This window comes from Microcoleus sp. B6-A1 (assembly GCF_036705085.1).
Lineage (GTDB): Bacteria > Cyanobacteriota > Cyanobacteriia > Cyanobacteriales > Microcoleaceae > Microcoleus.
Map to the genome: position 1 here is coordinate 57672 of NZ_JAUBTU010000003.1, position 57671 is coordinate 115342.

General features: G+C 46.3%; 51 protein-coding genes and 1 pseudogene (2 of these 52 cut by a window edge). 16 read left to right on the forward strand and 36 right to left on the reverse strand.

What is annotated here, in order from left to right:
• Positions 1-724, forward strand: the 3' portion of a protein-coding gene (locus QUB11_RS01700) for a cation:proton antiporter domain-containing protein (protein WP_333389498.1). The gene continues 1235 nt to the left of window position 1, outside the view; 724 of the gene's 1959 nt are visible here — the last part of the coding sequence; its start codon lies off the left edge, out of view; its stop codon occupies positions 722-724.
• A 140-nt stretch (positions 725-864) separates the two neighbouring features.
• Here QUB11_RS01700 and QUB11_RS01705 read toward each other — a convergent pair whose 3' ends face one another.
• The 8 genes and pseudogenes from QUB11_RS01705 to QUB11_RS01740 form a co-directional block, all read right to left on the reverse strand.
• Positions 865-1263: a response regulator transcription factor gene (locus tag QUB11_RS01705; RefSeq protein ID WP_333203902.1), complete on the reverse strand. Its 399-nt coding sequence runs from the start codon at positions 1261-1263 to the stop codon at positions 865-867.
• A 139-nt stretch (positions 1264-1402) separates the two neighbouring features.
• On the reverse strand, positions 1403-2131 hold the full coding sequence (locus QUB11_RS01710) for a response regulator transcription factor (RefSeq protein WP_333389500.1): 729 nt from the start codon (positions 2129-2131) through the stop codon (positions 1403-1405).
• Between the two features lie 633 nt (positions 2132-2764).
• Positions 2765-3079 (reverse strand): annotated as a pseudogene (locus QUB11_RS01715) (CHAT domain-containing protein); the annotation flags it as partial.
• A 31-nt stretch (positions 3080-3110) separates the two neighbouring features.
• On the reverse strand, positions 3111-4397 hold the full coding sequence (gene iscB / locus QUB11_RS01720; RefSeq protein ID WP_333389502.1) for an RNA-guided endonuclease IscB: 1287 nt from the start codon (positions 4395-4397) through the stop codon (positions 3111-3113).
• Positions 4398-4615: 218 nt separating this feature from the next.
• Positions 4616-5104, reverse strand: coding sequence for a tetratricopeptide repeat protein (locus QUB11_RS01725; RefSeq protein WP_333389504.1), 489 nt, complete (start codon positions 5102-5104; stop codon positions 4616-4618).
• Positions 5105-5109: 5 nt separating this feature from the next.
• Positions 5110-5916 carry a DUF928 domain-containing protein gene (locus tag QUB11_RS01730; protein WP_333389506.1) on the reverse strand — a complete coding sequence of 269 codons (807 nt, stop codon included), beginning with the start codon at positions 5914-5916 and terminating at the stop codon, positions 5110-5112.
• A 176-nt stretch (positions 5917-6092) separates the two neighbouring features.
• A complete protein-coding gene (locus tag QUB11_RS01735) occupies positions 6093-8075 on the reverse strand; it encodes a CHASE2 domain-containing protein (RefSeq protein WP_333389508.1) in 1983 nt (660 codons plus the stop codon).
• Positions 8076-8170: 95 nt separating this feature from the next.
• Positions 8171-8842 (reverse strand): response regulator transcription factor, encoded by a 672-nt coding sequence (locus tag QUB11_RS01740; RefSeq protein WP_333389510.1) that lies wholly within the window; start codon positions 8840-8842, stop codon positions 8171-8173.
• Between the two features lie 362 nt (positions 8843-9204).
• Between QUB11_RS01740 and QUB11_RS01745 the strand changes: the two genes are divergently transcribed.
• Positions 9205-10023, forward strand: a complete 819-nt coding sequence (locus tag QUB11_RS01745) for a methyltransferase domain-containing protein (RefSeq protein ID WP_333203077.1) — start codon at positions 9205-9207, stop codon at positions 10021-10023.
• A 603-nt stretch (positions 10024-10626) separates the two neighbouring features.
• On the opposite strand, the gene QUB11_RS01750 is transcribed toward QUB11_RS01745, so the two are convergent.
• The 8 genes from QUB11_RS01750 to QUB11_RS01785 all read right to left on the reverse strand — a co-directional run bounded on the left by QUB11_RS01750 (position 10627) and on the right by QUB11_RS01785 (position 18399).
• Positions 10627-11286, reverse strand: a complete 660-nt coding sequence (locus tag QUB11_RS01750) for an MAE_28990/MAE_18760 family HEPN-like nuclease (protein WP_333203075.1) — start codon at positions 11284-11286, stop codon at positions 10627-10629.
• Positions 11286-12392, reverse strand: a complete 1107-nt coding sequence (locus QUB11_RS01755; protein WP_333389511.1) for a DUF262 domain-containing protein — start codon at positions 12390-12392, stop codon at positions 11286-11288. The genes QUB11_RS01750 and QUB11_RS01755 overlap by 1 nt, the downstream gene beginning before the upstream one ends.
• Positions 12393-12555: 163 nt before the next feature.
• Positions 12556-13152: a Uma2 family endonuclease gene (locus QUB11_RS01760; RefSeq protein WP_333389513.1), complete on the reverse strand. Its 597-nt coding sequence runs from the start codon at positions 13150-13152 to the stop codon at positions 12556-12558.
• A 78-nt stretch (positions 13153-13230) separates the two neighbouring features.
• A complete protein-coding gene (locus QUB11_RS01765; RefSeq protein ID WP_333389515.1) occupies positions 13231-15471 on the reverse strand; it encodes a phosphoketolase in 2241 nt (746 codons plus the stop codon).
• A gap of 219 nt (positions 15472-15690) precedes the next feature.
• Positions 15691-16914, reverse strand: a complete 1224-nt coding sequence (locus tag QUB11_RS01770) for a COP23 domain-containing protein (protein WP_333389517.1) — start codon at positions 16912-16914, stop codon at positions 15691-15693.
• Between the two features lie 417 nt (positions 16915-17331).
• Complete coding sequence (locus QUB11_RS01775) at positions 17332-17658, reverse strand: hypothetical protein (RefSeq protein WP_333389519.1); 327 nt, start codon at positions 17656-17658, stop codon at positions 17332-17334.
• Positions 17622-17780 (reverse strand): hypothetical protein, encoded by a 159-nt coding sequence (locus QUB11_RS01780; RefSeq protein WP_333389521.1) that lies wholly within the window; start codon positions 17778-17780, stop codon positions 17622-17624. The genes QUB11_RS01775 and QUB11_RS01780 overlap by 37 nt, the downstream gene beginning before the upstream one ends.
• 10 nt (positions 17781-17790) lie before the next feature.
• Positions 17791-18399, reverse strand: a complete 609-nt coding sequence (locus tag QUB11_RS01785) for a COP23 domain-containing protein (protein WP_333389523.1) — start codon at positions 18397-18399, stop codon at positions 17791-17793.
• A 680-nt stretch (positions 18400-19079) separates the two neighbouring features.
• Here QUB11_RS01785 and QUB11_RS01790 point away from each other — a divergent pair.
• Positions 19080-19685 carry a hypothetical protein gene (locus tag QUB11_RS01790; RefSeq protein WP_333389526.1) on the forward strand — a complete coding sequence of 202 codons (606 nt, stop codon included), beginning with the start codon at positions 19080-19082 and terminating at the stop codon, positions 19683-19685.
• 138 nt (positions 19686-19823) lie between these two features.
• Positions 19824-21200 carry a cytochrome P450 gene (locus QUB11_RS01795; RefSeq protein ID WP_333203059.1) on the forward strand — a complete coding sequence of 459 codons (1377 nt, stop codon included), beginning with the start codon at positions 19824-19826 and terminating at the stop codon, positions 21198-21200.
• Positions 21201-21739: 539 nt separating this feature from the next.
• Here QUB11_RS01795 and QUB11_RS01800 read toward each other — a convergent pair.
• On the reverse strand, positions 21740-22027 hold the full coding sequence (locus QUB11_RS01800; protein WP_333203057.1) for a hypothetical protein: 288 nt from the start codon (positions 22025-22027) through the stop codon (positions 21740-21742).
• 494 nt (positions 22028-22521) lie between these two features.
• Between QUB11_RS01800 and QUB11_RS01805 the strand changes: the two genes are divergently transcribed.
• The 3 genes from QUB11_RS01805 to QUB11_RS01815 all read left to right on the forward strand — a co-directional run bounded on the left by QUB11_RS01805 (position 22522) and on the right by QUB11_RS01815 (position 25174).
• A complete protein-coding gene (locus QUB11_RS01805) occupies positions 22522-22782 on the forward strand; it encodes a MoaD/ThiS family protein (RefSeq protein WP_015179186.1) in 261 nt (86 codons plus the stop codon).
• A 604-nt stretch (positions 22783-23386) separates the two neighbouring features.
• Complete coding sequence (gene thrC / locus QUB11_RS01810) at positions 23387-24685, forward strand: threonine synthase (RefSeq protein WP_333154232.1); 1299 nt, start codon at positions 23387-23389, stop codon at positions 24683-24685.
• Between the two features lie 213 nt (positions 24686-24898).
• Positions 24899-25174: a MoaD/ThiS family protein gene (locus QUB11_RS01815; RefSeq protein ID WP_006632924.1), complete on the forward strand. Its 276-nt coding sequence runs from the start codon at positions 24899-24901 to the stop codon at positions 25172-25174.
• 185 nt (positions 25175-25359) lie between these two features.
• Here the strand turns inward: QUB11_RS01815 and QUB11_RS01820 are convergent, their stop codons facing one another.
• The 4 genes from QUB11_RS01820 to QUB11_RS01835 form a co-directional block, all read right to left on the reverse strand.
• Positions 25360-27252, reverse strand: a complete 1893-nt coding sequence (locus tag QUB11_RS01820; protein WP_333203053.1) for a ribonuclease J — start codon at positions 27250-27252, stop codon at positions 25360-25362.
• Positions 27253-27651: 399 nt separating this feature from the next.
• Positions 27652-28545, reverse strand: a complete 894-nt coding sequence (gene dapA, locus QUB11_RS01825) for a 4-hydroxy-tetrahydrodipicolinate synthase (RefSeq protein WP_333054761.1) — start codon at positions 28543-28545, stop codon at positions 27652-27654.
• A 107-nt stretch (positions 28546-28652) separates the two neighbouring features.
• The gene (locus tag QUB11_RS01830) at positions 28653-29696 is read right to left on the reverse strand and encodes an aspartate-semialdehyde dehydrogenase (RefSeq protein ID WP_333203051.1); all 1044 of its coding nucleotides are present in this window, start codon (positions 29694-29696) and stop codon (positions 28653-28655) included.
• A gap of 132 nt (positions 29697-29828) precedes the next feature.
• Entirely contained in the window at positions 29829-30032 is a 204-nt protein-coding gene (locus QUB11_RS01835) for a hypothetical protein (RefSeq protein ID WP_333203049.1), read from the reverse strand.
• 225 nt (positions 30033-30257) lie between these two features.
• On the opposite strand from QUB11_RS01835, the gene tig reads away from it, so the two are divergent.
• From tig to clpX, 3 genes are all read left to right on the forward strand, one after another.
• Entirely contained in the window at positions 30258-31679 is a 1422-nt protein-coding gene (gene tig, locus QUB11_RS01840; protein WP_333203048.1) for a trigger factor, read from the forward strand.
• Positions 31680-32103: 424 nt separating this feature from the next.
• Positions 32104-32793 (forward strand): ATP-dependent Clp endopeptidase proteolytic subunit ClpP, encoded by a 690-nt coding sequence (clpP, locus tag QUB11_RS01845; protein ID WP_333041644.1) that lies wholly within the window; start codon positions 32104-32106, stop codon positions 32791-32793.
• A 9-nt stretch (positions 32794-32802) separates the two neighbouring features.
• Positions 32803-34146, forward strand: coding sequence for an ATP-dependent protease ATP-binding subunit ClpX (gene clpX / locus QUB11_RS01850; protein ID WP_333103398.1), 1344 nt, complete (start codon positions 32803-32805; stop codon positions 34144-34146).
• A gap of 477 nt (positions 34147-34623) precedes the next feature.
• Here the strand turns inward: clpX and QUB11_RS01855 are convergent, their stop codons facing one another.
• Positions 34624-36705, reverse strand: coding sequence for a DNA polymerase III subunit gamma/tau (locus QUB11_RS01855; protein ID WP_333389528.1), 2082 nt, complete (start codon positions 36703-36705; stop codon positions 34624-34626).
• Between QUB11_RS01855 and QUB11_RS01860 the strand changes: the two genes are divergently transcribed.
• Both QUB11_RS01860 and QUB11_RS01865 read left to right on the forward strand, forming a co-directional pair.
• Positions 36685-36954: a hypothetical protein gene (locus QUB11_RS01860; protein ID WP_333389530.1), complete on the forward strand. Its 270-nt coding sequence runs from the start codon at positions 36685-36687 to the stop codon at positions 36952-36954. The two genes, QUB11_RS01855 and QUB11_RS01860, sit on opposite strands and share 21 nt — an antisense overlap.
• A 289-nt stretch (positions 36955-37243) precedes the next feature.
• Complete coding sequence (locus QUB11_RS01865; RefSeq protein ID WP_333203043.1) at positions 37244-38155, forward strand: hypothetical protein; 912 nt, start codon at positions 37244-37246, stop codon at positions 38153-38155.
• A gap of 17 nt (positions 38156-38172) precedes the next feature.
• On the opposite strand, the gene QUB11_RS01870 is transcribed toward QUB11_RS01865, so the two are convergent.
• The 5 genes from QUB11_RS01870 to QUB11_RS01890 form a co-directional block, all read right to left on the reverse strand.
• On the reverse strand, positions 38173-38895 hold the full coding sequence (locus QUB11_RS01870; protein WP_333203041.1) for a DevA family ABC transporter ATP-binding protein: 723 nt from the start codon (positions 38893-38895) through the stop codon (positions 38173-38175).
• Between the two features lie 37 nt (positions 38896-38932).
• Positions 38933-39730, reverse strand: a complete 798-nt coding sequence (locus QUB11_RS01875; RefSeq protein WP_333203039.1) for a Uma2 family endonuclease — start codon at positions 39728-39730, stop codon at positions 38933-38935.
• A 230-nt stretch (positions 39731-39960) separates the two neighbouring features.
• Positions 39961-41121, reverse strand: coding sequence for an ABC transporter permease DevC (gene devC / locus QUB11_RS01880; RefSeq protein ID WP_333203037.1), 1161 nt, complete (start codon positions 41119-41121; stop codon positions 39961-39963).
• Between the two features lie 261 nt (positions 41122-41382).
• A complete protein-coding gene (locus tag QUB11_RS01885; protein ID WP_333203035.1) occupies positions 41383-43026 on the reverse strand; it encodes an HlyD family efflux transporter periplasmic adaptor subunit in 1644 nt (547 codons plus the stop codon).
• A 71-nt stretch (positions 43027-43097) separates the two neighbouring features.
• Positions 43098-43835 carry a phycocyanobilin:ferredoxin oxidoreductase gene (locus tag QUB11_RS01890; RefSeq protein WP_333203033.1) on the reverse strand — a complete coding sequence of 246 codons (738 nt, stop codon included), beginning with the start codon at positions 43833-43835 and terminating at the stop codon, positions 43098-43100.
• Positions 43836-43974: 139 nt separating this feature from the next.
• Here QUB11_RS01890 and QUB11_RS01895 point away from each other — a divergent pair, with 139 nt between their 5' ends.
• Positions 43975-44172: a TatA/E family twin arginine-targeting protein translocase gene (locus QUB11_RS01895; protein WP_333138464.1), complete on the forward strand. Its 198-nt coding sequence runs from the start codon at positions 43975-43977 to the stop codon at positions 44170-44172.
• A gap of 78 nt (positions 44173-44250) precedes the next feature.
• On the opposite strand, the gene QUB11_RS01900 is transcribed toward QUB11_RS01895, so the two are convergent.
• The 9 genes from QUB11_RS01900 to QUB11_RS01935 all read right to left on the reverse strand — a co-directional run bounded on the left by QUB11_RS01900 (position 44251) and on the right by QUB11_RS01935 (position 51500).
• The gene (locus tag QUB11_RS01900; RefSeq protein WP_333203031.1) at positions 44251-44373 is read right to left on the reverse strand and encodes a hypothetical protein; all 123 of its coding nucleotides are present in this window, start codon (positions 44371-44373) and stop codon (positions 44251-44253) included.
• A complete protein-coding gene (locus QUB11_RS31225; RefSeq protein ID WP_445300773.1) occupies positions 44330-44557 on the reverse strand; it encodes a type II toxin-antitoxin system RelE/ParE family toxin in 228 nt (75 codons plus the stop codon). Before QUB11_RS31225 ends, QUB11_RS01900 begins: the two co-directional genes overlap by 44 nt.
• Positions 44550-44819, reverse strand: a complete 270-nt coding sequence (locus tag QUB11_RS01905) for a type II toxin-antitoxin system ParD family antitoxin (protein ID WP_333203029.1) — start codon at positions 44817-44819, stop codon at positions 44550-44552. Before QUB11_RS01905 ends, QUB11_RS31225 begins: the two co-directional genes overlap by 8 nt.
• Positions 44820-44998: 179 nt before the next feature.
• A complete protein-coding gene (gene panB, locus QUB11_RS01910) occupies positions 44999-45778 on the reverse strand; it encodes a 3-methyl-2-oxobutanoate hydroxymethyltransferase (protein WP_333203027.1) in 780 nt (259 codons plus the stop codon).
• Positions 45779-45889: 111 nt separating this feature from the next.
• Complete coding sequence (locus tag QUB11_RS01915) at positions 45890-46306, reverse strand: aspartyl protease family protein (protein ID WP_333103388.1); 417 nt, start codon at positions 46304-46306, stop codon at positions 45890-45892.
• A 152-nt stretch (positions 46307-46458) separates the two neighbouring features.
• A complete protein-coding gene (locus QUB11_RS01920; RefSeq protein ID WP_333203024.1) occupies positions 46459-46986 on the reverse strand; it encodes a hypothetical protein in 528 nt (175 codons plus the stop codon).
• Complete coding sequence (locus tag QUB11_RS01925) at positions 46977-47777, reverse strand: hypothetical protein (RefSeq protein WP_333256998.1); 801 nt, start codon at positions 47775-47777, stop codon at positions 46977-46979. The genes QUB11_RS01920 and QUB11_RS01925 overlap by 10 nt, the downstream gene beginning before the upstream one ends.
• A gap of 205 nt (positions 47778-47982) precedes the next feature.
• Positions 47983-48417: a hypothetical protein gene (locus tag QUB11_RS01930; RefSeq protein ID WP_333203020.1), complete on the reverse strand. Its 435-nt coding sequence runs from the start codon at positions 48415-48417 to the stop codon at positions 47983-47985.
• A 434-nt stretch (positions 48418-48851) separates the two neighbouring features.
• Positions 48852-51500: a tetratricopeptide repeat protein gene (locus tag QUB11_RS01935; RefSeq protein ID WP_333203018.1), complete on the reverse strand. Its 2649-nt coding sequence runs from the start codon at positions 51498-51500 to the stop codon at positions 48852-48854.
• 538 nt (positions 51501-52038) lie between these two features.
• Here QUB11_RS01935 and QUB11_RS01940 point away from each other — a divergent pair.
• The 3 genes from QUB11_RS01940 to QUB11_RS01950 form a co-directional block, all read left to right on the forward strand.
• Positions 52039-53232 (forward strand): tail fiber domain-containing protein, encoded by a 1194-nt coding sequence (locus QUB11_RS01940; RefSeq protein WP_333203016.1) that lies wholly within the window; start codon positions 52039-52041, stop codon positions 53230-53232.
• 632 nt (positions 53233-53864) lie between these two features.
• Positions 53865-54539: a hypothetical protein gene (locus QUB11_RS01945; protein ID WP_333203012.1), complete on the forward strand. Its 675-nt coding sequence runs from the start codon at positions 53865-53867 to the stop codon at positions 54537-54539.
• A 265-nt stretch (positions 54540-54804) separates the two neighbouring features.
• Positions 54805-57671, forward strand: partial view of a DUF4347 domain-containing protein gene (locus QUB11_RS01950; RefSeq protein WP_333203011.1) — the 5' portion only. The gene runs 352 nt beyond the window's last position; only the first 2867 of its 3219 coding nucleotides appear in the window; its start codon is at positions 54805-54807; the stop codon falls past the right edge of the window.

Consider the following 57671-nt stretch of genomic DNA (forward strand, 5'->3'; position numbering starts at 1 on the left):
CAGATTAATTGCTCGCTTGTTTCAAGAACGCGGAGAATCGGTGGCAATTATCGACACAAATCCCGAAGCTTGCGAACAAGCAGAACGAGAGGGTTTGCGGGTGTTTTTGAGCAGTGCTCTCGACCACAGCGTGTTAGAAGAAGCCGGACTGGAATCGATGGGAACTTTTCTGGCAATGACTAACAACGGCGAGGTAAACTTAGTGTTAGCTCAGCGAGCGGCCGAAGAGTTTGCACCGCCGAGGGTTTTGGCAATATTCCCCAAAGATCCGCAAGCAAATACGCCTGCAAATCAGGCTAAAATCAATCAAGCTTTTGTCTCCGATTTGTCGCTGAAGGATTGGAACGAATATTTGAGCGACGGCGAAGTAAAATTGGGGGAAACTGAGTTAAAAAGTGAGGGATTGCAGTTTCAGATTGCTCACTTGCAAGCTTTGGTTCAAGCCGGGGAGTTGGTGCCGCTGCTGGTGGAAAGGCAGGGGTATTTGCAAGTAGTGTCGGCAACCCAGATTTGGCAAGCAGGCGATCGAATTATTTATTTGCTGTACGATCCGACACCGAAATTGTTGAAAAGATTGTCTGGTTCGTCGCAGTCTCGCTTGACTTTGGAAAAGCATCAGGTAGTTGAAGAAGTGCCGATTCCTTCTCCGGTTTTAGAGGAGGTTTTGGAGTCAGCGGAAATAGCAAAGGATGCTAAAGTTTTGCAGCCGCCAGTTTCGCGGTAAGGGTTAGTATCCCGATCGTACTCTGTAATCTGCTTGTCGCGATCGTGGCTTTGCTTTCATCGGTCGGCATAAAAATACAGTAGGTAAATTGACCAGACTATAGCGGTGTTCAATTTACATGATCTCATAATGATGATTCTTCAATTAGAAACTACCGTGTGATTCCGAGCGATCGGATTGAAAATGTAACCGTATCCTTGAGTAGTTTTAATGAAATTCGGCACTGCGGCATCGACTTTAGCCATTTTCCTGCGAATCAGACGGATATACACGTCCACCACTTGCTCGTCTCGTGCGTCATTGCATTTCCATCCCCAAACTTTTTCGATTAGCTGTTGGCGACTCCAGGCTTTACCCGAATGAATGGCTAAAAAATGCAATAGCTGAAATTCTAAAGGTGTGAGAGCTAAAGTTTTCTCTTTCAATCTCACCTCTCTACTCATTAAATCGATCGCTAGTTCACCGAAGACAAGATTGTAGACGGGGGCGTCATCCTCTACAACCAGAATTTTGGAAGTTCGAGCGGTAGATATCGTCATAATTTTTGACTCTATTGCGAATATTTCAAAGTTCAAGAAAGCGAGTAACTGTCTTTTAATTAGCCCTTATATCTCCCCTTGCCCCCTTAATAAAGAGGGGAAGATGGTTCAAAGTCCTCCTTCTTAAGGCAGGACTGTTTCAATTACAAACTACCTTGTTACTCCGAGCGCTCGGAGCGAAAGTGTAACCGTATCCCCGAATAGTTTTAATAAAATTCGGAACAGCCCCATCGACTTTAGCCATTTTCCTGCGAATGTGGCCGATATGCACGTCCACCACTCGTTCTTCTGCTGCATAATTAGATTTCCAGCCCCAAACTTTTTCGATTAGCTGTTGGCGGCTCCAAGATTCACCCGCATGAGTTGCCAAAAAATTTAATAGCTTAAATTCTAAGGCTGTTAGAGTCAAAGTTTGCTCCTGCAATCTCACCTCCCTACTCACTAAATCGATCGCTAGTTGACCGAAGACAAGGCGGCGCGGACTAACGGATCTCGCCCGCCTCAACAAGACTTCTACTCTCACTGCCAATTCTTCAAGAGTAAACGGTTTGCAAATAAAATCATCGGCACCTGCTTTCATGATTTTAATCCGATCTTCTTGGCCGGTGCGGCTGCTCAGAATCGCGACTAAAACATTAGTTTGACTCTGCATTTCTTGGCAGAGTTTATACCCAGTTGTGTCAGGTAAATTCCAATCCAAGATCACCAGAACTGGGTTGAATTCCTCAAAAATTTCGAGAGCTGTTTTGCCGTCTGCGGCAAATTGTACTTGATATGTCTGGTTCAAAAAGCGGTAGACGAGAGTGCGGACGGGGGCGTCATCTTCTACAACCAGAATTTTGTAATTTTGAGCGGCAGATATTGTCATAATGTTCGACTCTCTTGTTAGTTAATGGTGCAAAGTTAGGAAGTGTAGGTTCAAACTCGGTTCTAATTCGATTCATTCTTTACTTAAATCTTAAGCAGCTCAGATAAAAAAATCATTCGTTCTACCCACAGAGTTGATGAAGTATCAGGTGCAAAATAGATTGCGGGAAAGTGCAACTTAGGTGAATATCAGGACTTACGCATTGGGACGTAATTCTGTCATTCTGAGTGAAACGAAGAATCTCCAGCCCTAGAAAAAGTTAAACCGATAGTCCGGCAGGGGTTTTAACCCCTGCCTCAAAGCGAAAGTCCTCGCTATGAGGACCCAGAAGAAAAGTCCGGGTTTTCCACCCCCTTGATGATTCGGCGGTTGAAACCGCTACTACACACACGAAGTCTGCCTCCGCAGACTAAGAAATAAAGAGGGTATTTAAGTTAGATTTGGTATTAGTCCTCATAGCGAGGACTTTCGCTATAAGCCCCGTGGAATTCATTCCCGCTAAGGACTACCGGGTGGGCGGGACGACTGGGCAGATGACAGCTTCAGATAAACCTGCAAAAGTGCTGTAAAAACAAACGATTGCGATTAAAATTTAGTAGAAAAACATTGAGCTGATTCGCTATTGATAAAAACTTACTCTGATTCCCCAATAAGAGTAAATGCCGCCCAATTTCGCGGCTGGGGATGAGTTTTCATCGTGGTTAACATCGCTTGCCGCAATGCCTGTGCTTTGTCGGGATTATTTTGCAAGTTTTGGTAAAACGATCGCATCAATTCGGATGTCGGCGCATCGGGAACCGCCCATAAAGAAACAATTACACTCGGCACTCCTGCTGAAATCAAAGCGCGCGACAAGCCAATCACGCCATCCCCGGTAATTCTGCCTTCTCCAGTATTGCAAGCACTCAAAACAACTAAATTTGCTTGCAGTTTCATATCGAAAATCTCTTACTGCTTTTTTAGACATTTTATGACAATCTCATGCAAACGAGTAGTTATAACCATCGTTACGATGAACGGGTTTAAGGTGATTTCGAGAAACGCTAATCACGCTATTGCTCACTCGAATATCAAAATTACCTTTGAACCTAGTGGTTTTAATTCTTTTACACTTAACCCCCTGATGTTTTCCGTCAATTATTGAAACAATGTCTCCAGTATTCCAGCCTGCGACTTTTTTCTTGGGTTTATACCCCGAACGCGGAAACCCATATTTATCGGTCGGTACGACTTGACGACTGCCCCAACCCATTGCCTTGATCAACAGCGGTTGATTGACAGCCAAAGTCAAACCTTGACTTACATCTCCACAGCAAGCAGCGTCGATCCAATGAGCCTTTGGAAGCTTTAAGTTAGTCCGATTGAACTTGGTTAAAGAACCGCGTCCTACATAAATAGGTTCAATCTCTGTAGCCTTCAAAGCTTGGAACAAAGCGGACTTGGTTGCGTTAACGGCCGCTGCATCTTTCAATGGGGTTTTAGCTTGACTCATTATTTTCTTGAGAACTTCGGGCTTTTTCTTGAGAAAATCCCTGACATCTTGAGTCCCCTTTTTAATGTTGCATTTTTCGCACGCTAAGCAAAGGTTGGAAACACGATTACTGCCACCCTTAGCTCGTGGGTTAATATGCTCGACTTGCAGCGGTAAATTTTCACTACCACAGTAAGCACACTTCCGATTCCACTTTTCGAGTAGGTATTCTCTAACCTCGTAACCTTGCAATTCCCCTTGCTGATACTCAACGCCAGAAATCTCTGGATTTTGCATTTTTTGAGTGTCAAAGCTTACTAACTCGAAAGCAATTGATTGGATGGGTGCTAGCTTGCGAAGGCGAGAAACCCACGTCATAGTCGTTAATACTCGGTGCTGCAAGCTCGGAGGCAGCCAGCCTTTCGGACGAGTACGATTTAAGAATCTCGCTTTTCGATAACGAGTTTTGCGGTTACGGCGGTTGCGTCGAACGGCTCGACGGGTTTCAAGTCGAGATTTGATGGCTTGACCCCGATGGGTGACTTGGGCGCCCCAAATGACTTGGGTTCCCTGAACCAAAGCTATGCCATTCGTTTTGCTACCAGGGTCGATGCGGATTTCAATTGGTTTTGGTAGATCGTTGACCGATTTTCCCAGAATGATTGTAAACGGGTACAGCCTAAAAACCTTTGCTTTGCCTGCATTTAACAGCTTTCTAGCTATCACTGGCAGGCACGGAGTTAGAGGTTTTTTGTCGGTGTCAAGTACGAATACTTGATTGGGAGTTTTAGACATGGTTGCGTCTATTCCTAATTAGTAAAGGTTGCCTCGGCATAGTTATTGGGCGGTACTTTCTCCACAGCACTGGCTTTACAAATCCTTGCCTGTTTAACTGCGAAGTTATAGTGCTTGGGGCTGGCACGCACCCCAAGGTATGAACTTTAACGCTCCCTAATAACGAAAGCCGGGACTTACTTAGCTATTTCGGGATTTCTCCAGAAATGTCTCGGATTTTAGTAAGTCTGCTGTCCATACTCGATCGCTTTGGCATAATTGCCCAGAGATTTGTAAGCGATTCCCAAATTGCCTAGTGCTGCCCATTCTCCGTCGCGGTCTTTAATTTCGCGGGTGATGACTAAACTCTGCTGCATATACTCAATGGCTTTGGCATAGTTGCCCAGATAGCGGTAAGCACCTCCCAAATTGTTCAGTACCCCACCTTCCCCTTCGTGGTTTTTGAGGGCGCGATAAATTTGCAGTGCCTGTTGCCAAGAATTCAGCGCTGCTGGGAATTGGCGAGTCTGAAATTGTTGGTTGCCCTGCTGCCACAGTCGATCGGCCTCTGCTTGACGAGCATCCGTAGTTTGAGCAGCAGCCGGGAGTGAGAAATGCGGAGGAATGTAAAAGGCAACAGACAAAAGGCAAAAAGCGAGGGGAAAGAGAAAGCCCGATCGCACTTTACGATTACTGGATTTGAGCAGTTTTAGCGAGAAAGGCTTCATGGGATTTAGGGTTTGGGTTGAGGGGGTTGGCGCTGTCCTTGACGTTGTTGTTCGATCGCTCTAATTTGCTTCAATTGATCGCTCCAATCTTTCAAAGGTTCGGCTTCCGAACTAGCAAGAGCATCTAGCAATTCCAGCACAGCCGCTTGGTTTTGAGAAGTCTCAGAAGCTTTGCGCGCTTCTGCGATCGCGTCATACCACAGCCCAGACTCCGCATACAGGTCGATCCGCTGTTGGGGAGTTTGGGCGGCTGCAAGTTGAGTCTGCAACGACGCCGCAGGCCCAACGACTTGGATTTCTGCAGCCGCCACCACATTCCTCGAAGGAACATTCGGATCGCACACCAACACCACTTGCCACTGATAGGATTGCCCGATCGACAGTTGGGGCAGATTTGAGGGCAAAGCAACCGACATGATTCCTGGCTGACTCTGCATCTCGGTTCTGTAGAGAAGTTGTCCCGTGCGAGTAAACAGCCTCAATTGCAGCGGACGAGGAGTGCGATCGGGTACAAACCAGGTAAAGGTCGGATGCCCAGAAATCGTCTCTCCCACATGGCTAAACGGCACTAAGGCAGTCAATCTCGCCGATGAATTAGCTTCACAACTGCCGCCGCGAGTCGTATTCGTCCCCGTGTCTTTTGGTTTAGAAGGGTTTTCAGGAGGAGTGTATTTTGCCAGCACTACAGGAGCGATCCAGAACGAAACACTCAGCATTAAACTCGCAATGCCGGCAGAGTAAATGGTTCGACGCTTCAACTCGTGAGTCATCATCGCAATTCCCTCTGTAACTATTTCTACAGTAATCAACAATACAAAAACACAATAGAGGACTGCCCACAAGCGTCGTTTGCGGGAAAGCGCAAAGATATAGCAAGTGTGATATCAATTCCAGTTGGATCGGAATGATTTAACCGCAGAGAACACAGAGAACACAGAGGAAGAGAAGAGAGAGATGAATAATTCGGATGCTAACTCTGAGGAACCAATTACCAGAACCAGCGCCGTTTGGCTGACCAAGTTAACTCGCACACTGTCCCCCTCGGTACATTTGGGTAGCGCCGAAATGTTCCCCCTAATTGTTTGGCTAAATTGTTTGCCAATTGCGTTCCTAATCCTGAAGGTTGGAGTTTAGAGTTTAGATATTGAGTTGTCTCCCTGTCACAGTTCGTTTCACCGGAACTCAGCGCTTCTGCGTCAGACGGGTTCCCCTTGGCATTATCCGCCACCCGAATCACCTGCCGATCGCCTTCTTGAGTGCAAATTACGGTCAAGCGAGTCGCTTCGATCGCGTGTTTCCCCACATTGCAGAGCGCTTCTTCCAGAAAGCGGCAGAGTGCTCGCTTGTGTTCCAACCGCAGATGCGAGGTGTTCAAGGGATCGAACTGCACAATTTTGAATTTGATCGTTTTGAGGTAGGGCAATTCTTGTTCGAGCGTGTTGGAATAGACTTTGTAGAGCAATTCATGCAATGGAGCCTGCAGGGCCAATTCGATCGCACTTCCCATGCGGAGATGCGGTTCATCTGCGATCGCGTCTCGTTGCACAGAGCCGTAAACTGCCCGCAATTCTTGATTCAAGCGTTGCAACTCCGGTAGAAATAACGGCGGTGTGGCTTGTTCTTGAGCAGTTCTCAAAATCACAACCAATGTTTGTAACGGGCCGCTATGAATTGCATTAAAGGTCTGCTCGATCGCAAACTGACGTTCCTCCAACCGCAGTCGGAGTTCCTGTTCGTGGCGATAAAATAACGCTGCCGTCAACCCAGCCCCATTCAACACGAGTACGAGCAATACAGGTACGATCGGCACCCACCATCCCAAAAGAATGAGCCAGTAACAGAGCGCGATCGGGCTAATGCTTGCGACTAAGAGCCCGATCACAATTTTCCAGGGCGATCGCAGAAATTGTCCCAAACTCATCCCCAACAGTCCCCAGACCGCAATCCAGAGCGTTTCCCAGCCCTCCCCCCAAACCTGAAGCAACGGCCGCCGATCGAGCACCGCGCTAATCATCTGGCTGGTTTCGTGGGCTTGCATTTCGACTCCGTAAATCCGTCCGGGATTGATACCTGCGATCGCACCCGAACTTGCCAAATCCTTCGCGCTAAAAGACATCATCCCAATCAGCACAATTTTGCCTCGAATCCAATCCGGGTTGACCTGTCCCGATTTGATTTGGGCCAGGGAAAGCACGCGAAATGGCATTGTCCCGCTGCGAACATTCAGTAAAATTTGGTTGCCGCCTGCATCCGCCCCCACATATCCGCCAGAGTTTGACTGCACTCTGGTAAATTCAATGCTGCCAAAGCGCATCGCCTCCGGATCGCGAATTCCATTACCTAGCTTAATTCCTCGGGTTGCTAAATAGAGTTCGGCCAGCCGGAGCGCGAAGGAAAAACGGTATTCCTGTCGATCGTTGTTAGTGCCCAATAAACTGCGGCGCTGGTAGCCATCCGCATCTAGTACGAAATCTGCAAAGCCAACCTGTTCGGGTGGTAGCGCGGGCGGAGGTTTGACGATAAAGCCACTGCGATCGGGCAGTGCAATCTCCACTCCGATCGCATTCTTGCTGCTGCGAAACACCGATGTTAGTTCAGCATGACCTGGTTCCACCGGAATATCGCGGACAATATCCAGCCCGATCGCGATCGGTCGATACGTTTGCAACCGTTTGAGTAAATCGGCAATATCGCGATCGGGAATCGGATAACTTCTAGCGCGTTGAATATCCTCCTCAGTGATGCCGACAATTACAATCCGTTCCTCCATTGACTCAGGAGGACGCAAACGCAGAAATTGATCGAACGCAACCAACTCCCAAAACTGAAGCGCACCGCTCAATCTAGCCATCATCACAGCGACAATCACCATCACCCCTGGAAGCGCTCCTCGTCCCCAAGTCGTGACATCCGATTTCACTGCTTGCCATCGATCGGGCTTCATAATAATGTCCGGTTGAATAGTTATCATACTTTTGTACGACTGTTTGCCCGATGCCCGATGCCCGATGCCCGATGCCCGATGCCCGTACAGGATTTATAAGTAATTAACCAGACTTGATATCACTAATCAATCAATCCTTGTTCCCTAGCTCGCACTTCCGTTTGAATCCGCAGATTCTTATTATCATCAGGATACACCTCTAGCACATCTCGAATCTTAGTCCAGTAATACTGCACAGTGCGTTCAGAAACATTCATCCGTTTGGCGATCGCAGTATCCTGTAAGCTCTCTTGAAAAGCAAATTGCAACACCTGCATCCAGGCGGGTTTGAGTTGCAGCCCATTGCGGATCTCTCTGGGTGTATAAATACGCTCGTGCAGTGCCCAATCAACCATTGCCAGCAAGTCTTTCATCGGCTGGCTCTTATCGACAACTGTGAAGCCACCCATGTGATTGTCGATCGACGGTTTCAGCCAAACTAAAGTCCGAACATGGGCACTCTGCACCACAATATTCAGACTCGGATACTGATCCATCAACGTTTTGAGGAGTTGAAGCCCTGAATTTGCTTGCGCCGTTTCGCCGATCGTCTCTGGCATCACCAGATCCACAATCACCAAATCCGGGGTAGTCTGCGCTATTTGCTGAAGGGCTGCCTGAGCAGTCGGAGCCGTCAGAATGTCTGCCTCTGGATATTCTTGCTTCAGAATGTTAAGCGTGCCACCTAACACCATCGCATGGTCATCCACAACTAAAAATGTTCGTTTCTCCGGTTGAGCTAGAGTTTTGGGCATAGTGCATAAAATAAAAATAGTAAGGGATGCCGGAAAATCAGCGTCTTTAGTTTAGGTAATCCGTCATCTTCTTACAATAGAGGAATTACCGGGTTTCCGTCCTGCATCTGTCCGCCAACTGTGGTTGTGGAGGTCGGCAACGAGAATTGCGCTAAAGCGCAGTTCTGATGATTGTGTTGCAAAATCCGCACTTCATCGGAATTATTGATCTCTCTCTTCTCGAACTCTGCGTTCTCTGCGTCCTCTGTGGTTAAATCATTCCCATGCCACCGGAAACGATCTTACGCACAGATAACTCGATCGGAGATTTGATTATATTTCTATTATAATCCTGGTATCCTAGTAAGAATAAGGATAATTTCATGCCAGCAGAAGGTTCGTATCAAGCGATCACGTACAATCTGGAATTTGAGGGAGAAATCCAACGGTTAAAAGCTCAAGTTCTCCTCAGTTGGGAAAAGGAAGCGCGCACTTTAAAGTGGTTCGGTTTAGCCGACGGGATGAATGTTTTAGAAGCCGGTAGCGGGCCGGGATTTTTCACCGAAAAACTGTTAGAATTGCTGCCAAACAGTTCGGTAACAGCGGTAGAAATTGACCCGGTACTGCACGAAAAAGCAGTAGCATATTTGCAGGACAAAGGGGGCGATCGAGTAAATCGCATCCAAGCATCTATTGCGGATACTGGTTTGGCGGCTAACACTTTCGATTTTGCGATCGCCCGTTTGCTGTTCGTTCACCTCCCAGAGCCCGTCGCAGCAGCTAGAGAAATATTCCGCATCTTGAAGCCTGGGGGAAAACTGGTGATTATTGATAGCGATGCGGATCTGTTTTGGCTGACAAATCCCCCCCTGTCAGTCCAGATTGTCAGGGAGAAATTCAAGCAGGTAATGGCATCGCGGGGCGGCAATTTATCCGTCGGGCGAAATCTGTGCCGCATTCTCAAAGAAGCTGGGTTTGTTAGCGTTGATTTAGAAGCCGTTGTCAGCCACAGCGATATAATAGGAATTGAAGCGTTCCAACCTTTACTTGACTCCGGGCCCATTTTGCAATTGGTCAAACAAGGGCTGATTTCAGAGTCGGAAATAGCCAGCTATCTGGTTTCGCGGGATGAGTTTGTCGCTGCGGGCGATCGATCGATGATGAGTTTTTGGTTGATGGCTTGCGGGGAAAAAAATCAATAAAATTAAAACACATATTTCACACAATATTGATGTCCAGTCGCAGCACAACCTCTAGCACTCTCGCTACATTCCCAGCTAACAAAGCAAAGTTATTTAACAGCAAACCCAGAAAAACTTCAGAATAAATTATCCCCTCAGCATTAGGTTAAAGCTGCACGTATATCTCTAGAATCGTATCATATCAAATCCGGTAGCATCATCGGGCGTCAAATCCAGTCAACAGCCAAAAATCACGAACGGTGCCACCGGACTCGATCTAATCCATCTGCGTTAATCTGTGTTTATCTGCCCTCATCTGCGGTGAAAAAAAGAGAAAATTTTAACCGTAGATGACAAGGGATTGACGCTGATTCACGCAGATGAAGGAAGAGAGATAGGAATAATTTAGTAACTTTACGCCTACAAGTCTAACCAATCGTTGGAGTCAATCGCGCAAAGGTTGTTTATGAGAGCCAATGGTTGTCCGTGTCGGCTCAACTTTACCCTTATGCTCGATCGTACATCTGGTTGTATCGGTAATTCAATGTGAAATGAACTAAATGCTGGGATTGGCGATTGTACATCCGCGACTAAGCTTCAAACCACTCTAAAAAAATAACTTATCTAAGGTGAATTCCGCATATAATCCTTATTAACAGCAGCATTTTCTATCTGATTACGAAATACATCAAGCATTGCCATAATTTCTGTGTGTAACTCTATATACTCTTCTCTGTCAACAGTCAAATAGTTACCATGTGCAATTTCGTTTCTTGTTTTCAAAAGCTTGATATCGATTAATACCCGCTTAGTAGAGTATACAGAAAACTCTATCCCCAGAGTATAACTTATTTCTTGCAAAATGTCAGAAGACAGATTGGATGCAGTAGAAATTGCATCTTTGTCTTTGTATGGCAAAGAGCATTTAGTATGTAAGTTAGAAAGGAAGAAATCACAAACAGGTATATATAATGATGGTTTATTGGTGTCTTTAGCCTCATTCAATTTTGTCTTCATTGCCAGAGCTAGAAAATTGCTACTAAGCTGATCGTAGCGAAGCTTTTGCATCGCAACATACTCTAGGTAACTATTTGATGCTAATTTGACAAAACCTTCCCAATGGGCATAGAGAATACATATTCCACTCCGAATCAACGCACTATGCCTTGAAGAAGAAACATTTCTCGATTCTACCAAGGATTTGAGTTCCGAAAGTTCCTTCTTTCGCCAAGCAAGATCGGTGGAAAGCTTATCACTTAATTGTTCAGCAGTTCGGATACTCATTAGGGGGAAAATACTTCTCTACCCAGCGGAATTAGGTAAGGTAAACGTCTTGTAGCATTGAACCCTCCTCCCGACCGTGTTTGATAAGTTGGATGCGACCAAATACCTTTTATTTTATCAGATATCAGGTTTGTTTGAGGTAGATGTTTATAGTTGTATCCGATTCCCAATGCTACCACTTCATATGCCGATAATAGAAAACCACCCAAAAACCTGTCTTGTTCAGGTTTATATTTCTTGAAACTATCCTCACCTATAGTTTCATCAAGAAGATCGAATGTTGTCTTGAATGCGGTTTCTATGTGGTGATAATCTAACTCTTTATTAGAAGCAACTTTACGCATTTTTTCGGTTAGGAAAACGTGAACATCACCACCCAATTTTTTAACGCTGATATCATCCTTATCAAATAGAAGTATGAAACGTAATACTAATTCCATATCATACTGTTCTTCATAGAGTCTATCACTTAAAGCAGTGCATTTTTTGAAGGGTTCATAATCTGCCAGTGAACGCATCAAGTGATATAAATCTTTATTCAACATCAAAAGAATGCAATTTCTCACTTCTTGAGGTGTAGCAACTGAACCTCCTGTATTCAGTCGCTGAAATAGCTCATATTTAATCATTTCATCGCTTTCTTTCTGAACAATATTGACAGCAATTTTTGAGCGTTTAATCAATAAACGCTGTGCTTGGGTGAAAGAATTATCTCGATCCTTTGGGTCGTCCCATTTTTTGCCTTCTAAAGAAGCTAAATATGTAGTTTTTTGTAAAGCTACTGGCTGTGTATTGTTTTCGGCTTCATCTTTTTTCAAAATACCGACAAATTCATATATTGTTGATAGTCTCTGAACACCATCTACAACATCCCAAACACCATCATCTCTTTGGCTAACAAAAATTGGTGGAATAGGTATACCTAGCAAAATCGATTCTATGAAGGTTGATTTTTGGTGATCGGACCAACGAAAAAATCTTTGAAAATCTGGATGGATATCGATCTCACTATTTTCATAAAGGCTGATCCACTCTCCAATAGACATTGAGTAGCCATCAGTCCGAATTTCTTGCCTTGTTTTATCAATTTCATCTTGCAGGGACATAGTTCAAGGTGTGTTAAATTTTGTTATGTATAACCATTTCTGTAGAATAGGAATACTTAGCTATTCTACTGTGTTGGGTTGCGCTTGACAAAAAGTCAGTGTTTAACCCTGCAATTATAGCAGATCAACCAATTTGTTGCGTAAATTTTATTAATCGACCAAATTACTGCTGCCGAATTCCATTAAGAAACTCTGTCCTTGCCTCAATTATTGAAGGCATTAAAACGCAGCGTACCAACAATGCTAAATCCAACTCCGGCAAAAACTCACTTCTTGAAACTTGCTCGTAATCATCCTCGCGCAGCCGATAGACAGCAAGCAGATTATTTTCCCAAAACCAAACTTCAGCAATGCGAAGTCGCAGATATTTAGCTAGTTTATTTGTGCTACCGCTAGTAATCGTTACCTCCACGGCTAAATCGGGATGCTCTTTTCTTGAACCTATATAATAAGACTCGTCTGGTTCAAATGATACATCTCTTGCCCGGTCTCTGCGAGTTGCACTCCCTACAGGAAAGAATTCAATTCCGAGTTCAAAAAAGTATGCTTCCAGTAATATAGCGATCGCTTTTTTAAAGCTTTCATGTGCTTCGCCCACTGTCATAAACTCGATCCACCCATCAAGATAAGTTATCCGCAAACCCGGAGAGTCAGCCATCAAAGATTCGAGATCCTCAAATTGCTCCCAAGTATAATAACCGGGGAGAATCAATCGCTGTTCTGCAAGCGTACCTATTTCTTCTAAAAGTTGTGCTGTCATAGGTATCACCATCCTATTTGAATATTACTAGCCCCTACCCAGCACAAACCAGGCAGGGGCATTCACTCACATTCTAACTTAATGAACTAGCTCGATCGCCCTTTTAGTCAACGCCTCAGCAGTCAGCCCATTAAACGCCATCAACTGACCAGCACTAGCAGTAGTTTCCCCACGCTTCCAAGCGAAAGTATCCCGCTGGCAATTGCTCCTTAGCATCACAGGTTCCAACATCCCAGAAGCACCGCCTGTCACGCCAATCAAGGCATCTCCGCCAAACAATTCGGCAAATTTCTCATCGCTCAAAAAGCCGCCGTCAGCTTCCGAACAAGTATCCCAAGCAACATCGCTAGCACGATACAAACGGCGAGGATTCACAACAGAAACAATCCGCACTCCAATCCCTTCTGTTTCCAAAAATGCCGCTGCTTCAAACACTGGCATTAACGTCATGTCGCCGACAACTGCAAACACAACTTTCTTGCTCCCCCCTTGATTCTGGGAAGCTTGCGGGGAATCGACTTCGTGCAGCACTATTGCACCGTCTTGCAAACCTTGGCGAGTCTGTTCAAAAGTAGTCCGAATTGGCAGCGGCGACTTGCTTGCAGTAATCACAACTCCCTTATTTTTAGCAGTCAAAGCCCACTCGTAACAAGCTTGAATGCTGTTAGCATCCGGTGGAAACAAAGGAAACACATTTCCGTTCCGCATCATCGCCGCAAAATAAGCCTCTATTTCCGGCCGTTGGTGCGTCCAACCGTTGCGGCCTTGTTCCAATGCACCCGCTGTAAATAAGGTGACAGTTGCCGGAGTTGGACGGCGCAATTCTGCCATTGCTTGGGTTACAGTTTGCCAAATTGGTAAACCGTTAATGGCAAAAGATTCGTAGGAACACCACAAACTCCGCGCTCCAAATAGCGATAAACCTACGGCTAAACCAGCGCAAGCATCTTCGCTCAAAGGTTCGTAAACTTGACCGTTGGGCGATTGATTGTACAGGTCATCTGTCGTAGGGTGAATAATTTTGAGAGCTTGGTTGATATTGGCAATTGCCGATGCTTCATTGCCGTCAGCATTAGTCACAAGAAAAGTACGATCGCGCTCGCCAACTTTCCCTACCAAACGTCCCATTGCTGTTGTCGAAATTTTCGGTTCTCCCCCAACTGCAAATTCTTCTAAAGGCAATTCGCCTAAATCTGCCAGCGGCAATGTAAACTCAGTAACAACTGTTTTCGCCGCCGGCCCGCCGCCCGCACGCTCGCAATTTGTCCGCACCAACTCCCAAGCAGCAGCAGTCAAAGCGCGCTCTTTTAGAGCACTGATAATGTGCGGAGCATCCAGCGTATCTTTCGGATAAAGGTTGTGAGATTTTGCTCCGCGCGCGTGGACGCCGGCACCTTTCAACTGTTTGATAATAAACACAGTTAATTTGCCGCCGAGAGCAGATTTTGCCGCTTTGTCAACTCCTTGTAAAACAGCTTTGGTAAATGCCATGCGCTGTTCGAGCGAAAAAGCAGTGCTGTCCACATAATCTTCCGGTTGATTTTTATCGTCAAATTCCTTAGCATCAACTAAGATAACTTCTTCAAAACCGTTACCTTGCCAATAAGCAATCATTTCAGCATTAGTTTTAGTCGAAACCATGCTGTGATGTTCCTGAGAATATCCGTTCCAAACTAACACTGGCAAAAAGTTAGTAGCTTTGGGATAAGCAGTGTGGAAATGCGCCATGCTGCTCATCGGATAAGGTTCGCCCATGCCGCCGTCGCCCATTGTGAAAGCAAACAGTTTGTCGGGGTGCAAAAGTGCTCCAGCCATTGCGAAATGCTGCCCTTGTCCGAGGGGGCCGGCCGGTGCTAAAAGGCCGGGAATGAAACCGGAAAGATGTCCTAACAAACCGTCTTTTTCTCGGAATTTATCGCGCACTTGCTGCACGTTAACAATTCCCATATCCTCCAAAGATCGATCGAGAAACATGGCACTGTAAAAGCCGGGGGCGTGATGGCCGACTTCGGTGACAATGTTCTTGTGTCCCAGCATCACCAAAGCGGCATAAGCCTCAGCTTGGCTAGCAAAACCCCCCGGATGTCCCGATGCCTTGCTGGCGGTGACTTGCAGTGTCAGGTAGCGCAGCGCGTCTGCTCCCAGCATCGTTTGAAAGACGGCGACGGGATCGGTAGGATCGGCGATCGACTTGCTCCCCTCGGCGATCGCAGGTGCTTTTCCATAAGTATCAAAACCAGGGACTGTTTCAGAAAAATATTGAATGCCTTCGCAAAAAGCGGGCGTTGTTGACGTTGCCTGCGGGGTAGTTGCTGTCATGCTTGATACCGGAAAAATTTGAATTGGATTAATGTAATAGTAATTTTATAGCTTCCGTGTTCCAAAAAATCATGAGTTCTATTATGTCAGTGATAAATAAGTAAAATATGTCAACTTTTCAGCTAATAAGTAGTTGTTTGAGAACCCCGACTTATTTTAAAAAAGTCGGGGTTCTGTGTTTACCCATTACTCATCCCTCTAAAATCTTAAATCCCCAATCTAAAATTGTTCCAGCCGTTCCCGGACATCGATATACAGCACAGTACCGCTTTCAGAAAGAGAAGGCACAGCCTTTTGATTCCGCAGCCAAACAAAAAAACTGCTAAGTGCAGGAGTCGGATCTTGATCGTTGCGTAGCGTGTAGATCAAACCTTCGCAAGGCCCATTAACGCGGCTAGTCGTGCAAATCGCTTTCTGGTTATTTACAATACCCACAGTTACATAATTTAGCTGTTTATTTCGGTTATAATTCTCAAGGCGCTGAGTCACTTGTTGGCAGCGAGTTAGAGGATCGTAACCTGAACTAGAAAAGAAATTAGAATTCCAGCGAATCCAAGGCTCCCTGAACCCTTGTGGATTTTGATACACAGTCACCGGCTCGCCCGTTGAGGTATCGCACACAAATCCTCCATAAGCCCGATTCGGCTGGTTTTGACTAGAGGTGCTGCTGATAGAAAGAGTGCTGAGAATATCAAAGCCGTTACGCTTATTTCGTGATAGCAAAGTCATAAAAGCATCGATCGGGATTGCCGCATTTAACCCCGTTTTTATCTCTTCAATTTGACCGTTCCACTGACTCCTAATTGTTCCAACAGTATCCCCCTGGCCGTGAATTCCTATTACCCTGCCATCAGCATTAAATACAGGCCCGCCGCTCATCCCGCGCCTGGTTACAGCTTGGTAGCGCAGACGATACCCTGATGAGGCGCTGCCCAAGCGAGAAGAGATGATACCAGTAGTAAACTCAAGTTTTCGTTCAACTCCCGAAATTGGCAGCGGATAGCCCGAAACGTAAATAGCAGAACCAACAACAGCACGTTCTGACTCGCCCATTGGTGCTACTGGATACTGTTCTCGGCTCTGAAACTGTATCAAAGCCAAGTCTATATCCGTGTCATTTTTCGGTAGGCGCTGTATTCTAATCGCAGCATAATCCTTTTCCAAATGAGTGCGAATGCTGTATTTTTGAGCGAGGCTTGCCACCACATGATTAGCTGTCAGAACAGTGTAAATATTACCCTGTTTGGCAATAATTACTCCCGATCCACTAGCAAAAAAACCCAGCGTGTTGTTGACTTCCACAGTTGTCAACGTCGCTAGTTGGGCAATTTCTTCGGCTGTTTTGGCACAGGCAGCATATTGTTGGCTGACAACCGCCGTCACTGTTAATGCACCTGTCAAGATGATTGTCAGCGCGTCAAACCGCAAACTCCACACATTCATCGATAACTCCCTAGATGAAACGAGGCGAACTGCCAATATATATAGCCTTTCTCAGTAACATGAGGTGCTCTCGCGGGCATAGGGCATAGGCCTCCGTGGGCATAGAGCATAGGGCTAATGGCATACCTCACCAAGATTGAGAACTGCTGTACTAATCGGAATTCCCCAACTAAATTTAACCATTTTTTCCAATAATTCCGCTGTTGGTTCACTTCCATCTTAAAAAGCATAAACGCCAAAATTTGGATCTCGATACTTGCCCCTACAGTTAATCCCCACCAAGAAACCTTTGGCATTAAAAATCGGGTCGCGGCTCATACCGATTTTAACCTCATTTGTATAACCCAAGCTATAACCTTGAGGCAAAGATTTGGGTAGCAGCACCGAAACGAAGCCCGCGTCAATCGATTTTAGATTTTAGATTTTAGATTTTAGAGGCGGCCCCACGGATAAATGCGGGGGCTTGAGGATTTTCGATTTTCGATTTTCGATTTTCGATTGACTCGACGGATAAATCACGTGGCGGGTACCATCAAGCAATTCGTGGTCAGCGAAACTCCCAACCTCAGCACCCGCAGGAAAGCCGACTACCAGCATTGCCTCAGACACCGCTCCTGCCTCAAGGCTTAATCGTGCTATTTTATACTCGATCGCGCTGCGAAACAGAACGATCGCCAGCTCGGTATCGCCCAGCAGCCTCGGAACTCCTAGCAGTGGGTGGAGGAGGCCGTCGTCGGTGACCATTGTCCGATCGCCACAACGTGCCAGTTAGTAAGCACTCTATAGGTTTGACTCTGCTGCCGGACGATCGTCCCAGAACCAGGAGATATTCCCGTCGGGATGCGTACCGCTGTTTGACGCGCCAAATTTTCCACCTCAATCCTTGGAATTGGTGATGGGATGGAAAATTTGCCAATCTTTAAGGCTGTCGGAACGGTGGGGAAAAGGGGGTAGTTGCGCCTCATCATCCATATTTTCCCCTAGCTTTTCGCTGACATCAATGTAAGGAATTTTACTGGTTTCATCAAAAGAGGGCATCCCAACATATCCTTGGCGCCAAGCCAACAAATTATACAAAGAGCCGATCGGGTCTTGGCCGGGTCTGAGGGTATAAATCAAATTTTGACACCGCCCATTGACTTGATTCGCCGTGCAGATGACGTTCTGGCCGTTCATTTGGCCCGCAGTAATATACTTAAGCATTCGTTGGCGGCGATAGATTTCGAGGCGTTGACTCACTAATTGACACCGAGTTGCCGGATCGTAGCCAGAACCGGAGAAATAATCGGAAGTCCACTCAATCCAAGGCTCTACAGCACCTTGAGCGTTTTGGTACACCGTCACCGGCGCACCAGTCGAGGTACTGCACCAAAATCCACTTTCCCCCGATGCTCGCCGAGCGTAAGTCGGTCCAGAAGCAACCGTCAGACCGCTGAGGGCGATCGCTGTGGCCGCCAAAACTTTTGTCAATAATTGCTGTTTCATGATATTTTCACTCTTTATTTAGAGGATTCGGGACAAAAATCACCGAATGCTGAGATAACCCTCTTGACGCGCCTGTTCATTAAAGATCCGCTGACTTCGGAATAATGTTATTCGCGACTTGACCAGAAACCAGCTTTTTTACGAAAACACTTCGCTGCAGCCCTTATGCCTGGTTAAAAAACCCGGTTTCTTCGCTCTTGATGCGTAAGTTTTGATATTGTTCGCGACTTACGTATTCCTTCTAACCGCGCTTTCGACGCCGTTCACAAACCGCGCCGAAGCCGAGCTTAAAATGCGCGCGCCAGTCGGAATTCTGTCCTCATTACTACTAATCAAACTCAGGCTTTTACCAACCGGAAAGAGGCTTTTCACCTCAGACCTTGGAAGGGATCGAGTTGCAACGGTACATCACACCACTGACAAGGTATTTGATATCACTTACGAGCTGGGTCGCGAGCTTGCTCTGCTGAGACAGGTAAACTGCTGGGTCACACCAGTGAGGGGTAAAACCCCTCTTATTCGATTTAACACTAAAATCCAGGTATTAACAAGAACTCTTAACTTGTTTTCATCTCCGTACTGCGGGAAATACTTCTAAGTGAGTGTAATCAGGGTCTAAGTGCTTTCTACCACCAAAATTCACCCTCCATACACTGACGTTTATTAGAGTATTAAAAACTATGAACCGTATCTGCAAACAGTTAGGATATTTAGCCGTTTGGTTAATTTTGATGGGCGGTAGCAGTTGTTCTAGCTCAGATGCAGCTACCTCAACCGAAAACCAGAGGCAACTCTCAGCAAGCGCCCGTCAGTTCCAAAACCTACAGCTAACGGCAAATCAAATTGAGGCTCGATCGAGTCAATTCAGGCAGCCTTCTAACTCTGTTGCCTCAGTTTTAGGCAGTGCTGCCCTCTCAGAAAATACTGCCACCGTTACCGTGTATAAGGTAGACAATCTGTGTCAAACTCTGAAGCCGGAAACAGTGACAGGCCCAGAGAACCAGTTAATGTCATCGGCGGTTAATGAAGTGTTAAAGCAGCAGATTTTCGATAGTCTTGGTTTGGTTGGTTATCGGCTCAGTATGGATCGCAGCCGGGGAATAGCTACCGTTGATCTGCGAGCATCGGGAAATTCGCGGCAGAAATTGCAAAATCTGTCCAGTTGTCAGATGTTAGGTTTGTTCGGGGGCGTGCGCCAAACTTTAACCAGTTATGCTCCTTGGCAAATCAAAACTGTGCGTTTTACAGAGCTTGGAGAGGACATTTTGAACACCGTTCGAGAATAAGCTATTAAAATTATTGGAGATGGGACTGACGCACTTCTCCCTTTAAAAAACAGGGTTGGGAGGGATTGAATAAACCTTGAAACCCTTTGAGGTTTTTTGATGCTGCTAAGTCCTGTGACCCACACCCAGGTAATTCCTATGACACTACCTAACGGCCCCACAGATCCACCCTTTGTGCAGCTAATTCAATGGATCGGCGATCCGCTGACATACATGGATAAATGTGCCAAACAATACGGCGACATTTTCACAGCTCAAGTGAACAACGGGAAACCATTGGTGATGATCCACCACCCGCAAGCTGTCCAGGAGATGCTCAACAGCAACGCGTTTCACGCTCCAGGCCGCCTGAATAATATTCTCAAACCCATGCTGGGAGAGCAATCCATGATTATGCTCTCAGGAGAAAGGCACAAACGCGAGCGCCAATTATTGATGCCGCCCTTTCACGGGGAACGGATGCGGAACTACGGCCAACTAATTTGCGATATCGCTCAAGATGTTGCCAGCAAATGGTCGGTCGATCGACCTTTTGTAGCCCGCAGCGCGATGCAGGAAGTCACCATGCGGGTAATCTTGCAAGCTGTCTTCGGCATGGATGACGGGCCGCGATTGGAAGAGATCAGGCCCCTACTTGCCTCAGTCCTCGATATGACCAACTCTCCCCTGCGATCGAGCATACTGTTTTTCGGCTGGATGCAGCAAGATTGGGGCTCTTGGAGTCCTTGGGGACGCATGAAACAGCGGCGGCGGAAAATTGACGAACTGATGGACGCGGAAATTGAAGAACGCAGACTCCAACCAGACGCCAACCGCACCGACATTCTCAGCTTAATGATGACCGCGCGCGACGAAAACGGGCAACCAATGACCAATGAAGAATTGCGCGACGAGTTGATGACGCTGCTGTTTGCAGGCCACGAAACCACAGCAACGGCCCTAGCTTGGGCGTTTTACTGGATTCACAGTTTGCCCTCGGTGCGCCAGAAGTTGCTGCAAGAATTGGACAGTTTGGGGGAAAATCCCGACCCGATGGAGATTTTCCGCTTACCTTACCTGAGTGCAGTTTGTCAGGAGACGCTGCGAATTTACCCGGTGGGAATGCTGACATTTGCGCGAGAAGTGCTCACGCCCGTGGAACTGATGGGACATCAACTCGAACCGGGCACGGTTGTCATCGGCTCGATTTATTTGACCCACAGACGGGAGGATTTGTATCCAGAACCGCTGCAATTTAAACCTGAACGCTTTTTGGAGAAACAATTCTCGCCCTACGAGTATTTACCCTTTGGAGGTGGCAGTCGCCGCTGTATCGGCTTGGCGCTGGCGCAGTTGGAGATGAAACTCGTGCTGGCAACCATTTTGCGGGATTTCGACCTAGTATTGGCCGAGAAAAAGCCCGTACAGGCCAAACGCCGAGGGGTGACTTTAGGGCCTGCCGGCGGCGTGCGGATGGCCCTGCTGGGGCGGCGGATGCCGCAGCAGAAGCCTGAACCTGTTGCTAGTGGGGTTTAAAGTCGCAGCAGTTGCAGCGGACGATCGAACTTTGGGCTTTGAGTGCAAACAATTTAGCGAGAATGTGCGATCGTCCGCCAATGCCACCATTTTTTGTAGCACCCGCTACAGATAAATAGCTAGAATCCTTAACCTGTAAGCCTCCCCCCTCTCAATTTTCAAATTCTCAGTCTAAAATAATAGGAGCCTTGCAAACACAGCCGGAAAGCAAAAGTGGGTGATTGCAATAGTCCTCTTGATATCTCAAAAGCCTGCCTGCCATACTTTAAAAACATATGCATACCCTGTTATTCAGCAAGGTCGGAAGCGTGTTGGCATTGCCACCAATCTTCCGGCCTCTTTATTTTTTGGGCTACTTCAGGCATTGGGCACAAGATGCAGAAGGCAAGGCAAAAATATAAATTCTCCCCCTGTCCCCCTCTGCCCCTCTCCCCAATCTAGAGCTTCTGTCTCTCATTGAAATAGAATGCGACAGCAAGTTTAAGGAATCACTAAGGAATAATTAATAACTTGTTCAATCAGCTCCTTTTGCCCTTCTCTCAATCTTCTGTTTTCAGAAATTCCGATACCGAGACAGACTTCGGGAGACTCTCCAGATCTTGAATTTCGCTTTCGTGGGCAAAAAACTCGACTTCTTTGTCGTCAATCTGGATCTGATAGCTAGCGGTAGCTGTCACAACCCGTCGCTTTTTTTTATCTTCTATTAAAACCCAACACACGACAGGTCTTACCCATCTCTCAACGTGCTGGTTTTGCTTGGTACTCCCAAAGGCATACCAGCCTTTAGCTTCAATAATTTGAAGCACTTTAAAATCGTTATTTGCCATATATCTCTATCGCGTTAACTTCAGTATTCTTCTTAGATAGAACGGCTAGCTTGCTAAGCATGGCAAAGGTTTGACCATCCCAAGCCTCACTTGATAACCTGATTTTTTGTCAGGGGAAGCGGGTTGACAAGGCCTTGTCTGCGTTGTTGCCTGCTAAATGTAGTGCAAGCTTTTTGTACTCTCCCACAATTACTGTCAAGTATCTATACCGCATCCTCAAAAATTATTCTCGCATTAGCCTCAACAGCAGCTAACTAGGCCTTAGCTAGCTGCATCTAAGTGGATGCCAACTGCTTCTAACGCCAGGTTGGTGAGAGCGATCGGCATACAATCCTGTTAAGAGTTTTTGCTGCAATCAACTATCATCTTTACCCGGTGGGGTAAAACTTAACTAGAGGTTGCCGCTTTCAATTCTAAGCCTCGGCGCGCCTAATTCGTAATTAATTGTATGGTGTAGTTGATAATTGCCAAACCGTCGATCGCACTCAACAGCCGTGTCTAACTCTTCGATTACCATTACCGTTAAACTGTTCGCCGCCTTCGGTGAAGCCTACGGCGTTTCGGAACTTACCTTAGAACTTCCTCCCGAAACCCCAGTGTCTCAAGTGCTCGAAAGCTCGATCGCCCAATATCCTCAATTAGAACAATGGCGCGATCGCACCCGCTTCGGCCTCAACCTGGAATTCGTCTCCCCCGACACCATCCTCCAAGACGGCGACGAAGTTGTCCTCATCCCTCCCGTCAGCGGCGGGTAGGCTAAGTTGGTTAATCTGAAATGTTGCACCATTCTCAATAAGCTTTTTAGGAACAGGCAAGATGCCTGTTCCACAAAGAGTGAATTTTCTTGTGGAACAGGCATCTTGCCTGTTCTTGAGGATGGTGCAACATTTCGATGTTGCACCATTCTCAATAAGCTATTTAGGAACAGGCAAGATGCCTGTTCCACAAAGAGTGAATTTTCTTGTGGAACAGGCATCTTGCCTGTTCTTGAGAATGGTGCAACATCTCAGTTAATCAAAATTTCGAGGTTTTGTAGTTGTGTTCGATCGCACGACTGCCCAATTCTTAGCCCAAAAAAGATTTATTAAGTTTTGTAACAATTTCGGCGGCAAATCATCCTTGAGCTCGATCGGGCTTGCGTGCAGGCCTGACAATCTGGATTCCCATCCCGATCGTGAAAACAACTCAAATCCTTGTGGTGTGGGCGTCCCGCCCGCCCAAATATCAAAGTTAAATACACCACTTTTTAACTAAAAAATCAATCCCGACTAAAAATATCGGGTATGGTTGACGGGGTAAATTGACCGTGCTAATCTTGCACAAGACTAAGAAAACATCGCAAAACTAGAGAGTTGAGCTATGACCCAGGCCACCAGAACACAATCCACAGCAGCAACCTTCACAGCCCTTAAATGTAAAGAATGCGGTGAAGAGTACGAACTCCAAGCCAAGCACGTCTGCGATTGCTGTTTTGGCCCGCTTGAAGTCAAGTACGACTACGACGCCATCCGCCGCACCGTCACTCGCCAAACCATCGAAGCCGGCCCCAACTCGATCTGGCGCTACCGCGCATTTTTACCAGTCGCTACAGATAACGTCATCGATGTCGGCACGGGGATGACTCCTCTATTAAAATCCCACCGCTTGGCGCGCCGCCTCGGTCTAAAAAATCTTTATATTAAAAACGATGCCGTCAATATGCCCACTCTCAGCTTTAAAGACAGAGTGGTGTCAGTCGCCCTCAGCAGAGCCAGAGAATTGGGTTTCACAACGGTATCCTGTGCCAGCACCGGCAATTTAGCTAACTCCACCGCTGCGATCGCCGCCCACGCCGGACTCGACTGCGTAGTCTTCATCCCCTCCGACTTAGAAGCAGGCAAAGTCCTCGGCACTCTGATTTACAATCCAACTGTCATGGCAGTTCACGGCAACTACGACCAAGTTAACCGTCTCTGTTGCGAAGTCGCCAATACACATGGCTGGGGATTTGTCAATATCAACTTGCGTCCCTACTATTCCGAAGGCTCAAAAACCCTCGGTTACGAAGTTGCCGAACAGCTAGGCTGGCAATTGCCCGATCACATCGTCGCTCCCCTCGCCTCCGGCTCTTTGTTCACAAAAATTTACAAAGGTTTTCAAGAATTCACCGAAGTCGGTTTAGTTGATGAAAAGAAAGTCCGGTTCAGCGGCGCCCAAGCTGACGGCTGTTCCCCCATCGCCCAAGCCTTCCGCGAAGGCCGTGATTTCGTGAAACCGGTGAAACCGAATACAATTGCTAAGTCGATCGCGATCGGCAATCCAGCCGACGGTATGTACGCCTTGGAAATCGCCCGCAAAACAGGCGGCAACATTGAATCCGTCAGCGACACCGAAATCATCGAAGGCATGAAACTGCTAGCAGAAACTGAAGGCATATTCACTGAAACCGCAGGCGGCACCACAATCGCAGTCTTGAAGAAACTCGTAGAAGCAGGTAAAATCAATCCCGATGAAACCACCGTCGTTTACATCACCGGCAACGGTTTGAAAACGCAAGAAGCTGTTCAAGGCTACATCGGCGAACCCATCACCCTCGAACCGAAACTAGAAGCGTTCGAGCGCGCCCTAGAACGCGCCCGCACCCTCGAACGCTTAGAATGGCAACAAGTTTCGGTTTAATAAATAGTCATTAGTCATCAGTCATTAGTCATTAGTTATTAGTTATTAAGCTGTTGACTACTGACTGAGGACTACTGATTAATAGTCATCAGTCATTAGTCATTAGTTATTAGTTATTAGTTATTAAGCTGCTGACTACTGACTACTGACTACTGACTAAGGACTACTGACTACTGACTACTGACTACTGACTAAGGACTAAGGACTAAAAAAATGACCGTCAAAGTTTTAATTCCCACTCCCCTGCAAAAATTTACCAACAATCAAGCCACCATCGAATGCGCCGGCGATAACATTTCCGAACTAATTGAATCGCTGGAAACCAATTGTCCCGGCATCAAAAAAAGCCTGTGCGACGAAAAGGGAGAACCCCGCAGATTTCTCAACTTCTACGTCAACAGCGAAGACATCCGCTTTTTGGATGGTTCAAAAACAGCCCTCCAAGATGGCGATGAAGTCAGCATTGTTCCTGCTGTTGCTGGTGGCTGATTAATTTTTAACCGCAGATTGAGGCAGACGAACGCAAATGAACGCAGATAGTTATTTAAATCTATCTGCGTTCATTTGCGTTTTATGAAATCAAATGTATGTTTGTAGTAGCGCTTGGGTACTCAAGCGCTACTACAAACCTAAAACTTATTTCTTTGTTCGCAGTGCGTCAGAGAATTATCGCACTAGGAAGCTGCCCTTGCGGCAGTCCGGGGACGGCGCCGGCCAGTCACCTGATTGGCAGGAGATGGCAAGGATGGGGATGATGGCGATGATGGCGATGATGGAGAGGGCGATGATGGCGATGATAATAGCTTAGGTGCTTCCAGGGAACCTGGAGATACTGCTGCTTTTTCCGATCGCACTGCTTCTTCAGGAATCTGCATCAGGAATACCAGCAGCGGATTGCTTTGCAGTTCCCGGCGCATCACTCGCTGAATAGCTTTTTCTATTTGCGTTTGCACTCCTACCCAGTCAATATCAACTTGTGAGTCAGCAGTGGCGGGTTTTACAAATTCTGACCAGCGATCGCTCAAAACTGTTTCAATGGTTTGAGTGATTAATCCGATCACCTCTGCGCGATCGGCTGATGTCACTACACCTTTCAAGTGTACTTCTGGTTTGGCAACTAATTTGCCTTCCCAATTCAAAGCCGCCGCTACCGTTACAACGCCATCTCCGGCTAACTGCTGACGTTCCTTGAGGACGCTAGCTTTGACCACGCCCGATCGAGAAGCATCTACCAATTCAATTCCTGAAGGCACTTGGCCAGCAACTCGCATCGAATTTTCAGTTAATTCTACGACATCGCCGTTATCAATAACCACCATATTGCTAGCGGGAATGCCCATGCTTTGAGCCGTCTTGGAGTGCTGGATCAGCATCCGATGTTCCCCGTGCACTGGTAAGAAGAACTTGGGACGAGTCATGTTAATCATTAACTTTTGGTCTTCTTGACAACCGTGACCCGAAACGTGAATGCCTTTGTCGCGGCCGTAAACCACGTGTGCTCCCAGCATCATCAGTTTATCGATCGTGTTTACCACTGCGATCGTATTTCCGGGAATCGGATTAGCCGAGAAAATGACTGTATCGCCCTTTCTGATTTTCAGTTCGTGATGTTCGCCGTTAGCAATGCGAGTCATCGCCGCCATCGGTTCGCCTTGGGAACCTGTAGTTAAAATCAGTACCTTGTCTTCAGCCAAATTGCGGATTTCTTTCAGCGGTTTGAAAATACTATCTTCGCATTTGATGTAGCCGAGATTGCGGCAGTGGGCGATGACGTTAAGCATCGACCGGCCAACCACTCCGACATACCGATTGTTTTTCTTAGCCAAGTCCAAAACAATTTGCAATCGGTGTACCGACGAAGCAAAAGTCGTCAGCAGCACTCTTCCCGGTGCTTGAGCGATAATTCTGTCTAAATTCGGCGCCACAGAACTTTCCGAAGCCGTAAAACCGGGAACTTCCGAGTTAGTAGAATCGCTAATCAAGCACAACACGCCTCTTTCGCCGTACTCCGCCAGCTTTTGCAAATCAAAATGCTCGCCGTCTACAGGAGTGTGGTCAATTTTAAAGTCTCCGGTGTGGATCACAATTCCCACGGGAGTGTGAATTGCCACAGTAAAACTGTCGGCCATCGAGTGAGTGTTGCGGATGTATTCGACTAAGAAATTCTTGCCAATTCTGACAGTATCCCTGGGTCGAACCGTTCTCAATTCAGTACGGTGAGACACTCCGGCTTCTTCGAGTTTTCCGGCTAGCAAAGCCATCGCCAAACGGGGGCCGTAAATGACCGGAATTTCAAATTGTTTGAGGTGATAAGGGATACCGCCTATGTGGTCTTCGTGACCGTGAGTCACGATCATACCTTTAATTTTGTGGCTGTTTTCCCGCAGGTAAGTCATATCTGGAAGGACAATATTTACCCCGTGCATTCCATCTGTCGGGAACGCTAAACCTGCATCTAAAAGAATGATTTCGTCGCCGTACTCGAACACACAAGTGTTTTTACCGATTTCGTGCAGCCCGCCGAGGGGAATAACTTTTAGAGCAGATGCAGTTGTATTTTTGATCATGCGTATCCTTTGTTAGTTATTTTTGTTATTGGTCTGTTAACTGTTGACTGTTGACTGTTGACTGTTGACTGTTGTCTGTCGTCTGTCGCCTACTGTCTAGACCTCTCCAATAATCCCTGTGGAACAGGCATCCTGCCTGTTCAACACAAGCTTTTTGGTAGGTTTTTATCTGTTGTTCGTTGATGGGGGCGATTTTTTCCAAGATATTTGTGGAAAACTCCCCAGGGGGTTTTACTATCCCCTACAGTCAGTTGTCTTTTGCCTTCAGTCTTTAATCCTCAGTCTTTACTTCTTGACTGTTAGCTAATTACTAACAGTTAATTACTAATGACTAATGACTAACAACTAATGACTTATCACAACCAATATTCAGTTGTCTGAAAACTCGTTCTCGCTCGTCTAGCTAGCTGATACTGCTGCTAGCTGACTCAGTACGTCCTTTAACTTTTGAGTTACCTCAACGGGCGGATCGCACAGGGGCGGACGGGTGGAGCCTACATCCCAGCCTTGAAGTTTGAGAGCTGTCTTGACGGGAATGGGATTTGTGGTGAGAAAAAGAGCTTTAAACAGGTCAAAAAGTTGCAAGTGAATCTGGGTAGCGACTTGAACTTGACCGGCCTCGAAAGCTTTGATCATCTGTTGCAGTTGCTCTCCTACCAGATGGCTGGCTACGCTAACTACACCAGATCCTCCTACCGCCAACATTGGCAAAGTTAGGGAATCATCTCCAGAATAGATGGCAAATTCAGGGGATGTCAAGCACCGAATTTGACTTGCTTGATCCAAGTTGCCACTGGCTTCTTTTACGGCCACAATATTGGGGATTTGGGCCAATCTAGCCACCGTCTCCGGCAACATATTCTGACCAGTGCGACCGGGGATGTTATATAACATTATAGGCAATTCTGGAGCAGATTGCGCGATCGCCCGAAAATGATTATATAAACCTTCTTGCGGCGGCTTGTTGTAATAAGGAACCACCTGCAAACAACCATCTAACCCTAGTTTAGCTGCTTTTTGGGTAGCTGCTACTGCTTCTGAAGTAGAATTCGATCCGGCTCCTGCGATTACCAACGCCTTACCGGCCACCGCCTTTTGTACCACCTGAAATAATTCGTACTCTTCATCCCAGGTCATAGTGGGAGACTCGCCAGTAGTGCCGCACACTACCAAGCTATCTGTACCGCGATCGGCTAAATGAACTGCCAATTGTTCTGCTACCGCATAGTTAACGCTGCCGTCTTCCTTAAACGGCGTAATCATTGCAGTCAGAACCCGTCCAAACTTTACCACACTTTCTCCGATTTTAGACTGTTGATTTTTGATTTTAAATTTTTGATTTCAGATGAACGGTTTATCTAAAATCCCCAATTTGAATTTCCAAATTGCCAGGGTTGCCCCTAATTAGAAGCCACCGCCGCTTGGGTTCGCAACAAATTTTTTTCTACCAGCAACTCAGCTATCTGCACCGCATTTAAAGCCGCCCCTTTGCGAATTTGATCGCCAGAGAGCCACATCTCCAACCCGCAGGGGTGAGAAATATCTTGGCGAATCCTGCCAACTAACACCTCATCCTTACCGCTGGCTTCTGCGGGCATCGGGAAATAATTAGCTTGCCAGTCTTCTACCAGCTTAACCCCGCTTGCCTGCTTTAAGATTTCCCTGGCCTCGATCGCGCTAAAAGGCTCTGCAAACTCTAGATTAATCGCTTCCGAATGAGCGCGCAGTACGGGAACCCGCACACAAGTTGCCGTAATTTTAATCTCGTCCGTACCAAATATCTTCCGAGTTTCGTTTACCATTTTCATCTCTTCTTCACAATACCCCAAATCATTAATGGGGGTGTTGTGCGGAAACAAATTAAATGCTAAGGGGTAGGGAAATATATCTGTTTTGGGAGTTTCCCCCTGCAAAATTGCTCTTGCTTGAGCCTTCATTTCCTCCATTGCCCTCGCCCCCGCCCCGCTGGCAGACTGGTAAGTCGCTACAACGATGCGCTGTATCGGCCTAACTTTGTGCAGTGGCCAAACGGCAACTGCCATTAAAATAGTCGTGCAGTTCGGATTAGCAATTATACCTCGGTGAGCTGCTGCTGCTTGGGGATTGACTTCGGGAACCACCAGCGGTACCGTCGCATCCATGCGGAAAGCGCTAGAATTGTCAATTACCACTGCCCCGGCTGCCACCGCTTGCGGAGCCCATAACTTAGAAGTCGAGCCACCTGCCGAAGCGAGCACCAGATCTACATTATCAAACGATCGCGCCGACACTGCTTCCACCGGCAGCATCTCACCGCCAAAAGGCAAAGTTGTGCCTGCTGAACGTTCCGAAGCCAGCAGCTTCAAGTTAGAAATCGGAAAACTCCGGCTGTGCAATAGTTCTAGCAACTCGGCACCGACTGCGCCGGTAGCTCCTAAAATGGCAACTCGATAGGATTGAGACAAATTAGTTTCCTCCACAAATTAAAGTCTAAACGATCGAAATCAAAAATTTAAATAACTGCAATTCTCAATATCAAACTTAATTAATGTTATGCGACATCAGGAGCATGAGAGGATGGCAATGGTGCAGTTAACCTAAAAGGGCGATCGAACTTCCCGATCGATCCGGGCGATCGTACCCAATGCCAGTTTAGCATCTTTTGCCGCTCGCCCACGCCCAATCCGCATCCGGTTAAGTTTTGCGATATATCTGCATTTTCGCAGGCGCATCCATTGACTTTGACTGGCTGCAGAGACCGGCAAGATTGACATCACAGGGCGATATGTGCTATGGTGCATCGGCAATTAGTGGACTTAACCTCCACATTCCTAGCAGCAAAAGCTAGTATCCTCAAACCAAAACTATTTGGCAAGAGCCAAAAAAGTAGCCGGCAATGACTTACAGTCTCATCCGGTAAAGGTGTTGTAGTTGTGCCGTTACGAGTCAAAGCGTACAAAATTAAAATGCAGGCAAAGTCAGCTTTGTATGTATTTTATTACTATTGTTAAATATCAAAAAAGCCGATGAAAGTAACCCAGGAAAAACTTCCAGCTAGCCAAATTGGTCTGGAAATCGAAGTACCGTCAGAAAAGTCAAAACAAGCTTACGAGCAAGTAATTAAACAATTTGCTCGCGAGGTTAGTATTCCTGGGTTCCGCAAAGGCAAAGTTCCCCGTCAAGTTTTGCTACAGCGCCTAGGCCAGACTCGTTTGAAGGCGACGGCTTTGGAAAATGTGATTAATGATTCCCTGCAAAAAGCCCTCGAACAAGAAAAAATTGCCGCAATTGGCAGTTTTGAACTTAGCACCGAGTTTGAAGAATTACTAGCTAAGTTCGATCCAGAACAGCCTCTGATTTTTTCGGCGAAGGTTGATGTACAACCAGAAGTGAAAATGGGTCAGTACACAGGTTTGCAGCTTCAAGCAGAAGAAGCTAAGTATGATGAGGCTCAGGTAGATGAGGTACTGGAAAAATATCGATCGGACAAAGCTACTTTAATCCCCGTAGAAGGCCGGCCGGCTCAGTTGGGAGACACGGCTTTGGTTGATTTCTCCGGTAGATTTGCCGAAGCACCCGAAGGCGAAACTCCCGCAGAAATTCCCGGTGGTCAAGCAGAAGACTTTCAAGTAGAATTATCGGAAAATCAGTTTGTACCGGGCTTTATCCAAGGCATGATCGGGATGAATCCAGGAGAAACTAGAGAAGTTTCCGTGCAGTTCCCAGATGAGTATAGCAGTGAAGAATTAGCGGGGAAACCTGCCGTATTTACGATTACTCTCAAAGAACTTAAGGAAAAAGAATTGCCGGAGTTGGACGACGACTTCGCCCAAGAAGTCAGCGAGTTTGAAACTTTAGCAGAACTGCGCGAATCGCTCGAAACTCGGTTTAAAGCAGACCAAGAAAACAAGACATCAGCCAATAAGGAAAAAGCTATATCAGCAGCACTTGTGCAGCTAATAGAAGTCGAGATTCCCGAAACAATGCTCGATCGCGAAATCGATTATTTGTTGAATCAACAAGCCCTCCAATTGAAAAATTACGGCATAGATATCAACCAACTGTTTACGGAAGAAAATATGGGCCCGATGCGGGAACGCTCGCGCCCGGAAGCAATCGAGCGCCTCAAGCAGAATTTAGCTCTGGCAGAAGTAGCCAAGCTGGAATCCTTATCTGTTGAACCAGCAGAAGTAGCAGCAGAAGTAGCAAAAATCAGAAAGCAGTTTCCCAAAGGAGATTTTGACCCCCAAAGGTTGCAAGAATTTGTAGCAGAAGACTTGCTCAAACAAAAAACCCTGAAATGGTTGGAAGAAAAAGGAACAATCGAACTCGTACCCGAAGGCTCTCTGACTCCCGCAGCCGAATCGGAAGAATTAGAAGAATCAGACGCTGAAGTTTTGGATGTTTCACCCACAAGTGTCGAAGTTGAAGTCCTAGGCGAAGAGTAGGGTCCAGAATCAAAGTAGTAGGGACACCGCACGCCAGCCCTTCTTCGTGTCCACAAACACGTTAAACCCGCAGTCCGCCAGGGAATTCATTCCCTGCCGGACTAGCGGGTCCACTGGTGGACTTGGCGGGCTGAAATCTTAAGTGGACACTAATGGGGTCTTGGAGTGTCCCTACGGCGGGGATCGGGGGTATCTGAAGTGCGATCGAATTTTACGTTAAATGTCGAGCTACTGTTGAATTTGGGTTAAATAGTCACAAGATTTTTGCTCGACTATACCCAATGCCCAATGCCCAATGCCCCATTCCCCATTCCCCATTCCCCCGATATCTGTTCAGAAGAGGCATAATAGTTAAAAGCTGGCGGCTTAATTTAAAGCTTTCATCAGCAGCAGCAAATTGTCTAGAATCCTTGACTGGTGTCTTATGGTTGTATCTCAATCTTCCAATTACCTAATTACAAGCTATAACGATTTTGATGTCAGTTCCAGCCCCAGCAATGTAGTGCCGATGGTGCTAGAACAGTCGGGGATGGGCGAGCGGGCCTTTGACATTTACTCGCGCTTGCTGCGGGAGCGAATTGTGTTTTTAGGAACTCCCGTAACCGACGAAGTTGCTGACTCGATAGTGGCTCAGCTATTGTATCTAGATGCCGAAGACCCAGAAAAAGATGTCCAAATGTACATTAATTCCCCCGGCGGCTCGGTGACTGCCGGCATGGCAATTTATGACACAATGCAGCAAATCCGCCCGGATGTGGTGACGATTTGTTACGGTTTGGCAGCGAGTATGGGCGCATTTCTGCTGACAGCAGGAGCTCACGGTAAGCGGATGTCTCTTCCGAGTTCCCGGATTATGATTCACCAGCCGCTTGGAGGCGCTCAAGGTCAAGCAGTTGATATTGAGATTCAAGCCAAAGAAATCCTTTATCATAAGCGTAAGCTGAATCAACTGCTAGCGCACCACACAGGTCAACCGATCGACAAATTAGAGGCGGATACAGAGCGCGACTTTTTTATGTCAGCCGAGGAAGCCAAAAATTACGGTTTGGTCGATCGAGTTATCGCTAAGGAAAACCTTCCGACGGCGGGAGAGAATGTCACTGCACTGAATTAAGAGGCTGTTATGTCTAAGTACGACTCCCATCTAAAATGTTCGTTTTGTGGCAAGTCTCAAGAGCAAGTACGCAAGTTGATCGCAGGGCCCGGGGTGTATATCTGCGACGAATGCGTTGACTTGTGCAATGAAATTTTAGATGAGGAGTTGTTTGATTCGAGTGCAGTACCCGCAGCGGCGGTGGCTCCGAAGCAGGAAACGACGCAAAAGCGCCGCGCTACTTCGGGCAAAAGTATGTCGCTGAGCCAAATTCCCAAGCCGAGGGAAATTAAAAATTATCTCGACGAAAATGCGATCGGGCAAGATGAGGCGAAAAAGGTGCTCTCGGTGGCAGTTTACAACCACTACAAGCGCCTCAGCTTTATCCATGCCAAAAATAGCGGCAAGCACCCGCCGGAAGAAGTAGAACTGCAAAAATCGAATATTTTGTTAATCGGGCCGACTGGTTGCGGCAAAACTCTGCTGGCTCAGACTTTGGCGGATATGCTAGACGTACCGTTTGCGGTGGCTGACGCGACGACGCTGACGGAAGCGGGCTATGTCGGGGAAGATGTGGAAAATATTTTGCTGCGGCTGCTGCAAGTGGCAGATATGGACGTGGAAGAGGCGCAGCGCGGAATTATTTATATTGATGAAATTGACAAAATAGCCCGCAAGAGCGAAAATCCTTCGATTACGCGGGATGTGTCTGGGGAAGGCGTGCAGCAGGCGCTGCTGAAAATGCTTGAGGGGACGATCGCGAATGTACCTCCCCAAGGTGGGCGCAAGCATCCCTACCAAGACTGCATCCAAATTGACACTAGCAATATCATGTTTATCTGCGGCGGTGCTTTTGTCGGTCTTGAGAAAGTGATAGAGCAGAGAACGGGTAAAAAGTCAATGGGTTTTATTCAGCCCGGAGAGGCTCAGCCGAAGGAAAAGCGGGCTGCTGATGTACTCAAGCAACTGGAACCGGATGATTTGGTGAAGTTTGGGATGATTCCTGAGTTTATTGGGCGGGTGCCGGTGGCTGCGGTGTTAGAGCCGCTGGATGAGGAAACGCTGATGGCGATTTTGACTGAGCCGCGCAATGCTTTGGTTAAGCAGTATCAAAAGCTGCTGAAGATGGATAATGTGCAGTTGGACTTTAAGCCGGAGGCGATTCGGGCGATCGCCCAGGAAGCATACCGCCGCAAAACTGGAGCGCGGGCGCTGCGGGGAATTGTCGAAGAATTGATGTTGGATGTGATGTACGAGTTGCCGTCGCGCAAGGATGTTGCCCGGTGTACGATTACTAAGGAAATGGTCGAGAAGCGATCGACTGCTGAGTTGTTGGTACTTCCGTCTTCGCTGCCCAAGCCAGAGTCAGCTTAAAAGTTTTCACATTGTCAATAAGTCTTTTAGGGCGGGCTCTCCTGCCCCACCCATACTCCCCACAAGAAAATTCACTCTTTGTGGAACAGGCCGGAAAGCCTGTTCTTGAGCATGGTACAACATATCATATCGTTTCCGGCTGCATCGAAATTATTAGTAGCCGAAATTAGGAGACGGCAGTGCCGTCTCCCTACCCAAAATAACATTGTAGGGAGATGGCACTGCCGTCTCCTCTATCATGTCCAAGAGTGCAACCGGAATTGATATGATACAGCATATTCCATGTATATGTGGTACACATAATCTGATGGCAAGCATCGGTGCGTCGCCACCCGTCAATCTGTAAGTTATATCCAAGATATCGTAGCGACGCACCCTACAGATTAACAGCACGCAATTAAGGTTTCTACTGTACTTCATAAACCACCGAATATGCTGTATCAAGCCAATGCCCAATGCCCAATGCCCAATTCTCATTTACCAATCTATAAAATCATCCTCACCTAACTCAGAAGATAACTCGGACAAATCCGGTTCAGATTCCAATCTAAAAGTTTCCGACTCCCAAATCTCCAAGTCATCCGACAAATCGACTACTTCCCCGTCAAACATAGCAGCCAATTGCCTAGCCGTATTCGCGACATATTGAGCATCATCACGCACCGCTATAGCCTGAGCTTTAGAGTCATTTTGAGAGTCTGTAGAACCGTTTGTGGGCGATCGCGATTCGGAAATTGCCGGCACATTAACGGCGGTATTTTCAGCCGCTGGCGGGTGTTTTTGTTCTTCTCTACCCTTGCCCAAAAAATCATCTGTAATTTCAGAAGCCGGCGAGTTCTGCACCTGTTGGCCAGCATCACTCACAGGATGAGAATTCCTGGGATTTTCGCCACCAAGTCCGTTAGAAGTGGGCAAATCCTTGGCGCGGGAACTTTTAGTTTCAGCGGGATTTGTCAAGCCCACCTTTACTGTTACTCGACGGTTAAAAATTTGCAAAAAAGCTTCTTCAATATTAGCTACTTTGTCTTTAACCATATTGAGCAACGGCTGCGAACTAATCTTAACATGAGCAGTATCATTGCTAAAAATTACTAGCTGTCCATGTTGGCGAAGCAGCGATTGAGTTCCATGCGGCCGCACGCGGTCAAGTACCTGTTCCCACACTCGATTTAAATCGATTTCATCGGCCCAATTAGTCGGTGAATAATTTGTTTGATTCGTTTCAGCAGTTGGTACAGGTGCGGGAATTGCAGCAGGAGGTGTGCTTTCTATCCGATTAGCCACAGGCGGCGAATTCGGTGGAGGATTTTGCGAATTGGGAACAGAAGATTGTTCAATATTAGATGTCTGACTTCCCCCCGATTGTAGGGGCGGTGCCCCCGTGCCCGCCCTTGGTTGGGGGGGGTAATTTTGTGCTGATGGAGCAACATTTTTCGCTGGTTCGGCTGCCGGTTGCTGCTGAGTTCTAATTGCTGAGGGCAACAATCCCAACAGCGTTACTTCCAGCCACAAACGCGGCTGAGTGGTATTTTTAATTTGCACTTCGTGGGTTTGCAAATGTTTCTGACCTGCCAAAATCAACTCCGCATCCCAATGGCGGGCAAAATCCCCCAGTTTTTCCCAAGTGGCCGATGTTAAAGCTACTAAATCTGACCGTTTCGGGGCAGCTTTGGCTATTAGCAAATCTCGGTAAAAGCTCGCGAGACTTTGCAGCACGATTAGCGGTTCCCGGCCGCGATCCATGAGGTGGCGAGTCATGTCTATTAGTGCTGTAGCGTTATCTTTATCAATAGCTTGCAGCAAATCCATTAAGTCATTTTCAGGGACTGCACCCACTAAATCCCAAACTTTTTCAACTGTTACTTGACCTGGAAATAAGCTCAGTTGGTCGAGCAAACTTTCGGCATCTCGTAGACCTCCTTGGGCAATTTGAGCAACCATTTGTACTGCATCACTGGCAATATTGATATTTTCTAATTGGGCAATTTTGTGCAAATGAGCAATCATTGCTTCGAGGGGGATGCGGCGAAAGTCGAACTTTTGGCAACGAGAAATAATAGTTGGTAATACTCTTTGTGGGTCGGTTGTGGCGAGAACGAATACAACGCGATCGGGCGGCTCTTCTAATGTTTTTAATAAGGCATTAAATGCCTGGGTACTGAGCATATGAACTTCGTCGATTACATATACTTTATAGCGGCACTGTACGGGCGAAAATTGAGCTCGTTCGATCAAATCCCGAATGTTATCTACTCCCGTGTTGCTGGCGGCGTCAATTTCGATGACATCTAGTGTCGAACCTCGGGCAATTTCTTGGCAAACGTTGCATTTGCCACAGGGTGTGGGGGTGGGGGCAACCGTAGAAATACAGTTGAGAGATTTGGCGAAAATTCTGGCACTAGAGGTTTTACCGGTGCCTCTGGGGCCGGTGAATAGATATGCTGGTGCTATGCGCTCTTGTAGGATGGCGCTGGTGAGGGTTTGGGCGATCGCCTCTTGACCGACTAATTCGGCAAATGTCTGAGGGCGATATTTGTGATGCAGGGGTTCGTAGGTCACGATCGAATATTGGTGGTATTAGCTGTAATCTTAGCTAAGGAGACGTTGTTCGATCGCAAAGAGAGCTCGACTCTCACAGCCAGCCGCCCGGTGGGCTTGCACAGCGTCCGTGAGCCAACAGCAGGAATTAGCACTCTCCCAACGTCCGCCTCTCGATCGTCCGGGCGATCGGCTGTTCTCCGTGATGTTTTCCGCTGCTCGCTCCCAGAGTTACTATTAATTTATGTGTATTTCTTTTTATTTTGCTAGAAACGGAGACCGCCGAACCAACATTTTTTTAGCTGTATTGGTATAATATATTACAGACAATTCACCATTTCTATTGGCCAGTACCAGCGCGGGATTTTCCGATATTTCGGAAACCTGCTTGCAGTTAAAGATAAAGTATTAATTAGAGGGTGCGTGCTCCAGTTGCAGAAATCCAGTTGTACCAAGATGATGGTGGAATAATGTCAATGTTAGTTGATCCAGTTGCACTACCAGCTCTACTCTGGAGTCCTGTATAAATATAGCGTCAAATTTTACCCTTTAAAAGCCCATGTCAACCCAAATAATCCTTGTAGAACCAAGGTTGGCAGTAGCCTCTCCCAAACCTAAACAGGCTAAACCCGGACATCCGTCCTCAGACCAACTCTTAATAGGAGGGGCGGGATTACTGTTGTTATTGCTTATCGGTTTAGCGGTGTTTACCAAGCTAAAACTCGACGATTTGAGTAAAAAGCTCAAATTTGAGGAGTTTAGAAATCGAGAACTCCAGAAAAAATACAAAATGGCTCTGGAAACCATGTCAAAGATGGAAAAGAATCCCGACCTTATCCACTCGCGAGACTTTAATTTAGACTACCTGAGAATGCGGATGGCGGAAGAAGTCTTTCACTTTGCCATTGTGAACCAGATTAAGGTAAAAGTCAAAGAGAAAATTAGTATTGCCCTGCGTCCGACTCAGGCTGCAGTGGGAGATAAAAACGGGAATGCCGGCAGCGGCAGGCAAGTAGATTCGATGTTTGATATCGAATACGAAACTGGCGATCCCGCAGTAAAAATAGAAAAACGAGTGCTGTTTCGGATTCAAATTAAGCTGATGAAACTGCCGACTCAGGCAACATCAGCGACAATTAATCAAATTATTGACTGTTTGGAAACTTATCTGAGTCCTTCAGACGACCACGACAGTTGGCAGCCGACAATTCAAGGTCGCATCGTTCATATTGAGTGGGATCAAAAAGCCAAGCCGACGCCGATGTTGGTGCTGGAACAGTCGAATGAAGGGGTGAATGTTACCTTTAGGACTACGAGAACGCCTGCGGGCAGACCTGCAAATGACCTTGACAGCCAGTTGACAGGAACAAAAGGCCAAAAAAACGGCAAAAGTAGTTCTAAAACTCCAGCCAAAGGTACAACAAAAAGTCCTACCAAGGTAGGAGGAAAGCGTCCCGGTTCTCGGAAATAAGTTGAGGTGAATTAATATTATTTTCCCGAAAGAACGCCTGTGGCAGCCGTTGTGGATGTGTCTTGTGCGAGGTAGCCGTCTTCCATGTGAATAATGCGATCGGCTATGTCTAAAATGCGGTTGTCATGGGTGACAAGCAAAATAGTGCAGTGCTGTTCTTTGGCCAAACCTCGCATGATTTCTACCACATCTCGACCTGATTTACTGTCTAGGGCTGCTGTGGGTTCGTCTGCTAATACTAATTTCGGCTGGCTGACTAATGCGCGGGCGATCGCAACTCTTTGTTTTTGTCCGCCAGAAAGACTGTCGGGGTAATAATCTATTCTGTCTCCCAGCCCCACAGCTTCCAGCATTCCTTCTATTTTATCATTAGTTTCTTGGCGAGAAAGATGGCTGTGCAGTTCTAAAGACATTTGCACGTTTTGTCTAGCACTCAAGCATTTGAGCAAATTGTGACCTTGGAAAATATAGCCGATGTCGCGGCGGACGTTAACTAATTTATTTTTCCCCGTTCCCCGCAATTCTTGGCCGAGAATTTTCAGACTACCTTCTTGGATCGATCGCAAAGCTCCAATCAAGGTTAACAATGTTGTTTTACCAGACCCCGAAGGCCCTGTCATCAGCACAATTTCGCCCGGATAAATTTCGAGGTTGATATCAAATAATGTCTGTTTGCGAAGTTGACCTTCGCCGAAAGAATGGTTGAGATTTTTAATTGAGACAACTGGTACTGTGTTCATGGTAATGGCTAGATTTAAAAAGAGCAACAGACCAGTCTCATATACGATCGGGATCGATTCCCTGCGATCGCAAATAAGCCGCCAATCGCTCTTTTTGTTCTCGTTCGCTATCTGCCCGTTGGCGTTCCTGTTCGGCGCGCAGGCTTTCAAGCCTAGCTCGCTCGCTTCCTGTCAGCAATAAATTGCCTTGGTTATCCCACCAGCGCAACCACTGCTGCGTCTGATTTTGATAGCTACCCGACCATACACCTAACTCTACTCCCATCAGGTCGATCGGGTAATGTCCGCGATCGTTCGGTTCCAAGCGGTGATATCGAGTATTCACACAGTTATAGACTTCTAATTCACTGGTTTGGATCTTGTAAATAGCGTAGTAGGGAATCCTGATAATCCGCTCGTATACCCAAAACTTTCCCGGTTTCTGGTTTCCCCCGGATGGTAGAGCAGATAAGGGAGTGCTGTCGAGTTCTTCAGAACCATCACCCGAAGCAAATTCGATCGCAATCAGTGGCACAATATACTCGCGCCACAGCACGTAGGAACGGCGGTATTGCCCGTCTAATCTCGGCGGAACGTTGGGGACGTAGAACCAGTCAGGGGCTTCTGCACCCTTTTCTGGAGGGTCAGTTTCGCGCCAGTAGATACCGCAATCTTGCCCGATCGCATATTGTCCGTCAGGATGAAGATTTTGCAGCGTAATTTCCAGGGAGTCTGTGAGCAGGATACTCTGGGGATGTTCTTGAAAGTTTTTCACAAACGTGCCGTCAGATTCTGGGAGTTGCGTGTGATCGGGAAAGGCGGGAGGCAACGCTGTGGGGTTGAAGCTTTGTGTCATAGCGTATAACCGAGGGAGAGGGGGATTCGGGGAGAGGGTCCGAGGATTTGACGATTTTTGATATGCGATCGAAATCTACAATTTAAATGCACTACAGCTTACTCACCTCTAGCATAGCGTTCGATCGGCACAGATTCCAATGCCCGATCGGGAAAAGAAGTGGGCATTGGTTATTGGTTATTAGACAGAACAAATAACTAATGACTGATGACTAATGACTGCTGACTTCCTTAAAAAATATCCGCCGGATCTGCCGCCTGCAACTTCCTAACTGCGATCGCCCCGGATACACAACACATGACAACTGTCATTGCAAAAACAGTCCCAGCTTTCATCAAAGTCATGTACAGTGGCAAACTTGTCGCACTTCTCCCTAAATTGTACAGCACCACAGAAACCCCAAACCCCGGCAAATAACCAAGAATTGCCAAAATCAAAGCCTCTTGAAACACCACACCCAAAAAGTAAATGTCCTTATATCCCATCGCCTTCAGCGTAGCGTATTCTGGTAAATGATCGGTAACATCAGTATAAAGAATTTGGTAAACAATCACTATCCCCACGATAAATCCCATTGCCGCGCCGAGAGTGAAAACAAATCCGATCGCCGTACTTTCTTCCCAATACTTTTTCTCAATATTTACAAACTCTTCTTTAGAAGAAATTCTCACATCATTCGGCAAAGTTGCCCTCATTTTCTCAACAACAGCCTTAACATCTGTTCCCGGCTGCAAGTGAACAATACCTATATCGATTAAACCTCTTGTTCTCCGCGTCGAAAAAATCCGCATAAAGTTCAAATCGCTGGTGACAAGATTTCCGTCGGCACCGAAAGAGGCCCCTATAGTGAATAAACCATCTACCCTAACGCGGCGATTGTCAACTTCAGTTTCAACAACTTTTCCCTGTTTGAAATATTCTGCTACCGGCCCAAACTCCGGCCGGGAAGCTTGGTCAAATAAAACCACATCGGAAATTTTGATTTTGTCCAAATTATTTTGGATTTCAGGTAGATCAAAGATGGGATTAGCGGGGTCAAAACCTATGACCATCAATTGCCGAGTATTTCGCTGGTTGGGGTCGGGGTTTTTCCACAATCCAAAGCCTAAATATACGGGACTAATTGCTGTAACGCCGTCAAAACTCAAAGCTTGATACAAGCGACGCTGGGGAAAACTTTTCATGGCTATTAAAGCCGTAGACTGGGTGCTGGTGATAAAAATATCCCCTTTTAACTGTGAGTGAAAGGTGATGGAGCTTTCAAATAGCGCGTCTCTAAACCCGAACTGCATAAACATTAGCAAGTCGGCGAAGCCAATGCCGGCTAGTGCGACGGCTAAGCGCATTTTTTCGCGGGTTAATTGTGCCCAAGCTAGTGGTATTTTGGCCATACAATGAAGGAAGATCGGCAACGGATTATGTAACGGATGTAACGGATGTAAAGGATAGAAGGAAGAAGGAATAAGGAAGGAGGAAGAGGGAAGAACTCCTCTGACCAATTACCAATTATATTATGTCCCGTCGATTACCCCTAATACGGTAGGGGCGGGTTCACGCAAAATATCTGCCAATAATTGACAATCTCAAAAACCCGCCCTTTTAATCGCGGTCACTCGATCGGACATGATATTACCAATTACCAATTACCCATTTTAGATGTCTATTTTAACTTCAACCTGTAAGTTTGTTAGCGTTGCAACTTTTTTGCTCGATGCCGGATCGAGGCGAATTCTTACTTCGATAACTCTCGCGTCGGTGTCGGCGGCGGGGTCTGTATTTAGGACATCTTTTTTGCTGATTTGTTTGCCGATGCGAGCGACTGTTCCTGCCAAAGTACCTGCAAATACGGGGCTGGTGACTGTTGCGCGCTGGCCGTTTCGCACTTTGGCGATGTCGGTTTCGTAAACTTCTGCTACGGCGTACATTTGGTCGGTGCCGCCTAGTTCTACGATGCCGTCTTGAGTGTTGACACCTTCTCCTTGTCGGCTGTGAACTTTGAGGATGTAGCCGGATACGGGTGCTTTGACGTAACTTAAGTTTAAGTCTACTTGAGCTTTTTGTTTGGTGGCGATCGCACTTTCTACGGCTGCTTGGGCTGCTTGCACGTCTTCGGGACGTACTTCGGCAATTTGGTCGAGATTTGCTTTGGCTTGATTGATTTCTTCTTGGCCGGTTTCTGCTTTTTGTTTGAGTATTGCTTCGGCTTGATTAATTTGTTCTCTACCAGTTTCTATCTTTTGATTTAAGGTGGCTCTAGCTTGGTTAATTTCCTGCCTACCTGTTTCTAACTTGCGTCTGAGATTGGCTCGCGATTGATTGATTTCCTGCTGGCCTGTTTCTACTGTTTGTTTGATTGTTGCTTTAGTTTCGACTATTTCCTCACGCAATGTTTGCACTGTTTTTACTAATATGGCTTCAGCTTCTTTGACTCTCTGGCGAGCCGTCTCTGCTGCTAAGCGTTTGGTGTCGTAGGCGGAAGCAGAAATTGCACCTGTTTCGGAGAGTTCTTTATTGCGTTGTTCCTCGGCTTCGGCGTTGGTTAATTCGGCTTTTAGCCGATCGACTGTAGCATTTTGAGAGGCAATTTCGCCGCGCAATTGAGCTTCTAACCTAGCCAATTTGGATTGCTGCACCTCTGTTTCTCTGTCTAGTTGTGCCTCAAATTTGGCAAGATTAGCTTGTTCGGCTTCGGTTTCTCTTTGGAGTTGTGCCTCGAATTTGGCGACGTTAGCTTGTTCAGCTTCGGTTTCTCTTCGCAGTTGAGCTTCTAAGCGGGCGACATTCGCTGCTTCGCCTTCGGTTTCTCTTTGACGTTGAACTTGAAACTTGGCAACTTCGGCTTTCCCGGCGCCGACAACGCCTGTTTTTGCGCCTGCTTGAATTTTCGCTAATTCTGCTTGTTTGACTTTGACTTCTTTGTCGGCTTGTTGGAGGATTGCTTGGAGCCGATCGCGCGTATCGAGAACTGCTATGATTTGTCCTTGACTGACTCGATCGCCCTCTTCCACCTGCAAAAGTTCAATTCTTGCTCCCTCCGACGCCGAAGGGGCCGACAATTTGATCACTTCCCCCTGCGGAGTCAACCTACCCAAAGCGGTAACGCTGTTGCGGGTGGCGACGGAAGTTGCAGCAGCCGTTGCTGCAGCAGCCTTTAACTCTTCGGCTTTTTTAAGTTGAGATACTTGCCAAAAACCGACTCCTGTGGTAATGAGAGTTGCACCGATCGCTAAACCGATAATTCCTCGCCCTGGGGGTTTTAAAAATGATTTATCCTTGAGCCGTGATTCCTTTACCATTACTTATAAAGTAGGTGATTTCCTGATTAAGTTTTTTTCACCTACTGTGAAGTATTGTAAACCAATTTCAGCTATTTAGGGATATCAAAAAGCACCTCGGTCATGTAATGTTCAGCCCAATCTTGACCGAAAGCTTTTTCGAGTACGCGGCGGGTTTTGTCGTTTTGCTGCTGCTGGGTGCAGTAGTAAATTTGAGCGTCTAGAATTTCCGAGGCTTCGGCGGCAGAGACTGGTTCGGAAGCGACTGCCTGTTTGCAGTGAATTTCCACGTAGGATTCAACAATATCCAAAAACCGACTGTTTTCTTCGATCGACTCTGGCCGCACAAACAGGCAAAATTCTGAGAAAATATCCCCCCATTCGGGAATTTGGCGGGGACAAGAAAATTGCTTAATCGGCAAAATTTCCAGTTGGGTTCGGTAGGTTTCCGACAAAGTTCGATCTCGATTGAGGGGAGAAAGGTCTGCGATCGCGGCGCTAACTTGGCCTTTGCCTGCTACGATATCCGTACCGAACATCGGCAAAGCATAATTCGGTCTGGGAAACATCACGCAGTGCAGAATGTCAAGTACCGGCCCGACTTTAGCGAGTTCAAGGTGGATTTTGCGGAACTGGGGCGTTTGATAGCAGCGGTTTTCAATGATCAGTTTTTCTCCTTCCAAGCGGCCTTCTACGTATCCCAACTCAGCGGGCAGGTGGTAGGGTTCGAGGTCGAGATAGCGGTGCCATACTGCTTCCATCCGGTCTGCTAAATCGCGGATGAGATGGTGCTGTTGCTCGCGTAGAGAAGGCTGGGATGTTTCTAACATTCTTATTTATCGTGCGATAGCTTAATTAAACTTGATTCTACTGTTGCAAGATGCAGGAAAAAAGGTAGATACTTTAACAATATCAGTAGATTGACTTAAGATTGACTTACGATCGAGCAAGTTTTAGAGGAGATTTTGTATGTTTGGTCTGGGATTGCCCGAAATGGGCATTATTGCGGTGGTGGCCATACTAATTTTCGGCCCCAAGAAGATTCCTGAGTTGGGAAATGCTTTGGGGAAAACGCTGCGGAGTTTTAAGGAAGGGGTTGGTCAATCTGAGGATGAAGCTGTTGAGAAGGAGAAGGAAAAGGAGGAAAAGAGCCAGTCTGGGGATTAGATAAATTAGGGATCGTTCGATTTTAAAAATGCGATAGATTCTGGGGAGAGAAGGCGATCCACTAATTTTAAATGTCAATTAGTTGTCGCCATTCTCACATAATAGAGCTTCTAGATCGCGGTAGCCACTCAGCAGGCGTTCAACTGCAATCCCATTTTCAAGGGGAGGGTAGAAGATGATATAGTTTCCAATAGCTGTCACGGCGCAATCCCGGTGCTAGTTCTTCATAACTCCGTCCCATTCTAGGAGATTTTGCAATTAAATTGCATTGGTTTCTAAAGGTTTCAACAAAACGCCTCGCTGCTGCAATATTATCGCGAGCAATATAATTTTTAATCTCCCTCAAATCATACTTAGCTTGAGTGCTAAGAAAATACCTACTCATTGATTTCCCGCTCTTCTAATTCTATTTCTTCCAGAAGTTCTGCAACTACTTCTTCGCCATCAAAAGTTTCTCCTCTATTCGATTGCTCAATACCAACAGCCACTTCTCGGCGAAGTTTTTCGATCCGCATTTGACGCTGCATATCTCGCTCTTCAAGCAGTCGCAATGCTTCCCGAATTACTTCACTAGCCGATAAATACCTGCCAGTGTTGACCTTTTGCCGAACAAATTTTTCTAATTCAGGTGTCAGCGATACATTCATAGCTGAGTTGAGGTTGTGATGTATTTAAGCAGATTTTAGCAGGAATGTCAAAGTTTGTCAAACTTTGTTATGGCTGAGATATAGCAGGCTTTCCAAAAAGTTGCAGGGCGGGTTTCACCGACAATAATTGGGGAAAACCCGCAATCTCCTAAACCCGAAAGATCCCAACTATAAAATCTTTACGAATTAGGAAATTTTCGTTCTCTCACTTCAAGGGAATAATCTTTCACAGCTTGGGTAATTGTTTCTCGCAAATTGGCGTAAGCTTTAGCAAAAGGCGGCTGTTTTTCCGAAAGTCCCAACAAATCGGAAGTAACTAAAACTTGACCGTCGCAGTGTGGCCCGGCGCCGATACCAATGGTGGGAATAGTTAATTTTTGGGTAATTTGAGCGGCTAAGTCTGCGGGAATGTGTTCTAGCACGATCGCAAAGGCACCGGCTTCTTGAAGGGCGATCGACTCTGCTATGATGCGATCAGCTGCTTGGGCCGTTTTTCCTTGTTTTTTGTAGCCGAGTTGGTGTACCGACTGCGGAGTTAAACCGACGTGTCCCATCACCGGAATTCCGGCGGATGTTAGCTGCGAAACTGTGGCGGCCATTGCTGGATATCCACCTTCCAATTTTACAGCTTGAGCGCCGGTTTCTTTCAAAGCTCTCCCGGCCGAGTGCATGGCTTGCTGGGGACTTTCTTGGTAAGTCAAAAACGGCAAATCGACAACTATTAATCCTTGTTTAACTCCACGACGCACTGCTTTAGCGTGGTGCAGCATTTCATCAAGGGTTATGGGTAGGGTTGTGTCGTAGCCTAAGACTGTCATGGCGAGGGAATCGCCGACTAGGATGATATCTACGCCTGCTTGATCGATGAGTTGGGCGATCGCATAATCATAAGCTGTCAGGGCAACAATTGACCGCCCTTGTTGTTTCCACTGAATTAATTGATGAGTAGTGACTGACATTTTCGTTAACTCTTAGATAATTAGATATTTAAATAATTCGGCGGTTGGAAACCGCTTCTTGTCAAACCAAGTCCGCCTGCGCGGACTAAAGAGATGGACATTATCTGGATTTTACACGCGAATATAGCTTTGCATCCCCTCTGCTGGCAAAACAATCAACCGCTGATTTTTCAAGTCTGGTTCTAAACCCAAATCTTCGAGGGGAATTAAGCCCAGTAAAGGTTCTTCTCCTGCGGGAATTTCTACACAATCATACCTGCCTTCTCGTCCAGCTACGGCAAGAGTGACATCTTTGAACAGACGAAATTTTCTGGTTCCTATTGCCGTATGTCCGTCGATTTCACCTAGCATTGGCAAACCCAACTGACTGATAATATCTGCTGGTAAGCAAAGTCGAGTTGCGCCTGTATCGACTAAGACGTTATCGATGGTGATAGAGCGTATTTGCTCTGCGGGGATGAACCCTCTTTCTCCCAGAATTTCATCTATGTGATTGGTGACGGTTATTGTTGCGGTGACTCGGCCCATTTTTTATCCTTTTGTTTTGCTATAGAATGTTTCCGTTGCTTTTTGACTAAATGATCTACAATCGAGGTTGCCTCTTTTACATTTTAACAATATTTGTCACTAAAAGCGCTGTTGTTCATTATTGTTTAAATTGGGTTGACAAATATGGCAACTTAATAGCAAAAATGCTCTCTAATTATTGATTGACGAAGATTCTGCCATTCTTGTTTAGAAACATCTGCACGAGTTTTGTCACCCGATGGATCGCGGATATCCCAAATTGTATCTGCAATCCGATCTAGCGATCGCCCATGAGAACGATAATCGAAGTCCCAGAAAGCATCACCGACGCAATCTCCTTGTGTAGTAATCATTTCTCGATCGACTGTATTACGAATAGCATTCCATTCGCGGATGTAGGCAGAAGAATCGTCAGAACGCAATTTGCGACCTCCTAATTGAGGATTCACTCTATAAAAAAACCAATCCGTAAACCTATCCACAGCTTGAGTGCGTGATTCATAATCGCGCGCTGTAGCACAGTCTAGATTGGCAACACCGAGTACAAGGGCTATAGCTAATGCACAGACCCCTAAGAACTTCGGTTTTAACTTAATTGAAAGTGATTTAATTAGCACGATAAAACCAATAAAAGTTGTCAATTTTTCCGATATAGCTGGTAATAAATCTTCTATTGCCATCCATTTTTAGAACAAGAAATTCCTCCTGTTTTAGGTGCGAGCGTAGATAAGCACCAATAATTATTTCCATCAAAAACAACGCCTTTTTTGATAGATTGTAACTCAGAGAGAGGTTGCCACGGTCGCTCGATATTAGACTCGTCATAATATCGATATTGTTTTCCCTTGACCTCTAAACCCTGATCCGTACCTCCCAACCAATAACGACCTTCTTCAATTATGTTTGATGACGATTTTTGTTGATTGCTATCTGTCTTTTTCTCAAGCCACCAATTCCTCACAAAACGTTTTGTATTTTCAGAACCTCTTGTCGTAGCGACTATAACTAGCAGTTCTCCTTGTTGATTGATAAACTCAAAACGACAAGGCCCCTCTCCTGTACCAGAACAATCCTTAATCTCTTTATATCCCAAATCAAATAGCTCTTTAACCGAACGATCTCTGAGGTTGGGTTGACCCTGTAAGCTTGGCTGCCACCGTTGTTGAATCAGGATTTGGCGCGCCTCTTTGTATGGCATACCTTGTTGAAGAGGTATTTTTTTAGGGGCGTTTACAGAATTTTCAAGGCTGACTTGAACTTTTTTATTTAAAGCCTCGATTGTTGAATTTTCTTCGGGATTATTCAGGTAATTTTTTTTACTTGTTGTATCGAGGTTTGCACTATTTATGCTGGAAATTTGTTGCTGTGAGGCAGCACGGGCAAAACTTGTAGATCCAAGGGCGATTAGTCCAAGCAAGGCTGCAATAATTCTGGTTGTAATAAGAGTGCGATCGCAGATCCAACTTTTCATACTCATCGGTTTAAAACCTTTCTTTTTACAGAGTTATGTAGAGATGACCTCTACTCTAGGAGTTATCTTCGATAAATGGTGCGCTGTAATACCAATTTACTATGAAGCTGCATTTAATATAACGCTAAGGATATAGTTCCAACAACAAAGACATCAGCCTCATTTAGTGTATCTTCATAGTGAATTGGTATAAGGCGATCGAGTCTCACAGTCCACAATTGGAAATATACATTTCGCGTCGAATTGCTGACCATTCACTAATGCCGATCCGATCGCTTTTGGGAATGGGCTGTCCGGTTCGTTGAGGATGGCGGCTATAAAAAATTGTATCTGCAAGTAAATCGTAGGTTTGCTCGTAGGTTTCGCCGTTAATTGTCGTGAATTCCCATCCTGTATCTCCTGGGGCGGGCCTAAAGCATACTTCTTGTACCGACTTGACTCGCGGATCGATCGCTTCGCGCAATCTCCGCCATTGATTGCTATATTCGCGATCGCCCGCTTGGAGTTTGCGATTGTTTAACTGAGGATTAACCCTGTAGAATAAGAAATCGGTCAATCGATCGACGGCTTGTTCTCGCGATTCGGCTTTGGCTAGATTGGGGCTGCTGAGGACAAGGGCGATCGTCAGAGCACCAACCATTGAAAATTTTGAGACAGACTTAATTGATAACGACTCGATCGGCATAGCGATTTGGCATTAATTCCTACTTCCATCTCCATCATCTTAACTAGCACTTACGAAAGAGTCCAGAAACCGGGTTTTTCTGAAAATAATTCGTTGCAGTGCGTAGATTCGGTAAAAACCCGGTTTCTTGGGTCGGAGTGCGTAAATCACGTTAACAAAGGCACAATCAAATAGATAATTAGGCGATTGAATACGCATCAACAAAGTAATTCTGTGATTGCTCCCTGTTTATTTTAATCCCCAACCCTTAGTTTATCAAAATTCAGGGGTTTAAAACCCTAGCTTTCAGGGCTAATTTTTTTTAGGTGGGGTATAAATCCCCATCCTAAAAACCTCGCTGTCAACTGTCAACTGTCAACTGTCAACTGTCAACTGTTTATCGCTATCTGTTAATTTTCTTGCAAATCTGCTTGAATTTTTTGGATCTCTGTCAGCAGCGGTAACTCTAGTTCTCTACAAATTTCCTCGGCTTGATTTAAGTAATATTGCATCATTGGCTGTATGCCAATTACGCATCTAAGCATAGTTTTTGCTAACTCTATGAGTACCTTTAAAGTGTCCGCACTCTCGCCCCCAGCATTATTATCAATATTGTTCAGCAGCATCTCGCTACTTTGAAGATTTTCAATTGCTTGCTCAAATCCTCTTAGTTTCTGGATTTGTTTGCCCAACTTATACACCCGATCTACCTTATGCCTGGAATATCCCTCACTTTCAAACTTCACACATTCACTCAAAATATCGAAAAATTTTTGATATTCTTCGAGTCCATTGTATGCTGTTACTAAACCTTCGATCTGATACATTCCCTCATATTTATCTGCCAAATTCATATGATTTTTTAAAGGGTATTGTACCCAACTTATTACCATTTTATATTGGTGGATATTTGCACAAAAATTACCAACCACGGTAAACAGATAAGTTGTACATTTTATTTGATCCTGTTTTTGAGAGACGATCGCTATATACCGGTTAAAATAATTAATAGCCAAATCGTACTTTTTTAATCCTATGTATGTATTAGCTAAATTGGCAAATGCGAGAGCTTTTCCTTCTGGAAAACTGTTTTGACCAGCAACTTTTAAGGCTTCGCTAAAATATACAAGCGCTAAATTATAGTACCCACTGTAATAGTTAATATATCCAAGAGCATTGGACACTTTATATTCAATTTCGTATTCATTAATTTTTATGGAAATTGCTAAAGAATCCTGCAAACATTTAATTGCGTCTTGATAATTTTCTAGAAATTCATGACCACTTGATAGGTAAAATAAAGTCATTGCCTCTGCTTTTTTGTTTCCATTTGTCCTGGCAATAGACAAACCTTGCTGTAGATATTCGCTGGCACTCTCAAATTGTTCCATCGACTGGTATACTAAACCAATATGACACAAAATCTCCACATGAGTTGCAGCCGAAGTTACTAATTGTCCTCCTGTTTTCCAATCTATTGGTAGCAGCTTGCTGTACAAATGTATCAGGAGTTTAAAATGACTCCAGTAGCGCATCGACTCGCAAGCATCGGAAAGTGCGATCGCAGCTTCATCCCAATCCTCTGCTTGACAAGCATGATAGTATGCTAACAGCAGCGGTTTAATATCATTAATACTTTTCCATTCAGTTTTAGGCTTCAGGGGAAGGTTCAGAAAGTAGCGGTATGCTTGCTGATTAGCGATGCGGAACTGTTCGGGATGTTGACACAGCAAGCGATAAGCTTTTTCTTGAATTAATGGATGCAATTGGTAAGATTCCCTTTGGCGATCGTAGTCAAGAAATTGTCGGCGTTTTAAAGCGAGGATGACGTTTTCTTTTAAGTCATATTCGCTCAACTCTGGCATCAGGGCTACAATTACTGCCAAACTTAGCGGATATTCTGATGTTTGACAGACAGAAATTCGCAGCAGACAAGTTTGTTCTGGTTCGCTCAAACGGGTTAACACTTCATCGATTAAATTTTCAATATCTCTAATTAACAGCCAGTTGCGATCGCGCAAAAACCTCTCTACTTTTCCTTCAAATTCACTGTCGTCCCGAATCAATGCCGCTATCATTTCCAAAGCTTTTGGATGTCCTTGATAAGCTTCAGCTAGTGCTGTTAATTCGGACTGAGTAGCTGATAACTCAAAACTTTGCAGGAGGGCAACAGCAGCATCGATATCCAATCCGCCCAGAGAGATAGTTTTAGTGGCGCGACAGGGCAATTCTGCTAAATTTTCCCTACAGGTAAATATGACTTTGCTTTGATGTTCTGTTTCTGCTAACTGTTTGAGGAGCCAAGCATATTCAGGGCAGGATGCAGCAAAATATCCCGCTCGATTTGCCTGTCCAGTTTGCAAGACTGTCTCGACATTATCCAGCACTATTAAACAAGGCTGTTTTTTGAGTAACTCGATCAGCCTGGCTGTTTTTTTCAGATAATCATCTTGAACGGTAGTGGCGGTCGAAATTGCGCCACCGGAGAGGGTAAACAACAGCGAGTCAACAATCCAATCAAAACCAGGGGCTATACCTGTAGCAGAACGCAAAGATTCCCATGCTACGGTGGCAAAGTGTGTTGTTTCTGACTGAAGTTGACGCACTAATTGAGAAGTGAGAGTAGTTTTGCCAATACCTGCTAAACCCACCACACAGACAGAGGTAATTGTAATTGCTTTAGTATCGGGGGCTAGCAGTTCATTTTTGATAGTTTCCAGCTCTTGAATTCGCCCTGCAAAATTTCTAACTGGGGGCAACTTTTCTGGCAGTGTAAAACTCAGAGGATTAGGGATCTGTACTCCCTCTTTTTTGTTACTGGGGAGACAGTTTTCTGGAGTGCGATCGACAACTTCTTCCCAATTTTCTATTCCTAACGTCCGACAGATTCTAATAAAAGTATCGTACTGAATCGGTTGCTTTGCCCAAAACCGTCTCAAAGTAGCTTTTGAGGTTAAAGCATCGCTGCACAGGACTTCTGCTCCTTTATCCCATCGTTTCTGCCGTCGAGCTCTTTCAAGAATTTGGAAGCCTTCAGCGGACAATTTCAGAGAAGCCATGCTCATCCTTAATTAACTTGCACTTTCACTTACATTATCGCTAGCTCCAGGGATTATGCGTAGTTTTTGTCAGATTTTGTTACACAGAGACTGTGAGTTTTTACTTAGAGAAGTGAGCAAAATGAGCAAAATGAGCAACGAGGTTGAGCAAAATGAGCCACGAGATTGAGCAGTTAGCGACATTTACGCAAGACATTCTGGATATATGGGAAACAAGAGTCCGATCGAATCCGACCGATCGCGCATTCGAGTAATGATACGAGCTCGGCTGCGTAATTACTCTACGGTTGCATCTATTAGCAGCAACGTTCGTAAAAATTAAAGATTGGAAAGCGCGATCGCAGCAACCAGTCGAACTTTGATAGCAGCAAACCAGCCTGCTTCTAATTACTGACAGGAACTGTAGTTACCTAAACAAACCAGGATATCCTGTCCCTCACATGAGTGAAACTCAAAAATGCGACTGGTCGATCGGGTACAGCATTGCTCAGAATGACTTCAAGAACAACACCTTTTCTGCAATACCAAAGAGGAAATTATGTCAGACCAAAATCTGCCGCATCAAAATAAGTCTAACCAAAACATGAATGCCCAGCCGGAAACCGCCTCCGACCAAATCGCGCCTAACGACACAATAATCAACGACAACCTTTTTGTAACTGGCTACGTTGCAGTGGGACCCTTTGCTGCAACAACAGGACAAGGAGGAATTGAAGTTACAGGGCCTGTAGCTGAATTTAGTTTTGTGAGACGTAACCTACCTTCTTGGCCAGCCCAACCAGCAGCAGGCAATCGTTTTGTTTGGTACAACCCAGACGGAACAGCCCGTCTTTTCACAGATTTGAATGGCGATCTGCTAACAGTTACAGCCACTGGCAACGTTGGCATCGGAACGACGAATCCAGAAGCTAAATTACACCTCTTTGATTCGTTCCGAGGAAACCTGAAATTGTTGCGAACCTCTGGAGTAGGAGATGATTTTAGTTATGACGGCGGAAATGACAGTTTCTTTGCGTTTACTCATTACGGACAAGACATCGGACAGACGAAATTTATCTGGAATGACGGCACTAGTAAAAGAGATTTACTGACAATTAAAAACAAAGGCAACGTTGGCATCGGGGCGAATAATCCACTATCGATGTTGCATATTGCCGACGGATTACCTACTCAGCCTACTGGTGGATACCGCCCTTGGATGGTAAGAGGAACGCTAGTTTCTGAGGATACCGATAATGTCTTTTTTGGCTTAAAGAATGAAGGTTCAGATCGCAAAGACGCTGTGATTGCATGGGGGGACAATACTGATGATGTCTTCAGATTCATTTTTACAGCAAATGGAGGCCCTGACAATGGACAAGAAATAATGAGGTTGCAAGCAAATGGCAATGTCGGCGATGTCAGAGTCACAGGCGATGTCTATGCCAGGGACCAGAGACTCACTTCTTCGAGGGAATTAAAGGAGAATATTGCCGAACTCTCTGGTTCAGAAGCCGTTGAGGCATTAAAAAACCTCAACCCCGTTAAGTTCAATTTCAAAGCAGATAGCGACAAAAATCGGCATATTGGATTTATCGCGGAAGATGTCCCAGAATTAGTGGCAACTTCTGACAGAAAAACGCTCAGCCCGATGGATATCGTTGCCGTGTTAACTCAAGCGCTGAAAGAGCAACAAAATACCATATCGGCATTAGCCGAAAAGGTAAAAATTTTGGAGGCTAAAACTGCATAAATGTCAACAATAACTATTGCGGAACGGCAATAATTTAACGCGCGATCGCTCCTCCAGCCCTTATGTATTTCCTTACATAACTTAATTGGGGAGCGATCGCACACAACAACCTTTTTTTGGACGAGTAATAGACAACAGAAAAACAGTAGTGAGGTGTTAAATGGCTACGCTCGAAATTGACGATCTCGATTGGTTTGACTCTGATTCGTGTTCTGAACTCACTGATGATGAAGCTCAAACCATCCAAGGTGGAAGGCTGCCAAACGATGGTGGTAAGGGCACTTGGAGACCACCACAACCACCTCCTTTCATTAGCCCTCTTCCTGCGCCCACTATACCTATTGGGCCTACTCTTGGGCTTCCGCCTCGTAAGCCAACTTTTCCTTAAGTATTAACAGTTCGATCGCTTACATCTGGCGCCTTTGTCAAAAAATCGGGTTGATGAACGAAAAATCAACGTTAAAACGTTCGATCGTTCGCAATAAACACGGAATGGCACTAAGTTAACTTGCGATCGCTCCTCCAGGCCTTATGTATTCCGTTACATAACTTAATTGGGGAGCGATATCGCATAAAACAGCCGTTTTTTACATGAGTAACAGACAACAGAAAAGAGGATATGAGGAGAAAACATGAAAAACATGACTGTAAAAATTGCCTCTCTTATGGCTCTATCGCTATCGGCGAATCCTGCATCTGCTGCTAATCTGATTTTAAATGGAGATTTTTCGGCCGAATTAAATGGATGGAAGAAGGTAGAGTTTACTTCGGGTGCAAAAATTTCTACGGTAACTGAAGGTGACAATACTTTCATCCAAATGCACCACGACAGGGGCGGAGGTGCTCCTGGGATACCTTTTGCAGGAGATTGGTCTGCTATCGGTCAAGAAATCAAGAGCAAACTAACTCCTAATACAACCTATTCATTTAGCTATAGGTATAAAACGGATGACGTAATTGAATGTTTAGTTGTCGGTTTTTCCGATCCGGATTTAATTTTTAAGACTGTAGCTTTGAATAAAGACTATGGTTGGTGTCATAAGCCAATTTCTAATAACCAGTGGATTACAGATAGCTTTCAATTCACTACCACTAATACCTTTCCGGACGCAAGTACACCGATGTTTTCGATTACATACAACTATTTGAGTGCTACTGGTGGCGATATCTACATAGATGATGTATCAATTACGCCTGCTGGAGCAGCTACACCAGTCCCCGAGCCAGTTACTTCATCTTTGGTGTCCGCTTTGGCTGGTTTTAGCGTGTTAATGCTACGAAAAAAACTGGGTAGAACGCGAACTTAACATAGTCGAGTTTTACAGCGCTTACTTATATCATGTCGGCTAGATCGGTCACAATAAGGTGTTCCCGATCGCGAGTAATTGACCGGACATGATATTACTTATCTATTGTTAACCTGTTTTGGAGTGCAGAGAACCAGTGGCTAATTCTACTTTGTTAAAAAAATTATCAAAAGATAAGACGAGGAAAAACTTATCAACTTCCAATCTTCAGGCCCTAGATAACAAGAATGGGGCGCCTCGCTTCAGCACCGCGCGATCGGCAATAATGTTCGTTGATCCCGCTGTTGCAGACTGGGAAAACCTGGTGAAGGGAGTCAAACCGGGAATTGAAGTGATAATTCTCGATCGGGCGTGGGACGGAGTAAAGCAAATTAGCGAGGTTTTGGACTCGCGCACCGGCATTACCAACATTCATATTGTTTCGCACGGCAGCCCTGGTAGCTTGCAACTGGGGAACGCGCAGCTAAGTTGGCATAATTTAGACAAATATGGCAGTTTGTTGCAGCAGTGGCGGCGCGCTTTCACTGATGGTGCGGATGTGCTGATTTACGGTTGCAATGTGGCATCTGATTTTACCCCAAACCAGCAGGAATGCGGGGAGAGAGAAGAGGTTCCGTTCATTCAACGCCTAGCTTTCTTGACGGGTGCAAATGTCGCCGCCTCCGCCAAGCTTATTGGCAATCGTGAACTCGGTGGGGACTGGGAATTGGAATGTGCGATCGGGCAAATTAAGACCCCGTTAGCCTTTGAACCGACAGTAATGGCGAACTACCAGGGCCTGTTTGCCACCCCCGTCATCCGCGTTTCCGTAGACTCCAATGGCAACCAGAGCGAGGGCGACCCAGGGGCTTTATCGGGCATATCTATCTCACGCGACGGGCGCTACGTAGTGTTTTCCTCTGTTGCCAGCAACCTCGTGAAGAACGACACGAACCAACAGCGCGATATCTTCCTGCGGGATACTGTCAACAGCACCACCACGCTGATTTCCGCTAACTCAAATGGTAACTCCTCCTATCCGTCTATCTCGGCCGACGGGCGCTATGTATCATTTGAGTCTACTGCTACCAACCTAGTAAGTGGGGACACTAACGCAGAGTATGACATCTTCCTGCGGGATACCATCAGCAACACCACCAGCCGCATCTCCGTTGACTCCAATGGCAACGAAGGAAATGGTGACTCCGGCGCTTCAGCCATCTCAGCCGACGGGCGCTATGTGGCGTTTGTATCTAAGGCCAGCAACCTAGCAAGCGGGGACACTAACGCAGAGTATGACATCTTCGTGCGGGATACCGTCAGCAGCACCACCAGCCGGATCTCCCTTGACTCCAATGGCAGTCAGGCGAATCTCAGCTCCTATAACCCATCCATTTCAGCCGACGGGCGCTATGTGGCGTTTCAGTCTAACGCCAGCAACCTGGTGAGTGGGGACACGAACAACTCTAATGACATCTTTTTGCGAGATACCGTTACTAAAACCACCACCCGCATCTCGGTAGACTCGAACGGCAAACAGGGGGAGCGGCGCTCTAGTAGGCCGTCGATCTCAGCCGACGGGCGCTATGTGGCGTTTGACTCTGAGAGTAATTTGGCGGGTAACAACACTAATGTATCCGGTAGGCAGATCTACGTGCGGGATACCCTCAGCAGTACCACCACTTTGATCTCATCATCATTAGGTCTAAATAACGTCTTGTTTTCGGACAACAACAACGGCCCATCGATCTCAGCAGACGGACGATATGTGGCGTTTGACTCTCTATATGCGATCCAAGGAACCAGCCCACAGTTTTCCAACGCATCGGACATTTTCGTGCGGGACACCCTCAACAGCACCACCACCTTGGTCTCTGTAGACCCTAACGGCAACGGAGGAAATAGCATATCCGAGCCGGCATCCATATCAGGGGACGGCCGCTATGTGGCCTTTAGGTCTATTGCCACCAACCTAGTGGCTGGGGACACTAACAATGCTATGGATACTTTCGTGCGGGATCTCCGCGTACCCACACCAGCGACAACTCCGACTCCGGCGACAACTCCGACTCCAGTAGCGACAACTCCGACGCCAGCAACTACTCCGACGCCAGCAACTACTCCGACGCCTGCGACAACTCCGACTCCAACAACTCCGACTCCAGCAGCGACAACTCCTACACCAGCGCCAACTCCGACTCCAGCGACAACTCCTGCACCAGCGCCAACTCCGACTCCAGCGACAACTCCGACGCCTGCGACAACTCCGACTCCAACAACTCCGACTCCAACACCAGCACCAACACCAGCACCAACTCCAGCACCGACTCCAGCACCGACTCCAGCACCAACTCCAGCACCAACTCCAGCACCAACTCCAGCACCAACTCCAGCACCAACTCCAGCACCAACTCCAGCCGCGACAACTCCGACTCCAGCAACAACTCCGACTCCAGCGACAACTCCGACGCCAGCGCCAGCGCCAACTCCAGCGCCAACTCCAACTCCTACACCAGCACCAACTCCAACTCCGACGCCTGCGACAACTCCGACGCCTGCGACAACTCCAGCGCCAGCGCCAGCGCCAGCGCCAGCGCCAGCGCCAACTCCAACTCCTACACCAGCACCAACTCCAACTCCGACGCCAACTCCAACTCCGACGCCCTGCATTTGCGATCGAATTGTGCTCCCAAATTTTGCTTCAGTTGCTTTCACGCTTGGCGGTAGCAATGGCGATGACACCCTGACTGGCACCAATTCCAACGACGCTATCAACGGCAATGCTGGCAACGATATCATCATTGGCAAACAAGAGAACGACACCATAATTGGCGGAATTTTCAGCAACATTCCTGTCGGCTCAATTCTCGATCGCGACTTACTGTTTGGTAACGAGGGCAATGACTGCCTCGACGGTAGTGCAGGCGACGATACTATATATGCGGGCAAGAACGATGACCTCGTTGTTGGCGGCGCAGACGACGACTTGGTGCGAGGCGATAAGGGCAGCGATACTGTCTCTGGGGGCGATGGCAGTGATACAGTACGCGGCGGCAAGGGTAGCGACACGGTTTTGGGTGACGCTGGGGACGATCAGGTATTTGGTGATAAGGGCGACGATTTGCTTTGCGGCGGTGATGGCAATGACACCCT

Bases quoted from the DNA above. Each gene is read 5' to 3' on its own strand.
- QUB11_RS01705 (WP_333203902.1), bottom strand. From the start codon at position 1,263: ATGACGATATCTACCGCTCGAACTTCCAAAATTCTGGTTGTAGAGGAT.
- QUB11_RS01710 (WP_333389500.1), bottom strand. From the start codon at position 2,131: ATGACAATATCTGCCGCTCAAAATTACAAAATTCTGGTTGTAGAAGAT.
- iscB (WP_333389502.1), bottom strand. From the start codon at position 4,397: ATGTCTAAAACTCCCAATCAAGTATTCGTACTTGACACCGACAAAAAA.
- QUB11_RS01725 (WP_333389504.1), bottom strand. From the start codon at position 5,104: ATGAAGCCTTTCTCGCTAAAACTGCTCAAATCCAGTAATCGTAAAGTG.
- QUB11_RS01735 (WP_333389508.1), bottom strand. From the start codon at position 8,075: ATGATAACTATTCAACCGGACATTATTATGAAGCCCGATCGATGGCAA.
- QUB11_RS01740 (WP_333389510.1), bottom strand. From the start codon at position 8,842: ATGCCCAAAACTCTAGCTCAACCGGAGAAACGAACATTTTTAGTTGTG.
- QUB11_RS01745 (WP_333203077.1), top strand. From the start codon at position 9,205: ATGCCAGCAGAAGGTTCGTATCAAGCGATCACGTACAATCTGGAATTT.
- QUB11_RS01750 (WP_333203075.1), bottom strand. From the start codon at position 11,286: ATGAGTATCCGAACTGCTGAACAATTAAGTGATAAGCTTTCCACCGAT.
- QUB11_RS01755 (WP_333389511.1), bottom strand. From the start codon at position 12,392: ATGTCCCTGCAAGATGAAATTGATAAAACAAGGCAAGAAATTCGGACT.
- QUB11_RS01760 (WP_333389513.1), bottom strand. From the start codon at position 13,152: ATGACAGCACAACTTTTAGAAGAAATAGGTACGCTTGCAGAACAGCGA.
- QUB11_RS01765 (WP_333389515.1), bottom strand. From the start codon at position 15,471: ATGACAGCAACTACCCCGCAGGCAACGTCAACAACGCCCGCTTTTTGC.
- QUB11_RS01770 (WP_333389517.1), bottom strand. From the start codon at position 16,914: ATGAATGTGTGGAGTTTGCGGTTTGACGCGCTGACAATCATCTTGACA.
- QUB11_RS01775 (WP_333389519.1), bottom strand. From the start codon at position 17,658: ATGGTCACCGACGACGGCCTCCTCCACCCACTGCTAGGAGTTCCGAGG.
- QUB11_RS01785 (WP_333389523.1), bottom strand. From the start codon at position 18,399: ATGAAACAGCAATTATTGACAAAAGTTTTGGCGGCCACAGCGATCGCC.
- QUB11_RS01790 (WP_333389526.1), top strand. From the start codon at position 19,080: ATGAACCGTATCTGCAAACAGTTAGGATATTTAGCCGTTTGGTTAATT.
- QUB11_RS01795 (WP_333203059.1), top strand. From the start codon at position 19,824: ATGACACTACCTAACGGCCCCACAGATCCACCCTTTGTGCAGCTAATT.
- QUB11_RS01800 (WP_333203057.1), bottom strand. From the start codon at position 22,027: ATGGCAAATAACGATTTTAAAGTGCTTCAAATTATTGAAGCTAAAGGC.
- thrC (WP_333154232.1), top strand. From the start codon at position 23,387: ATGACCCAGGCCACCAGAACACAATCCACAGCAGCAACCTTCACAGCC.
- QUB11_RS01815 (WP_006632924.1), top strand. From the start codon at position 24,899: ATGACCGTCAAAGTTTTAATTCCCACTCCCCTGCAAAAATTTACCAAC.
- QUB11_RS01820 (WP_333203053.1), bottom strand. From the start codon at position 27,252: ATGATCAAAAATACAACTGCATCTGCTCTAAAAGTTATTCCCCTCGGC.
- QUB11_RS01835 (WP_333203049.1), bottom strand. From the start codon at position 30,032: ATGCACCATAGCACATATCGCCCTGTGATGTCAATCTTGCCGGTCTCT.
- tig (WP_333203048.1), top strand. From the start codon at position 30,258: ATGAAAGTAACCCAGGAAAAACTTCCAGCTAGCCAAATTGGTCTGGAA.
- clpP (WP_333041644.1), top strand. From the start codon at position 32,104: ATGGTTGTATCTCAATCTTCCAATTACCTAATTACAAGCTATAACGAT.
- clpX (WP_333103398.1), top strand. From the start codon at position 32,803: ATGTCTAAGTACGACTCCCATCTAAAATGTTCGTTTTGTGGCAAGTCT.
- QUB11_RS01860 (WP_333389530.1), top strand. From the start codon at position 36,685: ATGCAGGGGTTCGTAGGTCACGATCGAATATTGGTGGTATTAGCTGTA.
- QUB11_RS01865 (WP_333203043.1), top strand. From the start codon at position 37,244: ATGTCAACCCAAATAATCCTTGTAGAACCAAGGTTGGCAGTAGCCTCT.
- QUB11_RS01870 (WP_333203041.1), bottom strand. From the start codon at position 38,895: ATGAACACAGTACCAGTTGTCTCAATTAAAAATCTCAACCATTCTTTC.
- QUB11_RS01875 (WP_333203039.1), bottom strand. From the start codon at position 39,730: ATGACACAAAGCTTCAACCCCACAGCGTTGCCTCCCGCCTTTCCCGAT.
- devC (WP_333203037.1), bottom strand. From the start codon at position 41,121: ATGGCCAAAATACCACTAGCTTGGGCACAATTAACCCGCGAAAAAATG.
- QUB11_RS01885 (WP_333203035.1), bottom strand. From the start codon at position 43,026: ATGGTAAAGGAATCACGGCTCAAGGATAAATCATTTTTAAAACCCCCA.
- QUB11_RS01890 (WP_333203033.1), bottom strand. From the start codon at position 43,835: ATGTTAGAAACATCCCAGCCTTCTCTACGCGAGCAACAGCACCATCTC.
- QUB11_RS01895 (WP_333138464.1), top strand. From the start codon at position 43,975: ATGTTTGGTCTGGGATTGCCCGAAATGGGCATTATTGCGGTGGTGGCC.
- QUB11_RS31225 (WP_445300773.1), bottom strand. From the start codon at position 44,557: ATGAGTAGGTATTTTCTTAGCACTCAAGCTAAGTATGATTTGAGGGAG.
- QUB11_RS01905 (WP_333203029.1), bottom strand. From the start codon at position 44,819: ATGAATGTATCGCTGACACCTGAATTAGAAAAATTTGTTCGGCAAAAG.
- panB (WP_333203027.1), bottom strand. From the start codon at position 45,778: ATGTCAGTCACTACTCATCAATTAATTCAGTGGAAACAACAAGGGCGG.
- QUB11_RS01915 (WP_333103388.1), bottom strand. From the start codon at position 46,306: ATGGGCCGAGTCACCGCAACAATAACCGTCACCAATCACATAGATGAA.
- QUB11_RS01920 (WP_333203024.1), bottom strand. From the start codon at position 46,986: ATGGCAATAGAAGATTTATTACCAGCTATATCGGAAAAATTGACAACT.
- QUB11_RS01925 (WP_333256998.1), bottom strand. From the start codon at position 47,777: ATGAAAAGTTGGATCTGCGATCGCACTCTTATTACAACCAGAATTATT.
- QUB11_RS01930 (WP_333203020.1), bottom strand. From the start codon at position 48,417: ATGGTTGGTGCTCTGACGATCGCCCTTGTCCTCAGCAGCCCCAATCTA.
- QUB11_RS01935 (WP_333203018.1), bottom strand. From the start codon at position 51,500: ATGGCTTCTCTGAAATTGTCCGCTGAAGGCTTCCAAATTCTTGAAAGA.
- QUB11_RS01940 (WP_333203016.1), top strand. From the start codon at position 52,039: ATGTCAGACCAAAATCTGCCGCATCAAAATAAGTCTAACCAAAACATG.
- QUB11_RS01945 (WP_333203012.1), top strand. From the start codon at position 53,865: ATGAAAAACATGACTGTAAAAATTGCCTCTCTTATGGCTCTATCGCTA.